The 56,236-nt window shown below is 65.8% G+C and carries 53 protein-coding genes (1 of these 53 only partly in view); 31 read left to right on the top strand and 22 right to left on the bottom strand.

The window, feature by feature from the left end:
- Nucleotides 1-32: 32 nt before the first annotated feature.
- Nucleotides 33-209 carry a DUF1328 domain-containing protein gene (locus tag ACWGL1_RS05290; protein WP_200165181.1) on the top strand — a complete coding sequence of 59 codons (177 nt, stop codon included), beginning with the start codon at nt 33-35 and terminating at the stop codon, nt 207-209.
- 159 nt (nt 210-368) lie between these two features.
- On the opposite strand, the gene ACWGL1_RS05285 is transcribed toward ACWGL1_RS05290, so the two are convergent.
- Entirely contained in the window at nt 369-578 is a 210-nt protein-coding gene (locus ACWGL1_RS05285; protein ID WP_200165182.1) for a cold-shock protein, read from the bottom strand.
- 1,305 nt (nt 579-1,883) lie between these two features.
- On the opposite strand from ACWGL1_RS05285, the gene ACWGL1_RS05280 reads away from it, so the two are divergent.
- Entirely contained in the window at nt 1,884-2,411 is a 528-nt protein-coding gene (locus ACWGL1_RS05280; RefSeq protein ID WP_452111364.1) for a DUF421 domain-containing protein, read from the top strand.
- An 82-nt stretch (nt 2,412-2,493) separates the two neighbouring features.
- Nucleotides 2,494-2,727: a hypothetical protein gene (locus tag ACWGL1_RS05275; protein ID WP_343829357.1), complete on the top strand. Its 234-nt coding sequence runs from the start codon at nt 2,494-2,496 to the stop codon at nt 2,725-2,727.
- Between the two features lie 51 nt (nt 2,728-2,778).
- Here ACWGL1_RS05275 and ACWGL1_RS05270 read toward each other — a convergent pair whose 3' ends face one another.
- From ACWGL1_RS05270 to ACWGL1_RS05245, 6 genes are all read right to left on the bottom strand, one after another.
- Nucleotides 2,779-3,102, bottom strand: a complete 324-nt coding sequence (locus ACWGL1_RS05270; RefSeq protein WP_253107941.1) for a hypothetical protein — start codon at nt 3,100-3,102, stop codon at nt 2,779-2,781.
- 131 nt (nt 3,103-3,233) lie between these two features.
- Nucleotides 3,234-3,476: a hypothetical protein gene (locus ACWGL1_RS05265; protein WP_269298577.1), complete on the bottom strand. Its 243-nt coding sequence runs from the start codon at nt 3,474-3,476 to the stop codon at nt 3,234-3,236.
- Nucleotides 3,477-3,655: 179 nt separating this feature from the next.
- Entirely contained in the window at nt 3,656-3,997 is a 342-nt protein-coding gene (locus ACWGL1_RS05260; RefSeq protein WP_269298575.1) for a nuclear transport factor 2 family protein, read from the bottom strand.
- Nucleotides 3,998-4,057: 60 nt separating this feature from the next.
- Nucleotides 4,058-7,273, bottom strand: a complete 3,216-nt coding sequence (locus ACWGL1_RS05255; RefSeq protein WP_452111363.1) for an error-prone DNA polymerase — start codon at nt 7,271-7,273, stop codon at nt 4,058-4,060.
- Nucleotides 7,270-8,730, bottom strand: coding sequence for a DUF6504 family protein (locus tag ACWGL1_RS05250; protein WP_452111362.1), 1,461 nt, complete (start codon nt 8,728-8,730; stop codon nt 7,270-7,272). The genes ACWGL1_RS05255 and ACWGL1_RS05250 overlap by 4 nt, the downstream gene beginning before the upstream one ends.
- Complete coding sequence (locus ACWGL1_RS05245; RefSeq protein ID WP_346522888.1) at nt 8,705-9,463, bottom strand: ImuA family protein; 759 nt, start codon at nt 9,461-9,463, stop codon at nt 8,705-8,707. Before ACWGL1_RS05245 ends, ACWGL1_RS05250 begins: the two co-directional genes overlap by 26 nt.
- Before the next feature lie 144 nt (nt 9,464-9,607).
- On the opposite strand from ACWGL1_RS05245, the gene ACWGL1_RS05240 reads away from it, so the two are divergent.
- The 8 genes from ACWGL1_RS05240 to ACWGL1_RS05205 all read left to right on the top strand — a co-directional run bounded on the left by ACWGL1_RS05240 (nt 9,608) and on the right by ACWGL1_RS05205 (nt 14,943).
- On the top strand, nt 9,608-9,826 hold the full coding sequence (locus ACWGL1_RS05240) for a hypervirulence associated TUDOR domain-containing protein (protein WP_346522887.1): 219 nt from the start codon (nt 9,608-9,610) through the stop codon (nt 9,824-9,826).
- Entirely contained in the window at nt 9,823-10,368 is a 546-nt protein-coding gene (locus ACWGL1_RS05235) for a DUF488 domain-containing protein (RefSeq protein ID WP_346522886.1), read from the top strand. Before ACWGL1_RS05240 ends, ACWGL1_RS05235 begins: the two co-directional genes overlap by 4 nt.
- Nucleotides 10,369-10,434: 66 nt before the next feature.
- A complete protein-coding gene (locus tag ACWGL1_RS05230; RefSeq protein WP_145915895.1) occupies nt 10,435-10,611 on the top strand; it encodes a hypothetical protein in 177 nt (58 codons plus the stop codon).
- Nucleotides 10,612-10,613: 2 nt separating this feature from the next.
- Entirely contained in the window at nt 10,614-12,452 is a 1,839-nt protein-coding gene (gene ligD, locus ACWGL1_RS05225; RefSeq protein WP_452111361.1) for a DNA ligase D, read from the top strand.
- Nucleotides 12,449-13,264, top strand: a complete 816-nt coding sequence (gene xth / locus ACWGL1_RS05220; RefSeq protein WP_346522883.1) for an exodeoxyribonuclease III — start codon at nt 12,449-12,451, stop codon at nt 13,262-13,264. Before ligD ends, xth begins: the two co-directional genes overlap by 4 nt.
- A complete protein-coding gene (locus ACWGL1_RS05215) occupies nt 13,261-13,770 on the top strand; it encodes a hypothetical protein (protein ID WP_452111360.1) in 510 nt (169 codons plus the stop codon). Before xth ends, ACWGL1_RS05215 begins: the two co-directional genes overlap by 4 nt.
- A gap of 105 nt (nt 13,771-13,875) precedes the next feature.
- On the top strand, nt 13,876-14,265 hold the full coding sequence (locus ACWGL1_RS05210) for a four-helix bundle copper-binding protein (protein ID WP_452111359.1): 390 nt from the start codon (nt 13,876-13,878) through the stop codon (nt 14,263-14,265).
- A 24-nt stretch (nt 14,266-14,289) separates the two neighbouring features.
- A complete protein-coding gene (locus ACWGL1_RS05205) occupies nt 14,290-14,943 on the top strand; it encodes an SOS response-associated peptidase family protein (RefSeq protein ID WP_452111358.1) in 654 nt (217 codons plus the stop codon).
- Nucleotides 14,944-15,217: 274 nt separating this feature from the next.
- Here ACWGL1_RS05205 and ACWGL1_RS05200 read toward each other — a convergent pair whose 3' ends face one another.
- Both ACWGL1_RS05200 and ACWGL1_RS05195 read right to left on the bottom strand, forming a co-directional pair.
- Nucleotides 15,218-15,967, bottom strand: coding sequence for a class I SAM-dependent methyltransferase (locus ACWGL1_RS05200; RefSeq protein ID WP_452111357.1), 750 nt, complete (start codon nt 15,965-15,967; stop codon nt 15,218-15,220).
- On the bottom strand, nt 15,964-16,260 hold the full coding sequence (locus ACWGL1_RS05195) for an XRE family transcriptional regulator (RefSeq protein WP_452111356.1): 297 nt from the start codon (nt 16,258-16,260) through the stop codon (nt 15,964-15,966). Before ACWGL1_RS05195 ends, ACWGL1_RS05200 begins: the two co-directional genes overlap by 4 nt.
- A gap of 62 nt (nt 16,261-16,322) precedes the next feature.
- On the opposite strand from ACWGL1_RS05195, the gene ACWGL1_RS05190 reads away from it, so the two are divergent.
- From ACWGL1_RS05190 to ACWGL1_RS05160, 7 genes are all read left to right on the top strand, one after another.
- Nucleotides 16,323-18,377 (top strand): TonB-dependent receptor domain-containing protein, encoded by a 2,055-nt coding sequence (locus ACWGL1_RS05190; protein ID WP_452111355.1) that lies wholly within the window; start codon nt 16,323-16,325, stop codon nt 18,375-18,377.
- 74 nt (nt 18,378-18,451) lie between these two features.
- Complete coding sequence (locus ACWGL1_RS05185; protein ID WP_291783507.1) at nt 18,452-18,829, top strand: MerC domain-containing protein; 378 nt, start codon at nt 18,452-18,454, stop codon at nt 18,827-18,829.
- A 20-nt stretch (nt 18,830-18,849) separates the two neighbouring features.
- A complete protein-coding gene (locus tag ACWGL1_RS05180; protein ID WP_452111354.1) occupies nt 18,850-20,802 on the top strand; it encodes a TonB-dependent receptor domain-containing protein in 1,953 nt (650 codons plus the stop codon).
- A 3-nt stretch (nt 20,803-20,805) separates the two neighbouring features.
- Nucleotides 20,806-24,639, top strand: a complete 3,834-nt coding sequence (gene cobN / locus ACWGL1_RS05175; protein WP_452111353.1) for a cobaltochelatase subunit CobN — start codon at nt 20,806-20,808, stop codon at nt 24,637-24,639.
- Complete coding sequence (locus tag ACWGL1_RS05170) at nt 24,626-25,102, top strand: MotA/TolQ/ExbB proton channel family protein (protein ID WP_200165203.1); 477 nt, start codon at nt 24,626-24,628, stop codon at nt 25,100-25,102. Before cobN ends, ACWGL1_RS05170 begins: the two co-directional genes overlap by 14 nt.
- The gene (locus ACWGL1_RS05165) at nt 25,102-25,404 is read left to right on the top strand and encodes a DUF2149 domain-containing protein (protein ID WP_200165204.1); all 303 of its coding nucleotides are present in this window, start codon (nt 25,102-25,104) and stop codon (nt 25,402-25,404) included. Before ACWGL1_RS05170 ends, ACWGL1_RS05165 begins: the two co-directional genes overlap by 1 nt.
- 281 nt (nt 25,405-25,685) lie before the next feature.
- On the top strand, nt 25,686-26,882 hold the full coding sequence (locus tag ACWGL1_RS05160) for a DUF6880 family protein (protein ID WP_343829344.1): 1,197 nt from the start codon (nt 25,686-25,688) through the stop codon (nt 26,880-26,882).
- A 9-nt stretch (nt 26,883-26,891) separates the two neighbouring features.
- Here the strand turns inward: ACWGL1_RS05160 and ACWGL1_RS05155 are convergent, their stop codons facing one another.
- Genes ACWGL1_RS05155 through dinB form a run of 3 tightly spaced genes read right to left on the bottom strand, consistent with a single transcriptional unit; the run spans nt 26,892 to nt 28,555 of the window.
- Complete coding sequence (locus ACWGL1_RS05155; RefSeq protein ID WP_200165207.1) at nt 26,892-27,461, bottom strand: alpha-ketoglutarate-dependent dioxygenase AlkB; 570 nt, start codon at nt 27,459-27,461, stop codon at nt 26,892-26,894.
- A 5-nt stretch (nt 27,462-27,466) separates the two neighbouring features.
- Entirely contained in the window at nt 27,467-27,871 is a 405-nt protein-coding gene (locus ACWGL1_RS05150; RefSeq protein WP_452111352.1) for a DNA polymerase Y family protein, read from the bottom strand.
- A gap of 9 nt (nt 27,872-27,880) precedes the next feature.
- Complete coding sequence (gene dinB, locus ACWGL1_RS05145; protein WP_452111351.1) at nt 27,881-28,555, bottom strand: DNA polymerase IV; 675 nt, start codon at nt 28,553-28,555, stop codon at nt 27,881-27,883.
- Nucleotides 28,556-28,869: 314 nt separating this feature from the next.
- Between dinB and ACWGL1_RS05140 the strand changes: the two genes are divergently transcribed.
- The 6 genes from ACWGL1_RS05140 (at nt 28,870) to ACWGL1_RS05115 (ending at nt 37,818) form a co-directional block, all read left to right on the top strand.
- A complete protein-coding gene (locus ACWGL1_RS05140; protein WP_452111350.1) occupies nt 28,870-29,430 on the top strand; it encodes a glutathione S-transferase in 561 nt (186 codons plus the stop codon).
- Between the two features lie 117 nt (nt 29,431-29,547).
- The gene (locus tag ACWGL1_RS05135; protein WP_452111349.1) at nt 29,548-31,608 is read left to right on the top strand and encodes an AsmA family protein; all 2,061 of its coding nucleotides are present in this window, start codon (nt 29,548-29,550) and stop codon (nt 31,606-31,608) included.
- Between the two features lie 520 nt (nt 31,609-32,128).
- Nucleotides 32,129-32,377, top strand: coding sequence for a hypothetical protein (locus tag ACWGL1_RS05130; protein ID WP_452111348.1), 249 nt, complete (start codon nt 32,129-32,131; stop codon nt 32,375-32,377).
- Nucleotides 32,374-35,316 carry a TonB-dependent receptor domain-containing protein gene (locus ACWGL1_RS05125; protein ID WP_452111347.1) on the top strand — a complete coding sequence of 981 codons (2,943 nt, stop codon included), beginning with the start codon at nt 32,374-32,376 and terminating at the stop codon, nt 35,314-35,316. The genes ACWGL1_RS05130 and ACWGL1_RS05125 overlap by 4 nt, the downstream gene beginning before the upstream one ends.
- A 90-nt stretch (nt 35,317-35,406) precedes the next feature.
- Entirely contained in the window at nt 35,407-37,212 is a 1,806-nt protein-coding gene (locus ACWGL1_RS05120; RefSeq protein ID WP_452111346.1) for a DUF885 domain-containing protein, read from the top strand.
- A 132-nt stretch (nt 37,213-37,344) separates the two neighbouring features.
- Entirely contained in the window at nt 37,345-37,818 is a 474-nt protein-coding gene (locus ACWGL1_RS05115; protein ID WP_253107971.1) for an Lrp/AsnC ligand binding domain-containing protein, read from the top strand.
- 171 nt (nt 37,819-37,989) lie between these two features.
- On the opposite strand, the gene ACWGL1_RS05110 is transcribed toward ACWGL1_RS05115, so the two are convergent.
- From ACWGL1_RS05110 to ACWGL1_RS05085, 6 genes are all read right to left on the bottom strand, one after another.
- A complete protein-coding gene (locus ACWGL1_RS05110; protein ID WP_452111345.1) occupies nt 37,990-39,309 on the bottom strand; it encodes a PQQ-dependent sugar dehydrogenase in 1,320 nt (439 codons plus the stop codon).
- A complete protein-coding gene (locus ACWGL1_RS05105; protein WP_269298516.1) occupies nt 39,306-39,722 on the bottom strand; it encodes a DUF2231 domain-containing protein in 417 nt (138 codons plus the stop codon). The genes ACWGL1_RS05110 and ACWGL1_RS05105 overlap by 4 nt, the downstream gene beginning before the upstream one ends.
- Complete coding sequence (locus ACWGL1_RS05100) at nt 39,719-39,943, bottom strand: hypothetical protein (RefSeq protein ID WP_269298514.1); 225 nt, start codon at nt 39,941-39,943, stop codon at nt 39,719-39,721. The genes ACWGL1_RS05105 and ACWGL1_RS05100 overlap by 4 nt, the downstream gene beginning before the upstream one ends.
- 238 nt (nt 39,944-40,181) lie before the next feature.
- Nucleotides 40,182-41,303 (bottom strand): osmoprotectant NAGGN system M42 family peptidase, encoded by a 1,122-nt coding sequence (locus ACWGL1_RS05095; protein WP_452111344.1) that lies wholly within the window; start codon nt 41,301-41,303, stop codon nt 40,182-40,184.
- 19 nt (nt 41,304-41,322) lie between these two features.
- Nucleotides 41,323-42,969, bottom strand: a complete 1,647-nt coding sequence (gene ngg, locus ACWGL1_RS05090) for an N-acetylglutaminylglutamine synthetase (RefSeq protein WP_452111343.1) — start codon at nt 42,967-42,969, stop codon at nt 41,323-41,325.
- Between the two features lie 88 nt (nt 42,970-43,057).
- The gene (locus tag ACWGL1_RS05085; protein ID WP_452111342.1) at nt 43,058-44,833 is read right to left on the bottom strand and encodes an N-acetylglutaminylglutamine amidotransferase; all 1,776 of its coding nucleotides are present in this window, start codon (nt 44,831-44,833) and stop codon (nt 43,058-43,060) included.
- Between the two features lie 64 nt (nt 44,834-44,897).
- On the opposite strand from ACWGL1_RS05085, the gene ACWGL1_RS05080 reads away from it, so the two are divergent.
- From ACWGL1_RS05080 to ACWGL1_RS05065, 4 genes are all read left to right on the top strand, one after another.
- Entirely contained in the window at nt 44,898-45,380 is a 483-nt protein-coding gene (locus ACWGL1_RS05080; RefSeq protein ID WP_200165218.1) for a MarR family winged helix-turn-helix transcriptional regulator, read from the top strand.
- Between the two features lie 828 nt (nt 45,381-46,208).
- The gene (locus ACWGL1_RS05075) at nt 46,209-46,997 is read left to right on the top strand and encodes a Crp/Fnr family transcriptional regulator (RefSeq protein ID WP_269298506.1); all 789 of its coding nucleotides are present in this window, start codon (nt 46,209-46,211) and stop codon (nt 46,995-46,997) included.
- A gap of 78 nt (nt 46,998-47,075) precedes the next feature.
- The gene (locus tag ACWGL1_RS05070) at nt 47,076-47,558 is read left to right on the top strand and encodes a cyclic nucleotide-binding domain-containing protein (protein ID WP_331283367.1); all 483 of its coding nucleotides are present in this window, start codon (nt 47,076-47,078) and stop codon (nt 47,556-47,558) included.
- A complete protein-coding gene (locus ACWGL1_RS05065; RefSeq protein WP_452111341.1) occupies nt 47,500-47,658 on the top strand; it encodes a hypothetical protein in 159 nt (52 codons plus the stop codon). The genes ACWGL1_RS05070 and ACWGL1_RS05065 overlap by 59 nt, the downstream gene beginning before the upstream one ends.
- Nucleotides 47,659-47,892: 234 nt before the next feature.
- Here the strand turns inward: ACWGL1_RS05065 and ACWGL1_RS05060 are convergent, their stop codons facing one another.
- The 4 genes from ACWGL1_RS05060 to ACWGL1_RS05045 form a co-directional block, all read right to left on the bottom strand.
- Nucleotides 47,893-48,609 carry a cyanophycinase gene (locus ACWGL1_RS05060; protein ID WP_269298500.1) on the bottom strand — a complete coding sequence of 239 codons (717 nt, stop codon included), beginning with the start codon at nt 48,607-48,609 and terminating at the stop codon, nt 47,893-47,895.
- A gap of 89 nt (nt 48,610-48,698) precedes the next feature.
- Complete coding sequence (locus ACWGL1_RS05055) at nt 48,699-49,967, bottom strand: NAD(P)/FAD-dependent oxidoreductase (RefSeq protein ID WP_269298498.1); 1,269 nt, start codon at nt 49,965-49,967, stop codon at nt 48,699-48,701.
- 155 nt (nt 49,968-50,122) lie between these two features.
- Nucleotides 50,123-51,034 carry a manganese catalase family protein gene (locus tag ACWGL1_RS05050; RefSeq protein ID WP_253107989.1) on the bottom strand — a complete coding sequence of 304 codons (912 nt, stop codon included), beginning with the start codon at nt 51,032-51,034 and terminating at the stop codon, nt 50,123-50,125.
- 23 nt (nt 51,035-51,057) lie between these two features.
- Nucleotides 51,058-51,576 carry a ferritin-like domain-containing protein gene (locus ACWGL1_RS05045; RefSeq protein ID WP_338575449.1) on the bottom strand — a complete coding sequence of 173 codons (519 nt, stop codon included), beginning with the start codon at nt 51,574-51,576 and terminating at the stop codon, nt 51,058-51,060.
- Between the two features lie 140 nt (nt 51,577-51,716).
- On the opposite strand from ACWGL1_RS05045, the gene ACWGL1_RS05040 reads away from it, so the two are divergent.
- The 3 genes from ACWGL1_RS05040 to ACWGL1_RS05030 all read left to right on the top strand — a co-directional run.
- Complete coding sequence (locus ACWGL1_RS05040; protein WP_269298494.1) at nt 51,717-52,286, top strand: SRPBCC family protein; 570 nt, start codon at nt 51,717-51,719, stop codon at nt 52,284-52,286.
- Between the two features lie 21 nt (nt 52,287-52,307).
- Nucleotides 52,308-53,483 (top strand): zinc-dependent alcohol dehydrogenase, encoded by a 1,176-nt coding sequence (locus ACWGL1_RS05035; protein WP_269298492.1) that lies wholly within the window; start codon nt 52,308-52,310, stop codon nt 53,481-53,483.
- A gap of 253 nt (nt 53,484-53,736) precedes the next feature.
- Nucleotides 53,737-56,236, top strand: the 5' portion of a protein-coding gene (locus ACWGL1_RS05030; RefSeq protein ID WP_338578619.1) for a response regulator. Its footprint extends 881 nt past the window's final position; 2,500 of the gene's 3,381 nt are visible here — the first part of the coding sequence; its start codon is at nt 53,737-53,739; its stop codon lies off the right edge, out of view.

Genomic DNA, 56,236 nt, shown 5'->3' with positions numbered 1-56,236 from the left:
CACGCCGTCATCAACACGCCAGAGGACCATCCATGCTTCGTTGGGCCATCATCTTCTTCATCATCGCCCTGGTCGCCGCCGTGCTCGGCTTCGGCGGCATCTCGGGCATGTCGTTCGAGATCGCGAAATTCATCGCCATCATCGCCGTCATTCTGTTCGTCGTCTCGCTAGTTGTGGGCGGCATGCGCGGCCGTGGGCCGCGTATCTGACGCGTCATTTCTAGAGCGCGTAAAGGCCCGGCCGCCGGTCGGGCCTTCTTGCTGCCGGCGCCTCACAGCCTCCGGGAAGTCAAAGCGTCTCTAGAAACGAGAAAGCCCGCCCTCCTAAGAGAGCGAGCCTCAATAGCGCCGTTAAACTGGCGCGTTCGCTTAAACGACCTGCAGCTGACCTGCCGAAGTCTTACCCGAGCGCTGGTCGCGCTCGAGTTCATACGACAGCGCTTGGCCTTCGTTCAGGCCGCTGAGGCCAGCACGCTCGACAGCCGAGACGTGGACGAAGACGTCGCCGCCGCCAGCGTCAGGAGCGATAAAACCGAAACCCTTGGTAGGATTGTACCATTTGATAATGCCAGTAGCCATTTCCATGACCTCCGAGAAAGATTGCCCTGAGGAAAAGGTCCTGAGAGCTGTCGGGTCTAAGGAAACGGAAATCTCGATGCGTCGCAAAGAAATAGGGCGTTACGCAGAGATATCGACATCCAGACGGTGAGCTACAAAGACGGGACAAGCAAGGGTAAATATTATTTGGTTCGAGTTGAGCGCTCTACCAGATTTAATATCGAGCAATTACAGGGCGCTTCTGGAGCGCACAGAAGTTTATCACCTGCGGCTTCACAATGGTGCTACGCGTACTGTTCGCTGGCTACCGCCAACGGAGATCACGGACCAATGGATCATCGGAGGCTGACTGCGGCTGAAAAGCGCCTCGTAATCGCCGCCGCGTTTGGGGGTGTGATCGCACTGGCCGTAATCATCTGGGCCGTTCTGACGATCATTGCAGGCGGTGCTGATTAATTTCTTGTGGGCCTTGCGCTTGTAACACTGGCTCCCACTTAAGCTACGAGCCTCGGCTCATTAGGCCCGTCTGAGTCCCAATGTGGCAGACGGGTTTTCTTATGCTCGTCAGCCAGGCTTTGGCGGCAACTCGGCGGCGCGTTAATTGGGGCGGGCCTTCCGGCTTCACTTCAATGCGCGAGTGATAGACGCGAGCTCTTTCTCGCCCCGCGCTTCCGCCGCAAGCCTCAAGCCTCAAGCCTCATGCGAGCCTTATAAGCCTTGATTTCCTTTGCTGCGTGATTTCGAGCCTGCTCCTCAGTTATTGTTGTACATGCGCCAAGAGGTTTCACCGGTCGACCATCCAGCTTTATCAACTTCCGCAGCTTCATCTGAAACTGCCCGAGAGTTGTTTCGCGACCTGGATGGGCGTGTCGGTCATTCGATATCCTCCGAGCGGCGCAGCGACGCGATCACCTGTTGGAGTTGGCGGATCTCGCCTTCCTTCTGCTCCGCCTTCTCCAGAGCGGCGTCTCGTTCCTGTCGTAAAGATCAGCAGTGAGCTTCCTGACCTGGGCGTCGAGCGCCACCGCGCGGTCATGCGCAGCGGCGAGGTCGGCCTGCCTATCCGGCGACGCCCCACAAGGACTGCATGGTTACGGTTGAATCTCCTGAATCTACACCGCCCCTTTGCTGAGGGTGCGATTAGGCACACAGCCAACCCTAAACCGCGCGCTGCGTTGTGAAGCTATCGGCTTAACTGCAAGGACGCGGAAAGATGAAAGCCCCCCCCATCTTGCGGACCTGAGTGCTCTGCCCAAGCTGGCGACTGTCCCGCCTAAAATACGCTTACGAAAGGTAGAAGCTCTCGGCGTCACGCTTATCGCAGCCGTGGTTTTCCTCGGAGCTGTCGGCGTCATCGAGCCGGAGGAAAGCAACGGTCTGGATTTGATCGTGCGGGTCACGATCATATTCGTCGCTCTAACAGCGGGGTTTCGGTTCCTTGGCAAGCGTGAGCTTAGCCAGATGTCGCCGTTCGAGATCGTCACGCTTCTGATGATAGCCGAGATCGTATCGCCGTCCCTGACGGCTGGCGACGAGTCTATCCCAGGAGCCTTGGTCGGGGCCGCTACCCTTCTGTTCCTGACCTTTATCGACTCGGTGATGACCTACCGGCTGAAATGGTTTCAAACCGTCAGCGAGGCGCTGCCTGCGATCGTGATCAATAGGGGCAGGCTCGTCGAAGATGCTTTGCACAAGGATCGCATCAGAACGGACGAAATCCTGTCGGAAATGCGCAAGGCCGGGATCGAGCGGCTGGATATGATCAAATGGGGCGTGCTGGAGCCCGATGGCCGGCTATCGTTCGTTCGATACGACGGGGAAGACACAGGTGCAGAAGAGCCATTGGTTAGCTAGGCTAGAGTTTGGAACCTAAGGGGCAGCCTGCTGGAACGGGATCGGCGCCCACCGCTTGGTTAAGGGCAACCCTAGAGAGGATATGACCATGACCGACGTCCCGCCAAACGACCCAAACTCTCGCGGCCCCGCCGATAAAGACAGCCTCCAGGAGCAAGCCAGACGCGAGACCGACGAAGCTGAGCGCCGGGAACGGGAGCCCGATCCCAGCGTCACTACGCCTCAACCGGATGAGAACCCCGACCAGCGCCGAAAGCTGGAGGAGGAAGCGGCGAAAGCTCCACCGGCGACGCCGCCGATCGCTAACCCAGACTGATCAACCGAGGTTCAGTCGGACGGCGGCCCGGGCAGAGCCGCCGTCCAAGCTTCAGTTCCTGCCCTGCACGATGTCGCGGTTAGCCGCCCTGGTCTTGGGGCCCTGAGAATCCATGGCCTCGGTACGGTCGGGCCGGTTCGCGTGATTGGCGCCCTGCTGAACGGCTTCTCCGTCCAAGGCCTCCCCTTCGTCCATATAGTCGGACACCTCGCCGGCGGCGGGCGGGGCTAGCGAGCTGTCGGAAACATCCGATGCCGCGTAGGAGCGAGGTTCTTCTTTGCGGTCCTGATCTGTCGCCTGGTCGCGTGGAGCCGCCGGATCGGTCGCGGCATTCTGAGCGGTCGCGCTGGACGATGACGTGTTCTGGTGTGGCATGTCTTGCTCCTTCGTTGTGTCTATCGAAAGACGCGCGACGCTCTCTGTTCCATACTGCTCAGGCTAGGTGACCTCTTCATTCAATTGGAAACGGCGGCCCCGGATGGAGCCGCCGTTCTTCTGTCGAGCTCCTACTCCGGACGACCGGTCGCTGGCGCGCGCTCTTGGCTGAGATCCACGTGCGCTGGGTTCGGCGTCAGATCGAGCATCGCGCCGGTTCCCGCATCGATTCCGGCGCCAAGGATGCCCCCGACGAGGACGTTTCCGGCCATGGCGACGCCGCCACCGGTGGAAACCTTGTTGGTCACGGTCACAGTCGCCAGCTGATACCCCTCCAGCGTTGAGGTCGCCACGAACTCCGACTTGCGCGGCATCTTGATGGCGATACCGTCACTCTTCGCGGGACAACCCAAAGCGGACCTTTCGACCCACCGCAATGAGTCGCAAGCCGTAGTGAAATAGACTCCCGAGTCCGATCCAGGCCCGCACTCGCGATTTGCTGCAAAACGTACAGGCTCCTGGGCTTGGTCGCGACAACGCGCTACGAGAAACATCAAGCCTCGACGGTTTGCTGATGCTGGATGATAAGCCAACGACCTTCGGAGAGGAGGTAAGTGGACGTGCAGACGCAGCGGTAGGTAGGAGCTTCTGGTCGATCAGCCGCCGCGCGATAGCCAATAACAATAAGGTCGGCGCTCGCTTGGGCGATTGTGTAGTCGCTGGGTGTGACCTCGCGCCAACGCGGTCCGGTGATGCTATCGATGACAGTCTCAGCGTCCAGGATTCCAACCTCGGCGAAGGCCATCAGGCAGCGCGGATGCAGGAGCGCTGCGTAGGTTTCGCGACCGCCGAGCCAGAGGCTTTTCTCAAGCGTCCAGATTTCGTCAAACGTCATGCCGTGCTCTCTTATTCTGAGGAACGCCTCGGATCCGTTGTCGATCCTAACGTCGCGGGACTAGCGAAAATCCCGCGGCTTGATACGCAGACCCCTGCCCTCGCGCGCATCGAAGCCGCTCGATCCGTGATGGAACTCGTCGCCACGTCCCTGCGGCAACGGGAAAGCGTCATCCTTCTCGCCGATCCGGCCCAGCCGGTCCGACAGGTCGAAGAGTTTCGCGGCAACGAGGTGAACGACGTCGCCTTCGCGTTGGACGCACCCCTGCACGGCGATCATGCTCGAGCCGAGTATCACGCGGCGGTGCTTCTCGTAGATGTCGGGCCAGACGACCAGATTGGCCACTCCAGTCTCATCCTCGATGGTGATGAACATGACGCCCTTCGCGGACCCCGGCTTCTGGCGCACCAGCACCAGACCCGCGATCTTGGTGAGGCGGCCGTCGCGCGTCCCCTGAGCCTGGGCGCAGGTGACGATGGCTTCGCCGGCCAGTTCGTCGCGCAGGAAGGCGACCGGATGGCGACGAAGCGAAAGACCGACATGCTGATAGTCCTCTACGACCTCCCTGCCCGCGGTCATCGCTTTCAGCGCCACCGCCTCCTCGTTGATCTCAGGCGGCGGCCGTCCATCGTCGCCGGCCGCCGCCGCGAACAAGGGCAAGGGCTCGTCGCGCAGCGCCTGGATCGCCCATAGCGCCTCGCGCCGCGCCAGACCGAAGGCCGCGCGGAAACCATCCGCCTCCGCCAGCCGCACCAACGCGGACACCTTGGCGTCCGAGCGCCGCCATACATCGTCGATGTCGGCGTAAGGGCGATCCCTGCCCGCCACGAGCGCCGCCCCGTCCGAATTGGCCAGCCCTGTGACCATGCGCAGGCCGAGCCGGACAGCGAAGGCGCCCGGGCGGTCCGTGGACTCAAGCGTACAATCCCAGCGCGAAGCGTTGACGCAGACGGGTCGCACCTCGACGCCATGCTCACGCGCGTCGCGAACGATCTGAGCCGGGGCGTAGAAGCCCATCGGCTGCGCGTTGAGAAGGGCCGCGCAAAAGACGTCGGGGTGCCAGCATTTAAGCCATGACGAGGCGTAGGCGATGAGTGCGAACGATGCGGCATGGCTTTCCGGAAATCCGTAGGAGCCGAAGCCTTCGAGCTGGCTGAACGTCCTGGTGGCGAACTCCTCGGTATAGCCGCGCGCCACCATGCCCTGGATCAGCTTGCCTCCGAAGGCCGATACGCCGCCGGTGTGCTTGAACGTCGCCATTGCGCGGCGCAGTTGATCCGCCTCGCCGGGGGTGAAGCCGGCGCATTCGATGGCGACGCGCATCGCCTGTTCCTGAAACAGGGGCACGCCGAGCGTCTTGCCCAGCACCCGCTCCAGTTCGGGCGTCGGATAGTCGACGGGTTCGCGTCCCTCGCGCCGCCGCAGGTAGGGATGGACCATGTCGCCCTGGATCGGACCGGGCCGGACGATCGCCACCTCGATGACGAGGTCATAGAAGGTGCGCGGCTTCATGCGGGGCAGCATCGCCATCTGCGCCCGGCTCTCAATCTGGAAGACTCCGAGGGTATCGGCCTTCCGGATCATCGCATAGGTGCGCGGGTCCTCCGCCGGGATGGTCGCGAGATCGAGGTCGACGCCCTTGTGCTCGCGAAGGAGATCGAACCCCCGGCGCATGCACGAGAGCATCCCCAGCGCCAGCACGTCGACCTTCATGAACTTCAGCGCGTCGATATCGTCCTTGTCCCATTCGATCACCTGTCGGTCTTCCATCGCGGCGGGTTCAATCGGGACCAGTTCGTCCAGGCGGTCCTCTGTCAGGACGAAGCCGCCGGGATGCTGCGACAGGTGGCGCGGCGCGCCGATCAGTTCGCGCGCGAGTTCGAGAGTCAGCCGCAATCGGCGGTCGGCCATATTGAGATTGAGTTCGCTCGCAAGCTTCTCGCCCGCCCCCTCGGTCGCCCAATGGCCGAGTTGCTTCGACAGGAGGCCGATCATGTCTTCGGGCAGGCCTAGCGCCTTGCCGACGTCGCGTAGCGCGCCCTTGGCGCGATAACGGATCACGGTCGAACAGAGGGCGGCGCGGTGACGGCCGTAAGTTTCATAAACCCACTGGATCACCTCCTCGCGCCGCTCATGCTCGAAGTCGACGTCGATGTCCGGGGGCTCCTTGCGTTCCTGGCTGACGAAGCGCTCGAACAGCAGGTCGTTACGGCCTGGATCGATCGAGGTGACGCCCAACACGAAGCAGACGGCGGAGTTGGCCGCCGATCCGCGCCCCTGGCAGAGGATGCCGAGCTTGCGCGCCTGCCGGACGATGGCGTCCACCGTCAGGAAATAGGGTGCATAGTCGAGGCTGGCGATCAGGGTCAGCTCATGACGAAGGGTCGCGGCGACCTCGCCCGGGAGGCCCTCGGGATAGCGCTCGGCTGCGCCTTCCCAGGTCCGTTTCTCCAAGGTCGCCTGCGCCGACAGACCGTGCTCGACCACCTCATGCGGATATTGATAGGCGAGTTCATCCAGGCTGAAGCGGCACCGCTCCGCGACCTCAACGCTGCGGGCGACGGCTTCGGGCCACAGGCGGAACAGCCGGGCCATTTCCTCGGGCGGTTTCAAATAGCGGTCGGCGTGGCGATTGCGGACGAAACCGGCGTCGTCGATCGTCACGCCCTCGCGGATGCAGGTCACGACGTCCTGCAGGACGCGGCGATAGGGATGGTGAAACAGGACATCGTTGGTCGCCACGGGCGGCACGCGCGCCGCCGACGCCAGATTGGAGAGGCCGTGCAGGCGAAGATAGTCTCGCGGCCGCCGACGCAAGGTCAGGGCGCAATAGGCGCGGTCGCCGAAGAGATCGGCGAGCCTTCGCAGCCGCCGCGCCGTCAGGTCATCGGCCTCGTCTGGAACCAGGACGGCGATCAGACCCTCGTTCCATGCGGCGACGTCGTCCCAATGGAGTTCGCATTTCGCCTTACCCGCACGACCCTTGCCGAGGCTGAGCAAACGGCACAGCCGGGCGTAGGCGGGCCGATCGGTGGGATAGACCAGAAGCTCGGTCCCGTCGATGAGCACCAGCCGAGCGCCGACGATCAGGCGCACGCCGGTCGCCTTGGCCGCTTCGTGGGCGCGCACAATCCCCGCAAGCGAGTTGCGATCGGTGATCGCCAGCGCCTCGATCCCCAGCACGGCGGCCTGGCTGAAAAGCTCATCGGCCGACGAGGCGCCGCGCAGAAAGGAGAAATGCGAGGCGCATTGCAGTTCGGCATAGCGCGCGCTCATCCGAACAGCCCGTGCAAAAACCAGCGGTGCGAGCCCGTATGCGGGTCCTCGCCGTCGCCGGCCCGGTAGAGCCAGAAGCGCTCGCCCGCTTCATCCTCGACCTGGAAATAATCGCGCACCGCCTCCAGTTCGGCGTCGCGCGTCCACCATTCACCGAAGATCCGCTCCGGACCATCGGCGCGCATCACCCGTCGCCGCTCGCCGCGCCAGGTGAAGGCGGCGGGCGGATGGTCGGGCAGCAGCGCCATAGCTTCGACCAGCTCGGGCGGGTCGAGCAGCCGCGAGGGCCGCGGCCAGTCGACAGGCCAGGTGCGCCCATCCGCCGGAGCCAGAGGGGCAAGGCGGCTCAGGCAGCGCTCGGGCACATCGCTCTCGCGCGGGGCGAGGCGATATAGGCGGTCCGCACCGATGCGGTTGGCGAGGGTGTCGATCAGTTCGGAGACATCGGCGGGAGCGGCTTCGACCAGGCTCGATGCGCCCGCCCGGTAGTGCAGCGGTTCGGCCACGGCGGCCGTCAGCGTCATGCGCTCGATTCCGAACCCCGGCGCTACGGTCTCGATCTTGTCGCAGAGGAGCCGGGTCAGGCGCCGGACGTCGCGCACCGGCTTGGCAGTCCCGATGCGGACCGCCTCGACCCGATTGTCGACGCGGTGAAACAGCAGGTCGAGCTTGCGCGCCCCGAGCCGCTTTTCCTCCAGCGCCTCGCAAAGCTGGACGACCAGCTTGCCGGTGTAGCGCGCCAGGGTCTCCGGCGCGCCGATCGGCTCGGCGAAATCACGCACGACCCGCACCAACTCCGCAGCCGTCATCAATTCGAACGGCTCTTCGACGCGGCCATAGGCCTGATCGAGCCGCCGCCCGACCTCGGGTCCGAACCGAAGGGCGAGCGGCGCGCGCGGCGCGGCGGCCAATTCGCCGATATGGTCAAAACCGAGCCGACGCAGAGCCTCAAGGATAACGGACGTCAGGCGCAGCGCGGCGATCGGCAAAGGGCTCAGCCGGTCCGCGACCTCATCGTCAGCGACCACGCTGGCTCCACCGCCGAACCGCGCGAGCGCATGGGCCGCGCCGTAGGAGGGTGCGACGACCGCCCGCGCGTGGATGCCCGCCGAGGCGAGCCGTCCGGTCAAGTCGTCGAGCAAGGCCGCCTCACCGCCCTTAAGGTGAGAGGCCCCAGCAATGTCGATCATCAGGCCGTCGGGCGGATCGGGCGCGACGATCGGCGCATAGCGCCGCAGCACCCACAGCGCGAGCCTGTCCAGCGCGCGATCATCGGCCTCCCGGTCGGCGTCCATCACGGTCAACTCCGCGACCAGAGCCTGAGCCTTCGCTACCGCCATGCCAGGATGGAGTCCGAGTCCCTGAGCGGCCGCATCGGCCGCCAGCACCATGCGTTTGCGGCCGTCGCGACCGACGAGCACGAGCGGCGCGTCAGGCGGCGGCGCGGATGCGCCCATCGACCGGCGCAACCGATCGGTCGGCCAAGTCGGCAGGGAGAGCGAGACGACCCTTCTCATCACAGGCTTCCAGGACAAAATCCGCGCATTCGCCGGCGCGGGACCGGATCAACTCGACCAGCCAGCGGGGGCGGCCGACACCCGGTACAGGCAGGGGTTCCGAAGGCAGGGCCGAGACTCGCCAGCGCGTGACGGCCGCGGTCGGCTGGCCGAAATCGCTGGCGTCTGACTGTCTGCGCCAGCGGCGCACCGCCAAACCCGGCACGCCCGACGCTTCCGCCGCAAGCTGCAAACGCCGCGAGGCGGTCATCGGCAGTTTGGACAGCTCAGCGACGACGCCGGCGAGGCCGCCGTGACGCAAGCCTTCTTCGAAACAGGCGAGCATGGCCTTGTCGTCGCCGATCTCGGCGTAGATCACCCTGTCAGGATGAAGCCCTGCTTGGGCCAGCGCCGGCGCGAAGAGGTCGCGCTGGCTTACGCACCACAGGACCGGCCCCTCCAAGCGAGCCATGATCCCCGCGGCGAACAGCGCCGCCGCCGCGCCGTTAAGCGCGCCTGCTCCGCCGCCAGCGACTTCGTGCAGCGCGCCCAGCGAGAGCCCGCCGCCAGGCAGCCGGCGATCCACCGCCTCGATCCCGAACGGCAACACCCCGCGGTCCCGCTTCTCGCTCGTCTCGATCCGACGAATGCGAGTGCGTAGCGCATCGAGAAGGGGTTTCGAGGGCGATGACATAGACTCCAAATTCTGCCGCGAGCTAAAATGTTCCCTTTCTGTTCTACTCGCGAGCGTCAAGAGTCAACACGGATCGCAGGGGGGCCGCCGAAAATGGGGGGAACGAAATCGGCAAAGCCTGATTGTCCTTTTAGGAGATCAGGAATGGCCAAGACTTTCGACGTCGGCGATCACGTCAGCTGGAACTCCGAGGCGGGGCGCGTGTCGGGCCGGATCATCAAAATTCACACCCGCGACTTTGATTACAAAGGCCACACGCATCGCGCGTCGGAAGCCGCTCCCCACGAGATCAGGAGCGACAAGACGAATCACATCGCCGCCCATAAGGGCAGCGCTCTGGATCATGTGCGACACGACGCGTGACGCTGCCGTTCTACACGATCGGACACTCCAACCGGAGTTTTGAGGATTTCGTCGCCCTGCTGCAGGAGGCGCATGTCGAACGGGTGGTGGACGTCAGGAAGATTCCGATGTCCCGAACCCATCCTCAGTTCAACAAGACAACGCTTCCGGACGTCTTGGCGGATTTTCAGATTTCTTACGAACATAGCGCCGCCCTGGGCGGTCGACGCGGGCGGGTGAAAGACGTGCCCGCGGACGTGAACGCCTATTGGGAAAACAAGAGCTTCCACAACTATGCCGACTACGCCCTCTCACACGAGTTTCGTGACGGGCTCGAACGACTGATCGAGGCCGGCCGCCAGCAGCGCTGCGCAATCATGTGCTCCGAAGCGGTCTGGTGGCGATGTCACCGCAGGCTCATCGCCGACAATCTACTCGCGCGCGGCGAGCCGGTTCTACACATCATGGGACGCGGTCGTCTGGAACCGGCTCGGCTGACAGGCGGGGCCGTAATTGGTTTGGACGAGACCGTCACCTATCCCGCTCCGATGAGCATGGACTAGGCCTGCCAATAAGCAGACGGCACCTTTCGCTCCGATGGCGCGTTGCGCTCCCGAGAGGAGACTTTCATGTCCAAACGCGAGTTAATCGATACGGGCTCGGACAAGCGCTACGTCCGGCGCGATGAAAAGGGTCAGTTCAAGGAATCCGACGACGTGGGCCGCTCGCTCGCCGCTGACCGTCGGCAGAAGGCGAAGCACGAGAGCAAGCCCGGCCAAGGCGACCGCGGCGATCGTCGGTCCTGACCGTGGCCCGCGCCGCCCCGGCGTCCACTACCTCCCTCCCCGCCTTCCGTCCGGTCCAGCTCGCGACGCTGGTTGACGCCGTGCCAAGCGGCAACCGCTGGCTGCACGAGATGAAGTATGACGGTTATCGGCTGGAGATCGCGATCGGGGGCGGTCGCGCGCGAGCGTTCACTCGCTCGGGTCTGGATTGGTCCGAGAAATTCGACGGAATCGTCGAGGCGGCCGCGAGCTTGAAGGTCGAGTCCGCGTTGCTGGATGGCGAGGCCGTCGTGTTCGACGCCGAAGGCCGCTCTGACTTCCAGACGCTTCAGGGCGCATTGAAAGGCGATCCCGCCAGGATCGACTATGTCGCCTTCGACCTGCTCGAATTAAACGGCGAGGATCTGACGGGGCTGCCACTGCTCGAGCGCAAGGCTCTTTTGCGCGACCTAATGCCCAAGAAGCCGAAGCGACTCCGCTACTCCGACCATATTCGTGGGAGCGGTGAAAAGCTGTTGAACAGCTTCTGCGCAGCGGGCCTGGAAGGCGTGGTGTCAAAGCTGGCCGATGGACGCTACGTCGGCGCGCGATCGTCCGGGTGGGTTAAGACCAAATGCATCCAGCGCCAGGAGTTCGCCGTGGTCGGATGGACGCCTTCGGACAAATCCCGCGCTTTCCGTTCCCTGATCCTCGCCGTCAACGAGGACGGCGCTCTACGCTATGCCGGCAAGGTCGGGACGGGCTTCGATGCGAAGGAACTGCAGCGGCTCATGTCCATCATGGGTCCGCTCGAGCAAGACACGCCGACGGTCGAGGCGCCGCGTTCGGAAGTCCGCGGCGCCCATTGGCTACGCCCCAAGCTCGTCGCGGAGGTCGCCTTCACCGAAATGACCAACGAAGGCACGCTGCGCCATCCAAGCTATCTCGGCCTGCGAGACGACAAGAAGCCTGAGGCCGTTGTGATCGAGAAGGCGACGCCGGTCAGGTCGGCGGAATCGCCGGTGAACGTGCCGATCAGCAACGCCGAGCGGATCATCTATCCCGAGAGCCAGATCACCAAGGGCCAACTCGCAGACTATTACGCAGCCGTCTCGCCGATCATGCTGCCCTGGATCGCGTCCCGTCCGATCAGCCTCGTCCGATGCCCGCAAGGCCGGGCCAAGAAATGCTTCTTCCAAAAACATGACGCCGGCAGCTTCGGCGAGGCGGTCCGTCATGTGGCGATCGAGGAGAAGGACGGCGAGGAGGAACCTTACCTCTATATCGACACGGCCGATGGGCTGATGACCTGCGTGCAGATGGGCACGATCGAATTCCACGGCTGGGGCGCGCGCATCGAGGACGTCGAGAAGGCGGACCGACTAGTCTTCGACCTTGACCCGGACGTAGGTCTCGATTTCGAGGCCGTGCGCTCCGCCGCCTTCCGTTTCAGAGATATCCTGAAGACGATCGGGCTGGAGACCTTCCCCATGGTGACGGGCGGAAAGGGCGTTCACGTCATTGCGCCGCTGACGCCGCGGGCCGAATGGCCCGAAGTGAAGGATTTCGCCCGGCGGCTTGCCATCGCAGTCGCTCAGACTGAGCCGACCAAGTTCACAGCCGCCCTGCCGAAGGCCCAGCGGAAAGGACGCATCTTCGTCGACTACCTGCGCAATCAGCGCGGCGCGACCGCCGTCATGCCCTACAGCGCCCGCGCTCGCGAAGGTGCGCCTGTCGCCGCGCCGATCACCTGGAAGGAGATGGAGACGATCGAAGGCCCGGCTCGCTTCCATGTCGGCGATCAGGCCGAACTGCTTAAGCGCGCCGGTCTGAAGACGCTGTCGTCCTGGGGACGCGCTGATCAGGCGCTGCCCGACCTGTGAAGATCGCAACCTACAACGTGAATGGGGTCAACGGCCGCCTCCCTGTCCTTGTTCGGTGGCTGGAATTGGCTCAACCGGACATCGTCTGCTTGCAGGAACTGAAAGCCCCCCAGGAAAAATTCCCCGAAAGCGCCATCCGCGATCTTGGTTATGACGTGATTTGGCACGGTCAGAGCCGATGGAACGGCGTCGCGCTGTTGAGCCGGATCGGTGAGATTCACGAGACTCGACGCGGCTTGCCAGGCGACCCCGACGACGTACAGAGCCGATACATCGAGGCGGCCGTGAACGGCGTGCTTATCGCCGGCCTCTATCTGCCGAACGGCAACCCCCGACCGGGTCCGAAGTTCGATTTCAAGCTGCGCTGGTTCGATCGTCTGCATGCCCACCTGGCGAGTCTGGTTGGTCTTGACGCGCCCGTCATCGTCGCTGGCGATTTCAACGTCATGCCGACGGATAAGGACGTCTATGCCCCCGAGCGCTGGCGCGACGACGCCCTTTTCGCCCCCGAGGTGAAGGCCGCCTACCAGAGATTGCTTGACCAAGGGTGGACGGACGCCGTCCGCCGCCTGCACCCCGACGACGTCATCTACACCTTCTGGAAATACTGGCGCGGCGCGTTCGAACGGAACGCGGGGCTGAGGATCGACCATCTCCTCTTGAACCCGCCAGCCGCCGCTCGGCTTGTGGCGGCCGAAGTCGATACCCGCCCGCGCGGCTGGGAGAAGACGAGCGATCATGCGCCGGTGTGGATTGAGATCCGCGAGCCGAAAGGCAGGCGGCGGACGCCTCCCGCTCAGGAGAGGAGATGATGGAGACCGAACAGTTCATTCTTCATGAGAACGATTGGTTGCCGAACAACGAACGGCTCCCGGTCCTCCTCTATCGCGGCGTCGTCAATGCCGAGGGGAAAAAGGCCGCGGAACGCTTCGAACGGATGTTCGCCGTTCACGGCTGGCCGCCGCAATGGCGCGACACGATCTTCGACTATGACCACTACCATTCAACGGCCCACGAAGCGCTCGGCGTGGCGACAGGCTATGGCACGCTCCTGCTCGGCGGGCCCGGCGGCCGCGAGGTCGAGGTCCGCGCCGGCGACGCGCTCATTCTCCCTGTGGGCGTCGGCCATCGCCGGGTCGAGGTCAGCGACGATTTCATGGTCGTTGGGGCGTATCCGAGGGATCACGATTGGGACATATGCCGAGAGGCGCCCAATGACGAGACGCGCCGGCGAATGCGGACGCTCGCGATCCCTGATGAAGATCCAGTCGCCGGGCGCAGCGGACCGCTTCGCGAGCGCTGGCAGCCGAACAGGTGAGGCCTCCACGAAGGCGACCTCTGACTTCAACCTTCAAGTCGGATCGTATCTTCGACCTCGGGAGTTCGACAGGGCGGGGCGCTTGAGAAACGAGAGGCCCAGGCCATGTCCATTCATACGATGATCCAGCTTCACCCGGATGTCGGCGACGATTTCAACGAACTGCTCGCCGACGCCGCCCGCCACGCGATGTTCTGCAGCCTGATGTGCACGTCGTGCGCCGACGCCTGTTCCGCCGAGACGATGGATATGCGGCAGTGCATCCGGTCCTGCCTGGATTGCGCAGACGTTTGCGATGCGACCGCCCGACTTGCGGTCCGCCGCACGGGTCAGAATATCGAAGCTCTACGCGCCATGCTCGAGACCTGTGCGAACGTCTGTGATCTTTGTGCAGAGGAGTGCGAGCGTCACGACCACGACCATTGCCGTCTTTGCGCAGAGATGTGTCGCGAGTGCGCGGATGACTGTCGCAAAGCGGTCCCGACGGTCCAGTAGGATTGTTTCAGGGAGTCATTCCCGATGTGTAACGAGTACGCCCGCGAGATCGCATTGGCCAAGTTTCGCGAGGAACTCGCTAAAGCCAAGCAGATGCCCTTCGAGTGGCAGGATGGGCGGATTCCTAACGACCTCGGCCCGAAGCCCAGCTTGAAGATTCAAGACCTTGGTTTGGCGGTGCGCCTCAAAGGAGACCACCTCGTCGGCTCAATGTTGCCTTGGGCCTGGCGCGCGCCGAACGGCAAACCTGTCTTCAACTTCAGGAGCGAGGGCCGGGACTTTTCGGGCAGCGACCGGGTATTGATCCTCGCAACTGGCTTCTACGAACACAGCGCGCCACGAAAGCCGGGCGTGAAACGGATGGACCGGTTCTTCTTCACGATGCGAGATCACCCTTGGCATTGGATCGCGGGCATCGTGAAAGACGACTGCTTCTCGATGCTCACGACCGAGCCCGGACCAGATATCGCGCCATTCCACAAACGCAGCGTCGTCCCGCTGGCTCCGACCGATGGGGTGGAGTGGCTGACGCTTTCCAGGGATGAGGCGGAAATATTTGCGCCTCTCCCGGAAAACACGCTCGAGGTGCGTGTGATCCGAAGAGACGGCATTCAACGGGCAGCCGATCCGGCCAAGCCCGTGCCTGCTGACGAAGGTGGATTACTCCCGGGGCTGTGATGCTCGTTTCGGCAGAGTTGTGGTCTGGACCGTCTTTTCGGCCTAATGCGCGGCGCAAATGCAGAAACGCAAACACCTCGTGCGCCATTGAGCTTACGGGGTTTTTGGCGCCTATATCGGTATAACCAGAGCGGCTATACGAACGGTGGTTGCGGGAGCCGGATCGGGACGATGCCTCACACCTGCGATCCGCTTCATGACGTGACTACGTCAGCGACATTCAACGCCCACATCGCTTCAGAAGCAGTCATTGCGTCAGAGTGAGAAGGCGACTCTAGTTCGGCTCGCAAGCCACCACATAATCGGCGCCGCATCGTAAACCGTTGCGCTCGGCACAGAGCGCGAGTCCTTCTCCGCGAAGAGTTTCAACCCGCGAGGCAAGGCTCCGGGCCAGCCCGTCGTTTGCGACCCGGGGCAAGCGCCGCACAGCCATATCCAGTTGACCGTTCACCCATTTCGCCTTGTAGCGATTGGGAAAGCGACGGGCTGAAAGCACCCTGAAGCCGGCGCTGGCGAGCGCGTTCAACGTCCACTCCGCCGGATACTCCCGGTAGGGCGTCTCGTCCGCCAGGAGCAGGACCGCGTCGCGGAGTCTGCCGATCTCACGCACCATTCGGGCCTCGTCTGTATCGGCCGGTCCGACGATGTAGGGGTCCAGGCCGACGACATAGAGGCGACGCCCGGTCATGGGCCTCAACCGGCGCAGAAGGGTTTGCTGGAAATAGGGCGCGAAGCCCTCGACGGCGCCGATGAGATAATCGGCCAGCACCGTGTCGAAGACCTCGCCTTCCAGCAGGGTCGCGTCGGTCCAGTTGCCGAGCAGCAGCCGGTCGTGCGGCCGAAGACGCTCCCCGACCGAGGCGCGCACCTGCTCCGCATGACCGGCCGCAGCCGTCACCCCCGTCCAGGCCTCCGTGGCCAGACCCGTGCTCCACAAACTGGAGTTGACCCCTGTCCCGGCGTCCAGAAAACGGTCCCACGGAATGTCGCCCTGCAGCGCCTCCACGTGATCGAACAGGCTCATTGCGCCTCGGCCCGGGCAGCGCGAAACGTCGCTCGGCGGACCAGCCGCACTTCGAGATCATGACCCATGGCGTCGGCCAGGCGCACCGCCGCCTTCAGGGTCATGCGCTCCCGATCCCTCAGCCACAGGCAGACCTGTCCCCGCGGGACGCCGAGCCTTCTCGCCAGATCGGACTGACTGAGACCGTTGGCCCGATACGTCTCGAAGACCCGCCCGATCATTCGCCAGACCTCGACCTGCACCCGCTCGGCCTCCGCCAAAGCCCCCTCGCCGCTCATTTCAATCTCCCTCATGCTCGCTTGATGAATGTTACGATATAACATAATAGCGACTCTCTTCATGAACGGGGAGCGTCATGCACTCAAGATCGATCCTGCTCGCGGCGGCGAGTTTCTCAGCCATTTCGACGGCCGCCTGGGCCGACGCCCTGCCCCAGTCCGGTCCGGCCGCGACCCGCTTGGAAGACGTCGTGGTGACCGCCGACGCCCTGGGCCGTTCGAGCCGGGAGGTGGTGTCCAATGTGGCGGTGCTGCGCGGCGACGAACTGGTCCAGCGCCGGCAATCGACTCTGGGCGAGACGCTGACCGGCCTGCCCGGGATCAACTCGGACACCTTCGGCGGCGGGGCCAGCCGTCCGGTTATCCGCGGTCAGACGGCGCCGCGCGTGAAGGTGCTGACCGACGGCTCGGCCCTGATGGACGCCTCGGAAGTCTCGCCCGACCACGCCGTGTCCGGCGAACCCCTGTTGCTGGAGGGCGTCGAAATCCTGCGCGGCCCGTCCGCCCTGCTCTATGGCGGCGGCGCCATCGGCGGGGCGGTCAATCTGATCGACAAGAAGATCCCGACGCGCATTCCAGAGAACGGCGGCGAAGGCGTCGCCGAGTTCCGCCTCGGCACGGCGGACAATGAAGAAGCCGGCGTGGTCGGCCTGACCGCCGGCGCGGGATCGTTCGCCATCCGGGTCGAGGCCGCCGGACGCCGCACCGACGACTATGAGGTCCCCGACTTCGACGAAGCCACGCTGGACGGGTCGTTCAACCGGAGCTCGACCGCGACCCTGGGCCTGTCCTGGATCGGGTCGCGCGGCTATCTGGGCGCCGCCTATACGGAGCAGCGCAGCGAATACGGCCTGCCGGGGCATACGCACGAGTATGAATCCTGCCATCCGCACGGCTCCAGCCTGCACTGCGGCGGTCACGACCACGGCGACGACGACCATGACCACGATCATGATCACGACCACGATCATGACCATGTTCCGATCGTCGACCTGATCAGCAAGCGAGTGGACGTGCGCGGCGAGATCGAGGATCCGTTCGCCGGGATCGAACGCATCCGCTTCCGTGGCGGCTTCACCGACTACCGCCACGACGAGATCGACGACGGCGAGATCGCCACCACCTTCACCAATGAAGGCTATGACGCCCGCGTCGAGGTGCAGCACGCCGCCATCGGCGGGGTGCGCGGCGTGGTCGGCGCCCAGACCTCGCGCAGCGATTTCGCCGCCGTCGGCGCCGAATCCTTCATTCCCGAAAGCCGCACCGAGAACCACGCCCTGTTCCTGGTCGAGGAATACGTCGCCGGCGACTGGCGCTTCGAAGGCGCCCTGCGCCAGGAGTGGCAGGAGGCCCGCGCCCTGGGGCGCGCCGATACGAGCCACTCGCCCTTCTCCCTTTCCGGCGGCGCCAGCTGGACCTTCACGCCCGGCTACGTCGCCAGCATGACCCTGGCCCGATCCCAGCGCGCGCCGACGGCGCAGGAGCTGTATGCGCGCGGCGTCCATCTGGCGACCAACACCTATGAGATCGGCGACGCCGATCTGGACGTCGAGACGGCCAATTCGATCGAACTGGGCCTGAAGAAGATCGAGGGCGCCACGACCTTCGCCGCCAGCCTCTATCACTACGACTATGACGGCTACATCTTCGCCGACACCCTCGACCAGTTCGAGGACTTCCGCCTGATCCGCTACACCCAGGCCGACGCCCGCTTCACCGGGATCGAAGGCCAGGTCACCCACGCGTTCAGGCCGGGCCTGTCGGCCACGGCCTTCGGCGACTACGTCCGCGCCGAGCTGAAGGGCGACGGCGGCGACCTGCCGCGCATTCCGGCCGGCCGCCTGGGCGTCCGCGGCGACTTCTACCAGGGCGCCTGGTCGGGCAATCTGGAGTACGTCCACGTCTTCGAGCAGGACCGCATCGCCGCCTTCGAACGCAAGACGCCCGGCTACGACATGGTCAACGCCACCCTGGCCTATGACGTCCCGACGATCGCCGACGTCAGCGGGCAGATCTTCGTGCGCGGGACCAATCTGCTGGACGAGAAGGCGCTGAACCACGCCTCCTTCATCAGCCATCTGGCGCCCCTGCGCGGCCGCAATCTCGTCCTGGGTTTCCGCGCCCGATTCTGATCCTTCCCCTCCTCCCCCCGCCTGGCCGCGGCGTCCCATGACGTCGCGGCCGACTTTCCTCTGAAAGGATCGCCATGAACGCTCGTGTCCAGACCTGGGGCGACGCCGCCGCCGTCGGCCTGTCCTGCCTGTGCATGATCCACTGCCTCGCCCTGCCTCTGGTCGCAGGACTGCTGCCGGTTCTCGGCCTGTTCGCCGAGGCGCCCTGGGTGCACTGGGCCTTCGCCCTGACCGCCGCGCCCATCGCCGCCTGGACCCTGACGCGCCCGACGCCGGACGGTCGTCGCGCCTGGCCCCTGATCGGCCTGGGCGCGCTCGGCGTCGCCCTGCTGGTCCTGGCCGCCGCCGAATGGCCGACGCACGAGGCCGAGACGCCGATCACCGTCGCCGGCGGCCTGCTGCTCAGCGCCGCTCACCTGATGAACTGGCGGCGCAGGCCGCACGCCCACTGACGTCCTGGACATCCCACACCATGAAATCCGCTATTCCGCAGGCCTCTGCGACGGCGCTCGCCGCCGCCCTCGGCGCTGCTTTTCCCGCCATCGCCGAAGAGGCCGCGCCGCAACGCCTGCCTGACGTGGTCGTCACCGCCACATCCACCCAGCGGACGACGACCGACGCGCCCGCCAGCGTCACCGTCATCGACCGCGAAGAGCTTCTTAGGCGGCCGGTTCAAGACCTGACCGACGTCCTGCGCGACGTGCCGGGCGTGACGCTCAACGGCGCCGGACTGACCCGGCGCGGCGTCTCCATCCGCGGCATGCCCAGCGAACACACCCTCTTCCTCCTCGATGGGCGACGGGTGAACGCCGCCGCCAACGCCGTCCAGCACGCCGACTTCGACCTGGGCTGGATGCCGGCCGAAGCCATCGAACGCGTCGAGGTCGTACGCGGGCCGATGTCGTCGCTCTACGGATCCGAGGCCCTCGGCGGCGTGGTCAACGTCATCACCCGCAGCGCGTCCGACGAATGGCGCGGCAGCCTGACCGCCATGGGCGGATTACGCGAGGATGGCCGAGGCGGCGAAACCTATCAGGTCGGCGCCTATGCGGGCGGCCCGCTGGCGCAGGACCGTCTCGGTCTCAGCCTGTTCGCGGAATCCAAGGCGCGGGCCAATACGCCCCAGGCGACGAACCGTCGCCTTTCCGACCTCGAAGATCGCGAGACCGTCACCGGCTCGGCGACCTTGAGCTGGACGCCGGATGCGGCGCAGCGGATCGACCTGACCATTCTGGGCGGGCGCGACGACCGCTATCGCGACACGGCGACCACAGGCGCATCGCCCGTCTACTATCGCTTCGCCGACACGGTGCAGCGCCGCCAGTACGCCCTGTCGCATCGCGGACTCTGGGGCTGGGGCGAAACAGCCGTCCGCGCCTACCGTTCGACGCTGGATCGCGAGAATGCGGTGACGGCTGGACAGACCCCCTCGCGCCCTGTGGGGATGCAGGAGGACATCCTTGACGGTCGGGCCACCCTCGACCGCTGGGCGAGCCATCGCCTGAGCGTGGGCGGCGAATGGCGGCGCGAGCGGCTGGAGGACGCGGCCGCCTCCCGCTCCGGCCGGCTGGAAGGCGAACGCTACGCCTTGTTCCTGCAGGACGAATGGACCCTGACGTCCTCGCTGTCGCTGACCGGCGGCGCGCGGTTCGATCACCACGAGCAGTACGGGTGGCAGACCAGCCCGCGCCTCTACGCCGTCTGGTCGCCCCTCGAGGGGCTGACGCTCAAGGCCGGGGGCGGCCGGGGCTTCAAGTCGCCTAGCCTGAAACAACTGTCGCCGGAGTTCGAGACCATAGCGGCCGCAGGCCGTTTCCGCATCTACGGCAACCCCGACCTGAAGCCCGAGATCGGAACCTCCTACGAGGCCTCGGCCGAATACCGCCGGGGCGGCTGGATGGGCCGCGTCGGCGTTTTCGACAACGACATCGAGGACCTGATCGAAACTCGCTGCACCGCATTCTGCGGCGTGCGCGGCCGTGAAATCCGTCTGTATCAGAACATCGCCGAGGCTCGAATTCGCGGCATGGAACTGGCCGGCGCCGCGCCCCTGCCGGGCGGCTTCAGCCTGAGAGCCGACTACACCTACCTGGACAGCGAAAACCGGGAGACGGGCTCTCCCTTGTCCGAACGGCCCGAGCACAGCGGCCACGCCACCCTGCGCTGGCAACCTGAGGAAACCCGCTTCGTCCAGCTTCGCGGCGAGTACGTCGGCGAGCAATGGATGGTCTCCAACTCCGTACAGCAGCCGGTTCCCGACTATGCCCTGGTTTCGCTGGAAGGCGGCTACCAGCTTCAGCCGAACCTGTGGGTGCGCGCCGGGGTTCAGAACCTGACCGACGTGCGTCTGGCCGAGGAATCCGCCTTCTTCTCCTTCGCCGAGCCCGGCCGCTTCTACCACCTCGGCTTTACGGCGAGCTTCTGAGCCGTGGCGTTCCTTCTCCGCCTCCTCCTGATCGTCGCTGTCTGCCTGGCCCCGGCCCTGCGGGTCGCCGCCCAGGACGCGCCGGGCCCCCGCGTGCAGGTGATCGGCAGCGATTTCATCCTGCCCGCCAAGTTCGTGCGGTTGCAGGCCATGGCTGGGGCGGAGGACGTCGCCTTGCGCGGAGCATCCCTCTCCACGCTTGACGATCAACCGGACTGGGCGCGGGCCGACTTCATCCTGCTCGACACGCCGCGTCCCTCCGATGTCGAAGCGGTGCAGGCCGTGATCGGCGACAGGCTCGAGATCGGCGACCGGCCCTGGGTTCGCATCGGCGGCGGCGCGCCGGCCTTCGGCAACCTGTCGCCCGAGGCGGCGCGGCGCATCGCCGGCTACTATGCGGCGGGCGGACAGGAGAATTTCACCCTCCTGTTCCGATATCTGAAGCTCCACGCCATGGGCGGCGACGCCGCCGCGCTTCCGCCGCCGCGCCCGCTGGAGCAGGTCGGCTATCATCACCCGAGCTTGGAGGCGCACGACGCCGAAGCTCTCGACGCCTGGCTTGCCGAGCGGCCGGCGCGCGCCCGCGCGGCGATCGTGATGTCGAGTTCACAGGTCGCGGATGGCGACAACGCCGTGATCGACGCCCTGATCGCCGCGCTCGACGCCAGGGGCCTGGAGAGCGTCGGCGTGTGGTTCGACCAACGTCGTCCGCAGGGCCTAACCGAGGCGCTCGCGCCGCTCGCCCCCGATCTGCTCCTCAACACCCAGCATATCGTCGCCGGCGACCCGATCCGCGACCAACTCATCGCGCTCGACATCCCCGCCCTGATGACCTTCTCCTACCGGGAAGGCGGCGTCGAGGCCTGGCGCGCGGCCGATACCGGCCTGCCCAGCCGGTCCGCCGCCGCCCTGATGGCGCCCGCCGAGGCCTGGGGCATGAGCGATCCCATGGTGATTTCGGCTTTCGAGAACGGCGCTCTCGCCCCGATTCCCGAACAGGTCGAAGCCGTCGCCGCCCGCGCCGCCCGCCTCGTCGCCCTTCGCCGCAGGCCCAACGCCGACAAGCGGCTGGCCCTGATGTTCTGGAACCATCCCGGCGGCGAGGCGAACGTCTCGGCCTCGAACCTGAATGTTCCGCGCAGCCTGGAGGCGTTGAGCCTGGATCTGAACGCGGCGGGCTATGCGATTCCGCCGCTTTCCGAAGCCCGCTGGATCGACGCGGCGCGCGCCATGCTGGGCGCCTTCTACCGACATGAGGAACTGGACGGTCTGCGGGAGCGGGAATTGGCCGTGACCCTGCCCGTCGCCCGCTATCGCGCCTGGCTTGACGCCCTGCCCGCCGCCCGGCGTGACGCCGTCCAGGCCCGCTGGGGCGACCCGGCGCGGCATTGGTCGGTGCGGACCATCGCCGGCGAGACGGTTTTCGTCATCCCCGCCTTCCGCGACGGCGCCCTGACCGTCCTGCCCCAACCGCCCCGGGCCGCCCGCGTGGGCGAGGCCTATCACGACACCGCCGCACCGCCCGACCATCTGTATCTGGCCGCCTATCTGTGGGTGCACGACGTTCTGGACGCCGACGCCCTCATCCATCTGGGCACCCATGGGACGCAGGAGTTCCTGCCCGGCAAGGACCGGGGACTGTCGGCGCACGATGACGCCTTCGTCGTGCTGGGCGGCCTGCCGGTCGTCTATCCCTACATCCAGGACAACATCGGCGAGGCCATGCAGGCGAAGCGGCGCGGCCGCGCCGTCACCGTCAGCCATCAGACCCCGCCCTTTTCTCCCGCCGGTCTGAATGACGAGCTCAAAACCCTCCACGACCTGATCCATCAGCACCAGCAGCTGGAAGAGGGCGCGGTGCAGGACGCTGTGCGGGAGCAGATTCTCGACCTCGCGGCGCAACGAAGCGTGGACGCAGACATGGGCTGGACGCGATCGACCGCGCGCATCGACTTCGCGGCCTTCCTGAACCAGTTGCACGACTATCTGCATCAGGTCGGCGGCGCGCCCACGCCGCTCGGGCTGCACGTGTTCGGTCGTCCGGCCTCGCCGGATCACCGGTTGACCACCGTCATGCAGCAACTGGGCGCGCCCTACTTCGAGGCGCTTGGCCTGGACGAGCAGGAGGTGCTCGCCAAGGATCAGGCCGCCCTGCACGCCGATCCGGCCTTCCAGACACTGCAACATCACCTTCGTGACGGCCTTCCTTCCAGTTCCATCGCCGATCCCCTTCTGCGCGCCCAGATCGAACGTGCTGAAATCCTCGACCGGCGCCTGACGGAAACCGGAGAGACAGACGCCCTGCTCAGGGCCCTGTCCGGCCGTTTCGTCCTGCCGGGCGAAGGCGGCGATCCGGTGCGCAATCCCGAAGCCGTCGGCGGCCGAAATCTCTACGCCTTCGCGCCCGACAAAATCCCCGCCCAGGCCGCCTATGACGCCGCCGCCGTGGCCCTGGACAGCCTGCGTCAGGCCTATGCCGAAGAGCACGATGGACGCCCGCTGACCAAGATGGCCGTCAGCCTGTGGTCGTCCGAGTCCGTCCGCACCCTCGGCCTTCCTGAGGGACAGATTCTGCGCGCCCTGGGATTACGGCCCCGCTGGGACGCGGGAGGACGCATCGTCGCGCTCGACATCATACCGGCCGGCGAACTGGGGCGGCCGCGCATCGACGTGGTGGTGCACGCCACCGGCGTCTATCGCGATCAGTTCGACGGCTTCCTGCGCCTGCTGGCCGACGCTGTCGAACGCATCGCCGAACAGAACGAGCCCGGCGATCCCGTCGCGGAGAACAGCCGCGCCGCCGCCGCTCGCCTGGTCGCCGAAGGCCTTTCGACCGATGAGGCCGAGGCCCTGGGCCGCGCCCGCATCTTCAGCAATGCGCCCGGCGACTACGGCAGCGGCGTGCCCGACGCCGTGCGCGACGCCGACAGCTGGAATGACGCCGAGGATCTGGCCGATCCCTTCCTGGACCGCCTGGGCTATGTCTATGGCGCGGGACGCTGGGGCCGGAAAGCGCAGCGCGGCGTCTTCGCGGCCCAGCTCGCCGGGGTCCAGGCCGCCGCCCTGTCGCGATCCAGCAATCTGCACGGCGTCCTGTCGACCGATCACCCTTTCGAATACCTGGGCGGCCTGTCGCTGGCGATCCGGCGGGCCGGCGGCGAGGCGCCCTCTCTCTACATCACCGACGCGCGGGCCGGGTCGCCGAGGACGGTCGCCGCTCGCGACTTTCTGGCTGCGGAAATGCGCAGCCGCTACACCAACCGCACCTGGATCCAGGCCATGCAGGCCGAAGGCTATGCCGGGACGCTGGCTGTCGTGGACCTGGCCGACAATCTGTTCGGCTGGCAAGCCACCGCGCCCGGCATGGTCCGACAGGATCAGTGGCAGGCGCTTCACGACGTCTATGTCCGCGACGAGCGCGGCCTGGGCGTGCGGGAATGGTTCGAAGCCCACAACCCCATGGCCGAGCGACAGATGATCCAGCGCCTGCGCGACGCCGTCGCCAAGGGCTACTGGTCTCCCGACGCGGCGACGCGGAAAGCGCTTGAGGCGCGCCTAGCGCAGATCGACAGTCCTTCGCCCCCCGGAGCGACGACGCCTCCCGGCTTCGGCCAGGGAGCGGCTCGCTCAGCGGCCGCCTCGGTCCCGGAGCCTGCCCCGGCGGGCACGCCCTCCGACCTCGTGCGGGGCCAGGTCCTTGAGCCGATCCCGCCGCCCGCCCCTGCCCCGTCCCTTCCCCCACCGTGGGGCCGCCTGCTGTTTCTCCTCGCCTTCCTGGCGGGCGGCGTCAGCCGTCTCGTCTCTCTCCCTCGAAAGGTCCCTCATGCCCCAGCTTGAAGCCGGCCTCTATCAGGTCTCCAGCCTGTTCCTCGCGCCGGCGCTGATCCTCATCCTGGCCGCGATGGCCTATGCCCTGTTCGCCCTCGGCGCCTTCCTGGTGGAGGCCGGCCAGCGCCGACGCGCCGACTGGCGCAGTCCCCTATGGCGCCGCTGGCGAGCGACCGACGCCGCCAGCGACGATCTGGAACTGATGATCCTCAAGGACCTCGAGGGCCTGCGCATCGTCTCGCGCAGCGCCCCCATGCTGGGCCTTGTCGCCACCATGATCCCCATGGGCCCCGCCCTGCTGGCGCTGGGACGTGGCGACGCCTCGGGCGTAGGCGAGAACATGGTGGTGGCCTTCTCAGGCGTCACACTGGCCCTGATCGCCGCCAGCATCGCCCACTATGTCCTGACCGTGCGCCGGCGCTGGCTGCTTCAGGACCTGCGCGCCATCGAACGCGCGCGGGAGGCCGGTTGATGCGCTTCCTCGACGAAGAAGACGACGATCCCATCACCGCCGTTGTCAATCTGATCGACCTGTTCGTGGTGATCATCGCCGTCCTGCTCGTGGTTCTGGTGCAGAACCCGCTCAACCCCTTCAACGCGCGCGACCTGATGGTGATCGAGAACCCCGGCAAGGCCGACATGCGCATCACCGTGAAGGAGGGCGACGAACTGACCCGCTACGAATCCCAGGGCCGGATCGGCGAAGGCCAGGGCGTCAAGGCGGGCTCAGCCTATCGCCTCCCCGACGGTAGGATGATCTATGTGCCGGAATAGAAGATCGGATCATAAATCCCAGTCCAAAGCCGGCGCTCCATAGGAAAGGCTTCCAGTGCTTGATCTGAACCGCAGCCAAGGGAGGAAAGGGGTATGAATAAATCGAAGTCACTGTATCCCTGCTTTCGAGTTGCGCCAATCTGGGTCTTCTGGCGGCTCCGTAAGGCGCGCCTCCCGTCCGACACACAGCGACTGCTGGGTAGCAGGGGGGTGACGAAATCGTCCTTGGCGCCCGTGCTATAGCTGCCCCTCGGACGACCCCGCTCCTCCCAAAGGACCTCATGGCGCGACAACCCAGGATCTCGACCAGGCTTTCCGCAGCCAACCTCGTCCATCTCGGGGCGCCCCGTCTGGCGGACCTGCTGATCGAGGCCGGCGCCGGGAACGCCAATCTTAAGCGTCGTCTTCGTCTGGAACTGGCGGCCGAGGCCGGCCCCGACCTCCTCGCCCTTGAGATCGGCAAGCGCATCACCGCCGTCTCCGTCGCCCGCACACGTGTGTCCTGGCGCAAGCGCGGCGAACTGATCGACGACCTGAACATGCACCGCGACATGATCTTGGAGCGCCTGGCGCCCGAGGTCCCCGGCGAGGCGCTCGCCGTCCTCATTCGCTGGTTCGACCTCTATCCTGGCTTGGCCGCCCGCGTGAAGGACACCAAGGGGGAACTGCCCGCCGCCTTCGAAGCTGCGGCGCCGGACCTCTTCACCCTCGCCGAAACCGCAGGAGACGAGGCGCTGCGCGACCTGGTCGATGCGCTCCGCCGGCGCCCCCAGGACTATGCGCGCTGGATATCCTCCGCCGGCGAGGCCCTCGGCCCGCTCACGGCGCGCCGACTTCTGGACGGCCTGGACGTATCGACCCGCAAAACTCCGGCCGGCCGCAACCTGCTGCGCCGCCTCGCGGATCGGGCCGGCGACCTCGATCTATGGCTGTCCCTCGTCACGCCTGAACAGGCCGGATCGCCCGACATCGCCGCCGACATCGCCCGCCGGCTCCTTGAGGTAGGCCGCACTGCAGAAGCCCGCGCCGCCCTGGAAGCCGCCCTGAACCCCTCCCCCCTTAACCGTCGCTGGACCTATGGGCGCGACCCGACTGACGGCGCGCCCCGACTGACCCCGGCCTGGGAGGCCGCATCCATCGAGGTGATGGACGCCGAGGGCCATCGCCAGGAAGCCCAGGACCTTCGCTGGCGCCTGTTCGAGCGCGACCTGTCGGCGCCCGTCCTTCGCGACTACCTCTCGCGCCTGGCGGACTTCGACGATGTCGAAGCGCTCGACCAGGCCTTCGTTCACGCCTCGACCCACCCAGACTTCGAAGCGGCCATGCGCCTGCTGATGGACTGGCCCGCCCATCGCGAAGCGGCCGCCCTCGTCCTGGCGCGCCCCCGCGAAGCCCGGCAGGTGCGCCCCGCATCGGCGGACTGGGCCTCGCGCCTGGCCCAGCGGTACCCTGAAGCCGCCGAAATCCTGACGGGTTAGGCCAGCCTGTCAAGCCAAGGTCCTGAAGGTGACGGAGTAGCGCAGCGCCGTCATCGGCGAGATGGAATGCTCCCAGTCGCTCCGCGCCTCGCCGGAAAGGCGATAGACGGAGCCCGGCCCCAGCGCCGCTCCGGCGCGACGCCACTTCGACCCCGCCTTGCGACGAAGGCGCATGACGCAGGGCGCAAGGAAGGAGACGCCCAGGATCTTCCCATAGACGGGACGGTCGCGGTGCCATCCGATCCCGGCGCCGGGCGCATATTCATTGACGAGGGCCTGCACGAACGCCCCCTCATCAAGACTGAGCGGTCCAGCCAGGCGATCCAGAAGCGCTTTAAGGAAATCCGGCCAAGGTTCGGCCGTCTCCAGTCGACGTCGCTCAAGGTCGTAGCGGCGTCCAAAAGCTGCGATCCGTCTGAAGCCCTGATAGCCCATATGCTCATAGGGCCTGAAGCTCAGCTTCTGCAGGTGAGCGACCACCGCCGCCTGTTCGGCCGCCGTGAGGACGTCCGGCCAATAGTCGAAACCCGCTGGCGCGGCCGGCCGCGGGACGTGGCCGAACAGATCGGTCTGGAGCATGGCCGTCACAGCGCCAGTTCGCCCGCTGGCGTCCATGACGGGATTCCAGGTGAAGCCTTCTCCAGATTGGACAGGGTCACGCCGACAAGCCGCACGCCCCTGGTTGGCGGATAGAGGGAGCGCACCAGCAGGCGGGCGATCTCACGCAACCGCGCCTTCGAGGCGACCGGCTCCTTGAAGGACCGACTGCGGGTCGACTGTTGGAAGTTCGCCCATTTGACCTTCACCGTCACGGTCCGGCCGAGCGCCCCCGCCTTTTCGCACCAGGCCCAGACCTCGTCGGCCATCCGATCCACGCCCGCCTCGATCGCCGCTGGATCGACCAAGTCGCTGGCGAAGGTGGTCTCAGAGCCGCTGGACCTGCGCTCGCGGTCCGGATTGACGGGGCGCGGATCGTCCCCGCGCGCCACGCCGTAGTACTAGGCGCCGGATTTGCCGAAATGATGCTGAAGGAAGGCCAAGGACTGACGCTTGAGGTCCGCGCCGGTCTCGATACCCAGGCGGTTCATCTTCTCAGCCGTCACCGGCCCGACGCCGTGGAAACGCTTGACCGGCAGGACCTCGACAAAGGCCTCTCCTCGCCCTGGCGGGACCACGAACTGGCCGTTCGGCTTGCGCTGGTCCGAGGCCAACTTGGCCAGGAACTTATTGTAGGAAATCCCGGCCGAGGCCGTCAGACCGGTCTCCTCGAGGATGCGCGCGCGTATCTCCTCGGCCGTCGCCGAGGCCGTCGGCAGTCCTCGGATATTAGCCGTGACGTCGAGATAGGCCTCGTCGAGGGACAGGGGTTCGATCAGGTTCGTATAGTCGGCGAAGATGGCGTGGATCTGCGCCGAGACGGCGCGATAGACCTCGAACCGGGGCGGCGTGAAGATCAGTTCCGGGCACTTCCGCAAGGCTGTGCTCGACGGCATGGCCGACCGCACGCCGAACTTGCGCGCCTCATAGCTGGCGGCGGCGACCACGCCGCGCGAAGCGGCGTGGCCTACGGCGACGGGACGACCGCGCAAGGCGGGATCGTCCCTCTGCTCCACCGAGGCGAAGAAAGCGTCCATGTCCACGTGGATGATCTTGCGGGTGGGGGCAACGTCCATGGACAACGTCTAGCAAGACTCGAACAAAATGAGAACATTCTTCCGGTAGAGTGACGGCTCCAGCCTGAAATGCGCCGTATCGGAAGCGGAACGCGAAACAGTCGGACCTGTTCTGCAAATTCGCTTGCCCACCCCCGCTGGCGTTCGCGATCAGCTAAGCGTTGGAGAGCTCCATGACGGACTTCACCCTCTATTATTGGCCGGTTCCCTTCCGGGGCCAATTCGTTCGCGCCCTTCTCGCCCATGCTGCCCGGACATGGTCGGAGACGAACGAAGCGGCGATCAGCGCGCTCATGCAGAGGCCGCCAGGAGAGATGCCCGTGCCTTTCATGGGGCCGCCCGTACTGGTCGATCACGCTTCCGGAGCGGCGATCTCCCAGATGCCCGCGATCCTTCTGTATCTGGGAGAGACGCTTGAACTGCTGCCTTCCACGCCAGAGCTGCGCGCCTTGACGATGAAGGTGGTCAATGACGCGAACGACGTTATCGATGAGATCACTCTGGACGGCGGCCGACAGATGTGGACCGAGGCGCGCTGGTCGGGCTTCGCGCCCCGTCTGGGAAAATGGATGGCGTTGTGGGAGGACCTGGGCCGACGCCATGGCCTGGCGGCGCATTCCGGCTTCTTGCTGGGTGGAGAAAAACCGGGCGTGGCCGACATCGTCACCGCGACCCTCTGGTCCGCCCTGACCGAGCGCTTCCGCCCTATCGAATTAATGCTTGAAGAAACCGCCCCCATCACCGCGGGCCTTGCACGGCGCCTCTCAAGGACGCCAGCCCTGGCCCGCTTGGCGGAGTGGTCGCGCCGCGAATACGGCGACGCCTATTGCGGCGGCGACATCGAGCAATCCCTGCGTAGAGTTCTGAACGTCTGAGGCGCGCGAACGCGATAGCGTCGCGAAAGCCGGTGAGCGCCTGAACCCGCACAGGCCGACCCGGCACGTGGCGCCCTTTGCCGGTTGAGGCGTTGATCAGCCTCACCGGAGGCGATCTTGATCGACAGGCCTGGAGCGAAATCGACGATCGACAGCTTGCGCCAGAAAGCGCAAGCGGCCCTGCGGCGCGCAGCAGAGGGCCGCGACGCCATTTGCGCCTATGTGGTCGCTCGGGATCCGGTATGGCTCGCCGTTCGTCGTCCCGGCCGGCCGGAGTTCATCGCGGCGGCGATCACCTTCGCCCTCGTCGCCGCCTTTCTCCTGTTCCTCGTTCTGTTCGACTGGAACTGGGTGCGCGGCCCTATCGGTCGCGCCGCCTCCGCCTCGACCGGCCGGGAGGTGGCTCTGAAAGGGGACCTGGATGTCAGGCTGTTCAGTTGGACGCCCTCGGCGACCGTGCGCGGTCTCAGCGTCGGCGGGCCCACATGGGCGTCCGGGCGCAATACCGCCGAGATCGAACGGCTCGACGTCTCGATACGATTGCGACGGCTGTTTCTGGGCCAGATCGAAGTGGCTTCGCTGACCCTCACCCGCCCGCGGGTCCACCTGGTCGTCGACAGCCAGGGCCGGCGCAGCTGGGACCTGGAGCCGGACCGACCCGATGACGGGCGGGGCGCCAGGCTGCCCGTCATACAGCGCCTGGTCATTCACGACGGCCGGCTGACCTTGAACGAGCAGCGACGCGGCATGACGCTCGACGCCGTGGTCACGGCGCGTGAGGCGCGCTCGCCCCAGGATGGAGAGAGCGGCTTCGTGCTCGACGGCAAGGGGACCATGAACGGCGAGCCCTTGACGCTTCGCGTGACGGGCGGTCCCTTCATCAACATACGCCGCGACCGGCCCTACGCCTTTACGGCTGAATTGGCCGGAGCGAGCTCCAGGCTGAGCGCCGCTGGAGCCGTCACCCGGCCCTTCGACCTGGGTCGTTTCAACGCCAGGCTCGAGCTGCAAGGTCGTGATTTGGCCGACCTCTACCTTCTGACCGGGATTACGACCCCCAACACGCCGCCTTATCGGCTGAGAGGAAGCCTGACTCGCGACGGAGCCCGGTTCCGCTTCGCGGACTTCAGCGGGCAGGTCGGATCGTCGGACCTGTCGGGGACCCTGGAGGTGAACAGGGTCGAAGGGCGCCGCCGCGTCGATGCCGAGCTCGCGTCCCGCGCCCTGGACATCGACGACCTGGCGGCCGTGTTGGGCGCGCGCCCGCAGGCCACGACTGCGGGCACGGTCGCGACCTCGGGCCAGCCCGGCAAACTGCTGCCCGACGCGCCCTTGCGAACAGAACGTCTGCGCGTGATGGACGGAACCCTCGCCTATCGCGCCGCTTCGGTGAAAGCCAACGCCTTCGACATTCGGCAGGTCCGGCTCGGCGCGGATCTGAAGGACGGCGTTTTAAAGCTCGATCCGGTCTCCTTCGCTTTCAACCGCGGCGAACTGAACGGAACCGCGCGGATCGACGCCACGAAGGACACGCCTTACAGCGCCGTCGACTTCCGTCTCAGCGGCTATCCGCTGGAGTCCATCATACCCGCACGGGACGGTGCGCCGACGGTGACGGGCCGCGCCCTGGGCCGGGCGAAGCTGGAAGGGCCCGGCGCGTCCATTCATGAACTGGCGGCCCGTTCGAAGGGAAGCCTCAGCCTCGTCGTTCCTCAAGGACGGATGCGTTCGGCCTTCGCCGAACTGCTGGGGATCAACGTCGGCGCCGGCCTGCGCAAGCTGCTTTCGGGCGATCAGTCCGCTTCGCCCATCCGCTGCGCCGTCGCCGATTTCAAGGTCTCAGACGGCGTCGCTACAGCCCGCACCCTGGTGATCGACACGGACGTGGTCCTGGCCCAGGGATCGGGAACCATCGACCTGGGGGCCGAGAAGCTGAATCTGAAGATCGACGGCGAAACCAAGAAGCCTCGTCTTCTGCGGGTCTGGGCGCCGATCACCATCACCGGCCCCCTCGCCTCTCCGGATCTCGGCGTCGATGTCTCGGCCGTCGCCACACAGGGCGGCGTCGTCGGCGCCCTGGCCACGCTCGTCAGCCCCATCGCAGCGCTGCTCGGGTTTATCGATCCCGGCCTGGCGGAAGACGCGGACTGCGGCTCTCTGATCGCCAGCGCGCGATAACCCTATGGTCCGGAAACGCCCTCGCGCGATCCGGCCGCGTGGGGCGGCGGGCGGGAGGCGCTGCGCACGCCCAGGGCCGTCAGAGGCCGTAACAGGTTCAAGCGCCTAGCTTTGCCGCTATCCCGAGCTCAGGCGGACCTGCATCCGCTCTTGAAGGGGATTGTCACTGCCGCACGACATTCAAATTATAGGCGCTTTCTCCGGCTTCGTTGCGAGCGACTTCCTGATGAAGACGCCGACCAACATAGGAAAAAACTACCCGCGCATGTCAGGGACCGTTTTGCATATTGGATTATTGTTTCATTTTTCTCACAAAATGATTCTTTCTATTTCTCATTGAGCCTTCGGCGCACATTTCGAAGATGGCGCAGTTTTTCGACGTCGGCGTGAATTTCATTCCGCCTCACGAACAATAACCGAAACTCCTGCTCCCGCCCCAGTGCTAGCGATTCAGGAGTCGGCTAAGCGCCGACAGACGCTTGCAGGGGCCGCGGCCCCCGATCTTGGGAGGGATTGAGGCTTGCGGACCACGACAGGGGTGAAGGCTGCCTTCAGGCCGGCGCGCGCGGTCTGCGCCGCTGCTGACGGGAGGGTCGATCCAGCTGACGACGCAGGCCAGGCGGGGCTCACGAACGCTACGCTCGATCCGCCCCGTCGCGTCGCGGCGCGGCGCGGCGCGGCGCGGCGCGGCGCGGCAGGCTGGAGAACCATCGCCGCGATGGAACTCAAGGCGCAAATTCAAATCAAAAAACGAGGGGTGATCCGATGAGACTGTCTGCGTATCTGAAGACCGGGACGATAATCGCCGGTCTAGCCGTCACAGCCGCCGCCCAGCCGGCTTGGGCTCAATCCGAAGCGCCGCCCGCCGAGCCCGAAGCCAGCGCCGTCGCCGATATCGTGGTGACCGGCTCGCGTATCCGACGGCCGAACGTCGAGGCCTCGACTCCGGTCAACGTCGTCGACGCCCAGGAGATCGAGAACATCGGCGTCACCAACCTGATCGACGCCATGGCGCGCCAGCCGCAGGTCGGCCTCGGCGCATCGGCCTCCAGCACCACCAATACGGTGGCCGGACAGGGGCTGGCGACGCTGAACCTGCGCAACCTGGGCGCCAGCCGCACCCTGGTGCTGGTGAACGGACGACGCCATGTGGCGGGGTCGAGCGGCACCAGCGCGGTGGACGTCAACACCATCTCCAAGACCACGATCGCGCGCGTCGATACGGTGACGGGCGGCTCCTCGGCCGTCTATGGCGCCGACGCCGTGGCCGGGGTGGTCAACTTCATCACCAAGCAGGATTTCGACGGCATCGCCGCCCAGGCCCAGTACGGCTCGGCCGACGGCCCGAACACCTACTACGGTTCGGTGGCCGTCGGACGGAACTTCAACGACGGTCGCACCAACGTCATGGCCGCCGCCACCTATGACAAGACAGAGGGACTGTACCGGCACGAGCGCGACTACGCCATGAGCGGCCTGGCCTATATCCCGAACCCGGACAAGAAGAGCCCGGACGACGGCCTTCCATCCTTCATTACCGCGCGGGACGTCTACACCAACATAACCAACGATTCCTTCACCCCGGTGATCGTCACGCCGATCGGCTCGAACGCGGCCTACAGCCTGACCTTCACCGAGGACGGGCGGCTTGTTCCCTTCGATCGCGGCCAGATCGTCGTCGACGGCGCCGGGCGGCCGCAGAAGGTCTCCATCGGCGGCGACGGCTTCAAGTTCCGCGAAGACGCCCTGCGCACTCCAGTCGAGCGCTATGGCGGCGAGCTGCAGCTGCGCCATCAGTTCCAGCCCTCCGGCGACGTCATCACCGAACTGAACCTGTTCGCCGAGGCCAAGTATTTCCATACCGAGGCGAACAGCCAGCGCGAGAACGGAACCTTCGCCGGAGACGTCGCGGGCACGGCCACCGGCAACGCCTACCGCATCCAGGCGGACAACGCCTTCCTGCCGTCGGATCTGCGCGCGATGCTGACGGCCGCGGGGGTGGAGGAATTCGATATCACCCGCAACGACCGGGATTTCGGCATCCGCACCTATGAGAGCGTGTACGACACCACCCGTTTCGTGGCCGGGTTCGACGGCGCCTTCAGCAACGGCTGGCGGTTCGAGGCCTACGTCAACTACGGCCAGACCGAGTCCCAGTTCACCAACTTCGACCGACTGCAGAGGGAGTTCTACGAGTCGATCGACGCCATCGAAATGAACGGGCAGATCGTCTGCGCTGACGCGGACGCGCGGGCGCGAGGCTGTAAGCCGCTGAACCTGTTCGGAGCGGGCATCGCCTCCCAGGATGCGATCGATTACTCCTACATCTACACCGTCCGGGACGACGTGACCCGTCAGTGGAACGCCGTGGCCAGCGTCAACGGCGAACTGTTCTCCTATCCGTCTCTGTTCAGCGGAACCAGCCTGCCGGTCGCCTTCGCCGCGGGCGTCGAATGGCGCAAGGAATACGCTCGTTCGGTGCCGGACAAGCGTTCACAGGATGCGTTGATCTTCCAGAACGCCCAGCAGATCACCGAGGGCCGCTATGAATCCAAGGAGATCTTCGGCGAAATTAATGTGCCGCTGCTGGCCGATGTCCCGTTCGTGCAATACTTGGATCTGACGGCGGCCTATCGCTATCAGGACTACACCACCACGGGCGGCGACAGCAGCTACGGCGTCGGCCTGGAATGGACGGTCGACCGCAACATCCGCTTCCGCGGCAACTTCGCCAAGGCGGTGCGAGCGCCCAATATCAACGAACTGTTCGGCGGCGGCAGCGAGGGCTACAGCCAGATCGAGGACCCGTGCGACGCCACGCGGGTGAACCTGGGCAACTTCTCCTCCAACCGCCGGGCGAACTGCGCGGCCCTGGGCCTGTCGCCCGACTTCGTCCAGTCCACCGCCACGCGGCCAGTGGTCAGCCAGGGCAATCCCGACCTGGCGCCCGAAGAGGGCGAAACCCTAACCCTGGGCGTCGTCTTGACGCCGTCCTTCCTACCAGGGCTGGCGGTGACCATCGACCACTACGACATCAAGATGAGCGACGTGATCGCCTCGCTCGGATGGCGGAACATCATCAACAACTGCGTCGACAGCCCTGACCTGAATAATCCCTTCTGCACCAGCGTATCGCGCGGCTCGGACGGCAACATCACCCGCGTGCTGAACCAAGTGCTGAACGTGGCCGAATACACCAACTCGGGTTGGGACGTGACGGCCTCCTACCGGACCGATCTGGCCAAGCTGGGTCTGCCGGATTACGGCTCCTTGTCCTTCAACGCGGCCGCCGGCTTCCTGGAGGACCTGACCTATGACCCGGTTCCGGGCGACGCCAGCGTGCGCGACGAGCAGGCGGGCGAACTGCCCAATCCCAAGCGCCGGATGAACTTCCGCGTGACCTGGGACTATGACCGCGTGTCGGTGTCCTACGCCAACCAGTATCTGAGCAGCATGGTCCGCAGCAATCAGGACCAGCCGGGAACCTATGAGCCCTACAAGGCCCCGTCGTGGCTCACCCACGACATCCGCGCCGAGTATCGCTTCGACAGGTTCTCCGTCTTCGCCGGTGTGAACAACTTCACCAATGAGGAGCCGCCGCAGACGCCCTTCACCTGGACGGGTACGTCGCTCAATACCGGCTTCAACGCCAGCATCTACAATAATCTGGGCCGCTACGCCTACATCGGCGTGAACGCCAAATTCTAATCGAACAGGTTTGAGGCCGCCCTGCGAGGGGCGGCCTCTTTCATGACGGGCGTCCGGTCGGCGCCCAGAAGATCCAGGGGGAGAAGAAAGATGAAGACCGTGATCGCTCACAGCGCCATCGCCGTCGCACTCGGCGTTCTGGCGATTGGCGCCGGCGTAGCGCCGACGCCGGCCCTGGCGCAGACCCAGGCCAGCGCCGCGCCTGCCGCCGCGCGCCAGGCTCCGCCGCCGCTGACAGATCTTGACCGGCAGTTCCGCGCCATCGCCGATGAAGAATGGGCGTGGCGTCAGCGTGAATTGCCCTCGCGCCTCTCCAAGCCGATGAATCTGCCGGATGTGAGTGCTGCGACCCAGGAGCGCCGTCTCGCCTACTGGGTGGATGTGCAGCGACGTCTGAATGCGATTTCCCCGGATCAGCTATCGCCGTCCGAGCGCACCAACTACGCCGTCTACAAGAACCAGATCGACAACTTCGTCGATGACGGACGCTTCCGCCTTTACGAGATGCCCTTCAACGCGGACAGCTCGTTCTGGTCGAGCATCGCCGGCATGGCCAACGGAACCTTTGGCTCCGTAGCTGACTACGAACGCTACCTCTCACAGCTGGGCGATACGCCGCGATACTTCGACCAGCAGATCGCCAATATGCGCGCCGGCGTCGCGCGCGGCTTCGTCCAGCCGCGAGAAGCCCTTTCAGGACGCGATGTTTCGATCACGGCTGTGACGGATCCGACCGACCCGCTCAAGAACCCCTTCTATGCGCCCTTTATCGACATGACGGGCGTCTCGGACGCTGACAAGCAAAGGTTGCGGAGGGCCGCGATCGAGGTCATCCAGCAGAAAGTCGTGCCTGCGCACCGAACTCTGCTGACCTTCTATCGGAACGAATACCTGCCAGCGGCCCGCGACACCCTGGGGGCCAACCAGCTGCCGGATGGAGAGGCCTTCTATCAGAGCCAGATCCGCCAATACACGAGCATCAACCTGACGCCGGACGAGATCCACCGGATCGGCCAGGCAGAGGTCGCCCGTATTCGCGCGGAGATGGAAACCGTGATGCGCAGCACCGGCTGGACCGGCACCTTCAACGAGTTCACCCGCTTCCTGAAGACCGACCCTCAGTTCGTCTACGACAAGCCCGAGCACCTGCTGTGGCACGGCGCCTGGGTGGTCAAGAAGGTCGACGGAAAGATGAGCCAGTTTTTCGGCCTTCAACCGCGTGACACCTTCAGCGTCTCGGCGGTCCCGGCCAATATCGCCCCCTTCTACACTGCGGGGCGCGGCAACTGCTCGCTCAACACCTACGACCTGCCGTCGCGCCCGCGCTACAATATCCCCGCCCTGACGGTGCACGAGTGCAACCCGGGCCATGCTTGGCACGGAAAGATGCGCAAGGAGTTTCCGGGCATTCCCGAATGGCGTCTGCAGGCCAATATTTCGGCCTTCGGCGAAGGTTGGGGGCTCTACACCGAAAAGCTTGGCGTGGAGATGGGCGTGTACGAGGACGCCTATGAAGACTTCGGCCGCCTGAATTATGAAATGTGGCGCGCCGCTCGCCTGGTGATCGATACGGGTCTTCACTCCAAGGGATGGACCCGCGCTCAGGCTATCGCCTTCCTGAGCGACAATACGGCTCTGTCAGACCACGAAATCCAGACGGAGATCGATCGCTACATCACCTGGCCCGGCCAGGCCTTGGCCTACAAGTTGGGCGAGATCGAGATCGTTCGCCTGCGACGCAAGGCGGAAACGGAGCTGGGCGCCGATTTCGATATCAGGGCCTTCCACGACAAGCTGATCAGTCTGCTTGTCGCCACGATCCCGGCGATGACGGCCGAGATGGAAGACTTCATCAGCCAGAGCAAGGCGACCGCGAACGCGGCGCGCGCCGAGTAGGCCATCCGGCCGATCCACGGCTGGCGGTTTTCTCCCAGATCGCCGCCCCCCGCCGCCTGTTGATCCGTTTGCGGATCAGCAGGCGGTTTGTCATCGTTCGGAGTAGCCAGGATGCGTAAGGGGGAGCCGCGTATGAGCGCGGCGGGATACAAGCTGGACGAGGCTGACCGCCGCATCCTGCAGGTGCTCCAGCAGGACGGGCGGATCACCAACCAGGATCTGGCCGCCGCCTGCACCATGTCGGCGTCGTCCTGTTTCGAGCGGGTGCGCCGCCTGCGCGAGCGCGGCGTCATCGCCGGCTATAGGGCCCTGATCGACCCGAAGTTCGTTGAGCGCGAGCTGCTGATCTTCATCGAAGTGCTGCTGGACCGCACGACCTCGGACATCTTCGACCAGTTCGCCGAGCGCATCCGCCGCTCGTCCGAGGTGCTGGAGTGCCACATGGTGGCGGGGCGCTTCGACTATCTGGTCAAGGTGCGAATGAGGGACATGGCCGCCTACCGCGGCTTCCTGGCCGGCGCGCTGAGCGTCATGCCAGGGGTGCGCGAGACCCGCACCTATGCGGTGATGGAAGAGGTCAAGGACACCTCGGTCCTCGCGCTGTAGCCAATCGACGTCATGGCGCCTCGCAGATTTCCGCGCCAGCCGGATGGCGGAATACCAACGCGACGCGTAACGGCAGACGATCCGCACCTCGCGGGAGACACGCCTCGAGCGCTGGCCAAGGCGCTGAAGCTGCTCGAATCCGAAGAGGCCCGACTGGAGCGTCGAGTCGATCTATCGCCCGGGAGCGGCGCCTGCGGGAGCGACGCGCCAAACCGTGTTGGACAGGTCGTCGGCCACCACCAGCATCCTGCGCTGAGGATCGAACCAGACGCCCACGGGACGGCCGCGAGCTTCGCCTTTGTCCGTCAGAAAACCGGTCAGGAAGTCGACGGGCGGGCCGGCCGGCCGGCCGCCGGAGAACGGAACCCAGGCCACCTTGTAGCCCGCCAGATCCTGGCGATTCCAGCTCCCGTGCTGTCCGATGAAGGCCCCTTCGGCGAAGGCGCCGCCGAAGCCGCCGTCGCGGGCGAACGAGAGACCGAGGGCCGCCACATGGGCTCCCAGGGCGTAATCCGGCTTCACGGCCGTGGCCACCAGTTCCGGCTTCCGGGGCCACACGCGCGGGTCGACATTCTGTCCCCAGTAGCTGTATGGCCAGCCGTAGAAGGCGCCGTCGCGGACCGAGGTCAGATAGTCCGGAACGAGCTGGGGTCCGATTTCATCTCTTTCGTTCACTACGGCCCAGAGGGCGGCGCTCGACGGCTCGATCGCCAGGGCGGTGGGATTGCGGATGCCGCGGGCGATGGTCCGACGCGCGCCCGTGGCCCGATCGACGGCCCAGACGACCGCCCGCTCCTCCTCCACGGCCATACCCCGCTCGCCCGCATTGCTGTTGGAGCCGATGCCGACGTAGAGGGTCGATCCATCGGCGCTGGCGGTCAGGGCCTTGGTCCAGTGATGATTGAGGGCGGACGGCAGGCGAGTCACCACTTCAGCGGAGGCCGAGATCCGGGTCTGCCCTTCGACATAGGGGAAGCTGACCAGGGCGTCCTGCTCGGCCACATAGATGCGGCCGTCGACATAGGCCAGGCCATAGGGCGCGTTGAGACCGTCGATGAAGACCGTGCGGACTTCGGCGCGGCCGTCGTTATCGGCGTCGCGCAACAGCGTGACACGGTCCCCGCCCTCGACCTTCGTGTTGCCCTGCTTCTTGATGACCCCTGCGATGACGTCCTTCGGCCTCAAGGCCGGAGCGCCGCCGCCCCGCCCCTCGGCCACGAGGATGTCGCCGTTAGGCAGGACCAGCATCTGACGCGGAATACGCAGGTCCGTAGCGAGGGCCGTCACCACGAAGCCTTCGGGGGCGCGCGGCGTCTCATCTCCCCATCCTACAGGCCGGGCGATACGCATCGGCGGCAGCAGGGTTTCCCTGATCTCCGGCAAGTCAGGCGCCGGCCCGACTTCGTTGATCCCTTTTTCGCTTCGACCGCAGGCGGCCAAAGCAACGGCGCCGGCCAGGGCTCCGTACAGAAGAAGGTTGGTGCGGATCATCGGCCAGCCTCCTCGTCCAGCATCCCGGAATAGCGCAGCCAGCCCGCAATCAGGGCCAGAACGCAGCACAGGGCGGACAGGGTGACGCCGAGCGCGCCCACGGAGCTCCATCCGTCCTGACTATGCTTGAATGCGTTCGCAAGCCCGACAAGGCACAAGGCCCCGAGGACGCCGCTGTACAGAAAACGCGAGACCCCGCGGCGTCCCCAGGCCAGGTCGATCAGGCTCCATACGAACGCCGCCCCGCCGAAGATCAGACCGCCGACGATCGCCCAGGAAGAGAAGTTGCTCCACTGCATCTGCGCGGTCCGGAGGTAGGCCGCATCCGTCGCGGTCCCGAGGCTGAACAGAGCCACCGGAACGCTCAGGATCAGCCCCTGCAAGGCCCGCCCCGGGCCTGCCGTCGCGGTCATGGCCGGCTCTCGGCCAGTTCGATGCGACGGACCGCGCGGGCGCCGCGCGCCTTCATCCGCCGTCTCAGCTGCTCGCGGATGCTCCAGCCTTCCAGATGCATCAGATCGCTGATCGTATAGCCTTCCCGGGAAAGCGCTTCGCGCACGTCGCTGACTTTAAGGCAGGCGTGGTCTCGCTCGGCGATTTCAAAAGCGCGTTCGATGACATGGGTCTGGTTCATGGCTCCTCCTTCGCCTGACCCAATCGGCCCCAGGCCATGCGGTTCCGAGCCCGAACGATATGACGCAGGCTGGCGATGGTCCTGCAGGAGATTCCGCCCGCTTTCGAGGGCCAGACGCCCGGCGTGACGGCTCGCGCTCCGCTGCCGCCCAACGAGAACAGGATTCAATGTGCGTGGGACATGGCGTCTGGGTGAGAAGGACCTCGGTCTTCCCTCCGCCCCGACGGCCAAGGCGGCGTCAACTCGTCGAAATGTTCGGCTGATGCGTGAATCCCCTGACGCCTGTCAGCGCGCGCGCGTCGCGTCTGATTTCCACCTCGCTCTGAGCATAGAGGGTCAGGAGGCGAGCCAGATCGACCAGAGCGCTCTGATGGATGCGTTCGTAGCCATGGCTGGCGTCCACGCCGAACGTCACCAGGGCCGTGCGGATGTCGGCGCCGGATTCCAATGCAGAGGCGGAATCCGAACGGTAGTAACGGAACACGTCTTTCTGGTGCGGGATGTCGTGATCCCGCGCCAGTTGGACCAGCTTTCGGGAAAGGTGCCAGTCGAAGGGACCCGTCTGATCCGCCATGGCGATGGTGACGCCGAACTCGGACGAGTTCTGACCCGGCGCAGTGGTTCCGTTGTCCACCGTGACCATCGCCGCCACGTCCGGCACGAGCACGGCGGAGGCGCCCAGGCCCACCTCTTCAGCGATAGTGAACAGCCACCAGGTATCGACCGTGGGCGTGCGTTCTTCGCGCAGCATGCATTCCAGAGCGGCCAGCATGACCGCGACGCCGGCCTTGTCGTCCAGATGACGTGACACGATGAAGCCGCTGTCGGTGAACTCGGGCTGGGCGTCGATGGCGACAATGTCGCCGACATCCACGCCCAGAGCCAGGGTGTCGGCCCGCCCGTGGGTCACGGCGTCGATCCGCAGTTCGACCTGACGCCAATGGACGGGTTGATCGTCCACCTCTTCGTTGAAGGCGTGCCCGGAGGCCTTCAGGGGAAGGATCGTTCCGCGATAGCTTCCGCCTTCCGCGAAGACGGTGCAGCGCGCGCCCTCGGCGAAGCGTGACGACCAGTGGCCGATCGGCACAAGCTCCAGCCTGCCGTTGTCCTTCACCGCCTTCACCTGGGCGCCGAGCGTATCGACGTGCGCCACGATGGCCCGCGCCGGAATAGCTTCGAGACCCGGCAGGCGCACCCGGATCGCGCCGCGTCGGGTCAGTTCATAATCCAGGCCCAGACGCTCCAGCTCTCGGCACAGGGCCCAGACGGCTTCGTCCGTGTAGCCCGTCGGACTGGGCAGGCTCAGGAGTTCCCCCAAGCGGGCGTTCAGGTAATCCAGGTCGATCTTCGGGGAGGTCAAGGTCGCTCCTGACATAGTCTCAGGCGTCGGGGCGCGCCGACAGCGGGAACAGCAGATCGATGAACCGTTCTGCCGTGGGGCGGGGTTCGTGATTGGCCAGGCCAGGGCGCTCATTGGCCTCGATGAAGGCGTAATCCGGCTGATCCGGCGCACGCACCATGAGGTCGATCCCCGTCACCGGGATGTCGATGGCCCGCGCCGCCGCCACGGCCGCTTCGACCAGAACCGGATGCACCTCGTCCGTCACGTCATGGATGGTGCCGCCGAGATGCAGGTTGGCCGCCTTGCGCACGAGGACCTCCTCGCCCTCCCCTGCGACGTCATCCAGGCCATAACCGGCCTCCGCCAGGGTGCGCTCCGTTTCCGCATCGATGGGAATGCTGGATTCGCCCCCGGTGGCGGCGGCGCGCCGACGGCTCTGATGCTCGATGAGGACCCGCAAGGTCGAGCGTCCGTCGCCGATGACGCGCGGCGGACGCCGCACGGCGCAGGCCACGACCTCATAGTCGATCACGACCAGGCGCAGATCCTCGCCTTCCACCTGCTCCTCGACAAGGACGTCCGGACAGATGCGCCGGGCGCGCAGCAGGGCTGCCTGGACGTCGGCCATGGTCTTCAAACCCACGGCCACGCCCTTGCCCTGTTCCCCTCGCGCAGGCTTGACCACGAGCTGACCATAGGTCTCCAGCGCTTCGTCGATCGCGCCGAGATTCTGCGGATCGATGCGGCGCGGCACGCGCACTCCGGCGGCTTCCACGATCCTGCGGGTCACCCTCTTGTCGTCGCAGATGCTGAGAGCCACGGCCGAGGTCAGCTCCGAAAGGCTTTCGCGGCAGCGGACGGAGCGTCCGCCCCAGGAAAGGCGGAACAGCCCTCCTTCCGAGTCGATGATATCGGTCTGGATGCCCCGTCGCCGCGCTTCATCCACGATGATCCGGGCATAGGGATTGAGCGCATGATCATCCGAGGGCCCGACGAACAAGGCTTCGTTGATCGGGTTCTTGCGCTTCACGCCGAAGAAATGGACGCGCCGGAAACCGAGCTTCTCATAGAGGGCGATCGCTTGGGCGTTATCGTGCATGACCGACAGGTCCATGTGGGCCAGGCCGTGCGTCCTGAAGTGCTCCGCCAGACGGCGGACCAGAGCCTCGCCGATCCCCGGCTGTGTCGCCTGGGGATCGACCGCCAGGCACCAGAGGGATGCGCCGTTCTCCGGATCATCGAAGGCGCGAGCGTGGTTCACACCCGTCACCGTGCCGATCACCGCTCCGGTCGTCAGGTCCTCCGCGACGAAATAGGAGAGAGTCCGGTCGTCGCGATGCGACCAGAGGAAATCCGGCGGCGCCTGCACCATGCGACGCTTGGCGTAGATATCATTGACCGTCTGGGCGTCCGCTTCCGACATCAGACGGCGAACGGTGAAGCCCCGCGGCTGACGGCGGCTGGACCGATAGGTCGCCAGGTCCAGCCGATAGGTATGGGACGGATCGAGGAACAGCTCCTGCGGCGCCGAGGCCAGCAGGACGTGGGGATTGCGGACGTAAAAGGCGATGTCGCGGCGATCCGGCCCCTCCGCGCGCAGAGCCTCGACCAGAGGCGCGGCGGTCTCGAAGGTCTGGGCGAACAGAAGGCGGCCCCAGCCGCAGTCAAGGACGGCATCGCGCACGGACTCACGTCCCGAGGGCACGGGCGGTTTGAGGCCTTCATGACGCATGCGTTTCAGCCGGTGCGCCTTGGGACGCGCGAGACGAAGATCAGACGCCATGTTGCTGCATCCACATCTCGAGGACGGCGACCTGCCACAGCTCCGAACCACGCAAAGGGGTGATATGGCCTGTCGGGTCGTTGAACAGCCGATCCAGGTAGGCCCTGTCGAACAGCCCGCGGTCGCGCGCCGCCTGATTGGTCAGGGTCTCACGCACCATGTCGAGATAGGGACCCTGGATGTATTTGAGCGCGGGCACCGGGAAGTAGCCCTTCTTGCGATCGATCACCTCTGATGGGACGACAAGGCGCGCCGCCGCCTTGAGCACGCCTTTGCCGCCCTGGGCCAGCTTGTGTTCCGGCGGGATACGTCCGGCCAGTTCGACCAGTTCATGGTCCAGGAAGGGCACGCGCGCCTCCAGTCCCCAGGCCATGGTCATGTTATCAACCCGCTTCACCGGATCATCGACCAGCATCACCTGGCTATCCAGCCGCAGCGCCTTGTCGACAGAGGTCTCCGCCCCGGGTTGCGCGAAATGCGCCTCGACCAGAGCCCGGCTGACATCGACATCCGTCATATAGGCGCCGTTCAACTGGGTTTTCAGGGTTTCGTGGCTGCGGTCGAAGAAGGCGCCGCCGTAGGCCTCGACAGGGTCGGCGGCCCCGACCATCGGAGGATACCAATGGTAGCCGCCGAACACCTCGTCGGCCCCTTGCCCGGACTGGACGACCTTGATGTGTTTCGAGACTTCCTGGCTCAGCAGGTAGAAGCCGACATTGTCATAGCTGACCATCGGCTCGGACATGGCGCCGATCGTGCCGGGCAGAGCCTCCATCAGCCGCTGGTGCGGCACGAAGATCTGATGATGCTTCGTCCCATAGTGTCTGGCGATCAGGTCGGAATAGACGAACTCGTCTCCCTTCTCGCCGTTGGCCTCCTCGAAGCCGACCGAAAAGGTCATCAGGTCCTTCTGACCCAGTTCGGCCAACAGGCCGACGATCAGGCTGGAATCCACTCCACCCGACAGCAGCACGCCGACGGGCACATCGGCGACCATGCGGCGCTTCACCGCTATGCGCAGGCCGTCCAGCACCTGATCGCGCCAGTCCTCGGCGGTCAGGGCGGCGTCCCCGGCGTGGCGCGTCATGTCCGGGCGCCAGTAGACCCGTTCGCGCGACGCGCCGTCCGGCTCGATCACCCGTATCGTCGCCGGCGGAAACTTCTTCACCCCCTTCAGGATGGTGTGCGGCGGCGGCACCACCGCATGAAAGGTCATATAATGCTGCAGACCCACCGGGTCGATTGTCCTGTCGACGTCGCCCGCCGCCAGAAGCGCCGGGAGGGTCGAAGCGAAACGCAGCCGCCTGCCTCGTTCGGCCAGATACAGCGGCTTGATGCCGAAACGGTCGCGCGCGATCACGATCCGACCGCTGTCGCGTTCGTGCAGGACGAAGGCGAACATCCCCTTGAACCGCTCGACGCAGGCCTCGCCCCAGGCCTTCCAGGCCTTGATGATCACCTCCGTGTCGCCGTGCGAGAAGAAGCGGAAACCCAGGCCCTGAAGCTCCTCGCGCAATTCCGGATAGTTGTAGATGCAGCCGTTGAAGGCCAGAGTGACGCCCAGATCGGCGTCCACCATCGGTTGCTGCGCCTTCTCCGACAGGTCGATGATCATGAGGCGCCGATGTCCCAATCCCACTGGCCCACGCATCACTATGCCGGATCCGTCCGGTCCCCGGGGCAAGAGGGCGTCCGTCATCCGCTGTACCGCGCCGGCGTCGGCGGGGCGCCCGTCGAAGTTGATCTCGCCGCTAAGACCGCACATGGGTCCTCCTTGAAGTGTGGATGCAGCGCGTACAAATGGTTAGTTCACGAATGAGTTCAACCCAATGAGCGAAATTCCCCTGCCGTCAGCCGCCGACGCCACGGCGTCATTGGTGCGCTCGGTCCGCCGCATCGCCCAGGCGATCGACGTTCGCTCGCGCGAGATCGCCCGGTTGACAGGCCTGACGCTGCCGCAGCTTCTGGTGCTGCAATCCATCCGTCGTCTCGGCGAGGTCAGCACCCGCGCCATTTCCCAGGACGTCTCCATGTCGCCGCCGACCGTGGTGGCGGTGCTCGACCGACTGGAGGCGCGCGGCCTCATCGTCCGGTACAGATCGACCACGGATCGTCGCATCGTCCACGCGCGCCTGACCGAGCCGGGGCACCAGGCCCTGGCCGAGGCGCCGGACCTACTTCATTCGGATGTGCTGGCGAGGCTCGCGCTGCTGTCGCCGAACAAGCGACGCCAGATCGCCGGCGCCGTCGCCGCCCTCGCCGATCTCATGGCGCCTTCCGACTTGGGTACGGAAGCACATCGAAACGCCTAAACAGATCGACGCGGCGTTTCCCTCATCAGGCCTTCCCGGCGCCCGCGACAGCGGCGTCGCCTATGCCCGAACGCATGCTCAAGGCTAGGCCAGGTCCAACGGGATACGCCCAGCCGCAACAGCAGCTTGCTCCAGGCCCTTTTCCCGCAAGCGCTCCATCCGGTTGATCTGCCGGCGAACGCTCTCCCTTCGGCGAGCAGCCGCTCCGGGGGCGCAGCGTTCTTCCGCGCCTCGCCGATAGATGGCGATGTCACGGATGGTCCCTGCGAAACATGATCTGATCGAGCACGAGAAACAGACCCGCCGCCAGGGCCGCCCAGGCCCGAGCCCGATCAGGACCAGGCCTGCGAAGCCCTGCATTAAATGCGCGCCTCTCATCGCGGCGTTTCCCTTGCAGGCGCCCCGCCCCCCTGGCCGTCGTCCTGAAAATAAGGCGCGGCCTCCGGAAGCAGACCCTTGTCGACGGGCGCTTCCGAAAGGGGCTTCGACCAGGACAGCCAAACCAGGCCGAACCCCACAGCCGTCAAGGCGAGGCCCGCCGCGAGGATGATCGTAATGCGCCTCCCGCCGCGACCCTGGCGGGCGTACTGCGCTTCAATCGGACGCTGCTCGTGAACAGCGGTGGCGGATTTTTCATGTGGGCTTGGCGGCATGGTCAGACTCCTGATGCTCAGCCGCTCCACAATCATTCGTACGAACTGAGGTTGCCCTAAGGACGCCTTCAGACAAGCGGAACCCGGCGCCGACGGCTCCTAAAGCCTGCGGCTTAACCCATGTGAACGTGAGCTCTTCGGCGGCATGCCATGCTCCCGACGTGGAGGAATTCCCATGTCGCGTTTGTCTTCGTTCTCGCCTAGCCGTGCCTTCATCACCGCCCCCGCCCGCGAACTGGGGGTCGCCGACCATCCGGTCTTTCAAGCGCTGCCGCTTGAAGCTCGAAAGCGAATAGAGGCGACAGGCCGTCTGCAACGGACTCAGAGCTTCGGCCGGGCACTCGCCGAGCACGAACTGCATTTCGTCTTGAACGGCGCGGTGGGCCTGTTCCCGGGGGCCGGCGACATCTGCGTTTCGCTCGTACCCGCCGGGGCGGTTCAAGGATGGGACCGCGCCCTATGGCCGACCTCCCCCGGTCCAGTGGCCGTCCCCCTGGTGGAAACCCTGCTGTTCAGCACCCCCGCGGCCTCGATCCTCGACACGCTCGGTCGGGATTGGCTGACACGACTGGTCATGCTGCAGGCGCAGCAGCGTCTGCGTGGACTGGAGGCCGAGGCCTGCTGCAACGCCTCCCATGCGGTCCTGGATCGGCTCGCCAAATGGATTGTACGACTGCACGAGGGATCCGCCGGCGCGCCGCTGCATATCACACAGGCCCAGTTCGGCCAGATGTTGGGCGTCCAGCGCACCAGCGTCAATGTCGCAGCGGCCCGGCTCCAGGCTCTGGGTCTGGTTCGTTTCGGCAGAGGGCGGGTCCGCATCCTGGATTTGGAAGGCCTCCGGGCCGCCTCTTGCTGCGTCGCCCCCGCTGCGAGCCTCGCCGACCGGGCCGCGCCTGTGCGCGCTCCTGAAAGCAAGAGCTTCATTCAGGCGCCGGAGTCGCCCCTCAGGAGAATTGCCTGACGGGAAGGAGCGGCTCCCGCTCGGGAGCCGCAACGACTACGAGCCGCTGGCGTTGGCCTGTATTCGCAAGAGGACGCCATGCTCCACCTTCCTCCCACGCGTCGGCTCGAACTCAAGCTCGCCAGACGCGACTGTCTGACCGCTCAGGAATCCGCAGCCTTGGCCGGACTCGTGGAAGAGCCGGTGCTCAAACCGGCCGGCGCGCAGCTCGTCGGCCCAGGCGAACGGCCGGAGATCAGCACCCTTCTCCTTTCCGGCTTCGCCGCCCGGTACAGCGAGCTGGCCGACGGACGGCGCCAGTACACCCAGGTCAACTGCCCCGGCGATTTCGTCGACTTGCACAGCCTCGTCATGCGGCAGACGGATCATGGCGTCCTGGGTCTTTCACCCTGCGTCGTGTCGGCCGTTCCACATGACCGACTGAGGCGCATCACCGAGGATCGTCGACGACGGCGTCTTCGACCTGCCGATCCGACAGCAGGATCTGGCGGATTTTCTGGGCATGTCCGCGGTGCATCTCAACCGCACCTTGCAGATTTTGCGCGACACGGGCTGGATTAGCTGGAAAGGCGCCCAGGTTCGCGTCGTCGATCGCCAACGCCTCATCGAGGCGGCCGAGTTCGACGACGCCTACCTTCGCCTTGACTGTTCTCCGGTCTGACCGCCGCAATGTCGTCCTCCGCACGCAGGCAACGCCCTCGCCGCGTGCGCGCTGGCCTTAAGGATCAAGAAAAGGAACAGCGCTCATGCGGCGAAACAAGGCGGCCTGGATCATCACAGGCGTATTCATTCTTATCGTAGTGCTTGCCGTATTCCTGACGCCGCGCGGGCGCGACATGAACGCGGCGCCCGGGACGCTCGTCGATCAACCGGACCCAGCCGCCCAATCAGGGAGCTAGTCGGCCGTGTCGCGCGCAGCCGCCGCAGGCCTTCGCGCGTCCAGGTCGAAGCCGTCGCCATGAGCCAGCACATGCATGCGGATGTCGAACAGCGACAGGGCGTCGTCAGCCTGGCCTTCCGCAATATTGGAATGAGTGGCGGCTTCGCCGTCGACCACATAGACTGCTCCGGCGCCCAAAACAGTCATCCGGCGTCCTTCGACCACGAGGGCGGTGTCCTCGTCTACGCCAAGGCCCAGCAGTCTCGGATTATGCGCCACGGCGCCGAGCAGACGTCCATAACGCCCACGCTCGGCGAAATGCTGGTCGATGATGGCGTCCCGCAGCAATCCCAGTCCCGGCGCCATATGCAGCTCGCCGATGCGATAGGATTCTTCGGCCGTCCCCTTCACAAGCATGGTCTCGCTCATGACGGAGGCGCCGGCCGAGGTGCCGGCGATCAGGCCGCCCCTCTCATACAGACGCCGGACGCTCCGTTCGATCGGAGTGTCTCCAATCTGGCTGGATAAGCGGAGCTGGTCGCCGCCGGTGAAGAAGACTCCCGCGGCGTTCTCGAAGGGGGAAAGCTTGTCGGCGTCGCAGCCCTCGCGCGCCAGAGCCAGGGCGATGGCGCGTCCTATGCCGCGCGCGCCGCCGGTGACCAATGCCACCCGGCCTTGGAATCGCGGCGGCGCGCCGGGAGGCGGGGCGGGCGCGGGATCGTGAGCATTCATGGAGACGGCCTCCCTTACCGCCTCCCTGCAATCGCGGTCCCCGGACGCCATTCCGGAGCGTCTGGATTCAGACTTTCATCCGGGCTCCCTCAGTGCAGCTTGAGCCGCCCGGACACGCGGCGCATCAGCAGGCGGGACAGGGCCAGAAGCGCTGTACGCCGCAGGCCGATCACCGCGCGATAGTGGTCAAGGTGAAGACCCATATAGGCCTGACGCGCCAGCCAGCCCTCGATCAGGAAGTTCGGCCCGACCAGACCGCCCATCAGCGATCCCACGCCGCCTTCGCTGCCCAGGGACACCAGGGAGCCGCGGTCGCGATAGACATAGGGCCCCGGATCGCCCGCCTTGAGCAGGGCGCGAGCCAGATATCTGGCTTGCTGGGCCGCCGCCTGAGCGCGTGCCGGGACGAAGCCGGCGCCATGCGGAGTCTGGGCGCAGTCTCCCATGGCGTAGACGTCCGGGGCGGACGTCCTCAGACGATCGTCCGTCAAGAACTGATTGAGACGCCCGGTCTCAAGTCCGAAATCGCGATTGCGGGGCGACGCCAGAACGCCCGCCGCCCATACGGTCAGGTCCGATCGAATCCAGCCCCGGCTGGTCTGCAGTCCGTCCGCCGCAACCTGCTCAACCCTGGCGTCCACGGCGAGGGTCACGCCCCGGCGCTCCAGTTCCTGCGCCGCCTTGGCGGCCACGGTTTCGGGCAGACCGCCGAGGATGCGCGGCCCCGCCTCGACCACTGTCACCCCCAGATCGAACTTCTGATGGGCCCCCAGACCGGCTGAAAGGGCCCGGTGGCCTTCGATCAACTCGGTCGACAGCTCGACCCCCGTGGCGCCCGCTCCGACGATGGCGATGTCCACCCTTTGGCCGGGCGCATAGGCCGAGGCCAGGAAGGCGCCGGTCAGGCGCCGGTTGAAGGCTTCGGCGTCCGCCACGTCCTCCAGCAGGTGGGCGTGCTCGGCGGCCCCCGGCGTATTGAACAGATTGGAGCCGCTGCCCATCGCCAGCACCAACCGGTCATAGGCCAGCGTTCGCGGCGGAATCAGAACCCCGCCGTCGTCGTCCCGCACTTCGGCCAGACTCAGCCTCTTTTCAGCGGCGTTCAGTCCCTCTAGGTCTCCGAAGGCGAAACTGAAGTGATTGCGCCGGGCCAGCAGCGGATACGCCAGGCCTTCCTGATGCGAATCCAGCGAGCCGGCCGCGACCTCGTGCAGGGAGGGCTTCCACAGGTGAAAGATGGTCCGGTCGATCAGCAGCACGCGTCGCGGACCTTCATTGCGGCCCAACGCGCGCCCCAGCCGGGCGGCGAGCTCCAGGCCGCCCGCGCCTCCGCCGACGATGATGATTTCGTGGCGCATGTTTTCTCCTCGCGTGGCAAAGGCCGAACCCGAGCCTCAATGCGGATAAGGATACGGCCGACGCCTGACGCGCCGGCCGCTCCGCGAATGCGACGGTGTTTCGCATCGTCCGTCCGCAACCCCGCCTCCCCTTCCTGATGTGAAACGACCGCCCCCTAGCCCGGCGGAACGGATGGGACCGGCCGAGTTCGCCCCGCGCCTGGGCCGGCCCCGAGGTCCGCGCCGGTCAACGGATCGGATTCGGGATCGGAACGCGTGCGAGCGGCGAATGTCTCCACCGCCTTTTCTTCGTCGGCCGAAAGCGCCACCTCGGCGCGGCCGTCCCCGCCGTCGACGGCCATTTGAGCTTCGCGCTCGTCGACGGTGTCCCACTGCTCGCCCGTGTTCCACGGTCCGGATGCGTCGCCCTCGCCCTGGGACATGTTGTAGTATTTGTCCGCGAAGTCCGGATGGCCCGGCAGCTTGCCCGGCGGGAAGTTGGCGGGGATGGCGTAGAGGGCCTTCTCGAACGACTTCTGGTGGGCGACCTCACGCGTCATCAGAAAGGTCAGGGCGTCCTTGATTCCCGGGTCGTCGGTGACGTTGATCAGTCGCTCATAGACGATCTTGGCCCGCGACTCCGCCGCGATGTTGGAGCGTAGGTCGCAGGCCGGATCCCCGATCGAGTCCACATAGGCCGCCGTCCAGGGCACGCCCGCCGAATTGATCAGGGCCGCGCCGCCTCCATAGAGGATGGACGTAGTGTGGCTTTCGCCCCCCGACGTCATGCTGGCGTAGAGGTCGGCCTCCTCCTCCGCCGCCTCGGCCAGGCGCCCCTTGGCGCCGCGGTTCAGCATGGCGACGATCGAACCGATGATCTCGAGGTGGCTGAGCTCCTCGGTCGCGATGTCCATCAGCATGTCGCGGCGGGCGACGTCCTCGTCCGCCAGACCCTGCGTAAAGTAGCGCATCGCCGCCGCCAATTCGCCCTGTGGCCCGCCGAACTGCTCCAGCATCAGGGTCGCCAGGGCCGGATTGGGTTCTGAAACCCGCACCGTGTACATCAGCTTCTTGTTGTGCATGAACATCTCGCGTCTCCTTGCGACAGCGATCAGCGGCTGGGGTTCTCGCCCGCGCGCTTCAGCATCAGGAATTTCTCGGTGAGGGCCGGCAGGCTCTGGTCCACCCAGGCCGCCATGCGCGCTTCTTCATCCAGCGAGGCGTTCAGCGGATCCAACGCGACAGAGTAGCCACCGTGCTCGGCCAGGACGATCAGTCCCTTGTAGGCCGCGACCTCATAGTTCTCGAAGGCGAAGTTGGCGAAGGCGTTCTTGAGAATTTCGTCCTCGGCGAAGGTGTGGCCCAGGGCTGCCATGTTGCCGCTCATGGACATCGCGGCGTCCTTCAGACCTGACGGACTCTCGTCAAGGCCCGAGAGAATCTGCTCAAGCCGTGAAATCTGCTGCTCGGTTTCAAGCCGGTGCGCCTTCAGCTTCTCCGCCACCTCCATGAAATTTCTGGCGCGTTCGATCTGCCGATCCATCAGGGCCAGGGCCTGATGCTCCACGGCATGGGCGTTCTTCAGGCCAGTCACGAACACGTCGCGCCAGACGTCGTCGTTGTTGATCATGTCGATCTCCTTCGGTTTGCGGGTCTCTGGCAAACCGGCGGAGCGGATGAGGGGTCCGGCTGTCGGATACCCGTCACTTCATCGATCTCCGCAACGAACCCGCTGTCGGTCCATTGGCTCTTCACGCACCGGAGCCAGACATGACCGATCGTCCGATTTCGACTGACGCCGATGTGGATTCCTCGGCCTTCCGCGACAGCGACCTTCACGAAGGGCGCCACGCGGCCGACAGCTTGCGCGCCATGCTGATCCGACGGCCCCGATCGGCCCTCTACAACTATTGGCGCGATCTTTTGAACCTGCCCGTCTTCTCGGAGACGGTGAAGTCTGTCGAAGTTCTGGACGCGACGCATTCCCGATGGGTCGTCGAAGGACCGGGCGGAAAGGACGTCGCGCTGACCTCCGTGGTCACAGAGGACCTGGCGGACCGTCGCATCGCCTGGACCTCGACCCAGGGCTCCGACGTCGACCATGAGGGTTGGATCGAGTTCCGGGACCATCCTTTCGGGCGCGGCACGGAGGTCCGGCTCTTCATCAGCTACGATCCGCCCGGCGGGGTCGTGGGCAAGGCGATCGCCAAGGTCATGCAGCGCGAGCCGCGCCTGCAGGCGCGGCGCGAACTGCGGCGCTTCAAGCAGCTCATGGAGACGGGCGAGATTTCGACCTCAAGGGCGCCGGATGCAGCGCCGCGCGGCTCCCGCCGCCTCTGATCGCAGCAGAAAGGATCGCCCATGCGCGCGCTCACCTGGCACGGCAAGCATAACGTCCAGATGGACACGGTTCCCGACCCGGAGATCATCAACCCTCGCGACGCCATCATCAGGATTACGGCCACGGCCATCTGCGGCTCGGATCTGCATCTGTACGACAGCTACATCCCCGGAATGTCGAACGGCGACATCCTCGGCCATGAATTCATGGGCGAAGTCGTGGACGTCGGGCGCGGAAACACCAGCCTGAAGAAGGGGGACCGGGTCGTGGTGCCCTTCGTCATCGCCTGCGGCCAATGTTTCTTCTGCCAGAAATCCCTTCCCGCCGCCTGCGACAATTCCAATCCGGCGGATAAGGCCGACGCATCGGAGATCGCCTTCGGCCAGGTGATGACCGGCGCCTTCGGCTATTCGCACCTGACCGGCGGCTACGCCGGAGGACAGGCCGAGTACGCGCGGGTGCCCTATTCCGACTACGGGCCGATCAAGATCCCGGACGGCGTCGAGGACGAGAAGGTGCTCTTTCTGTCCGACATCTTCCCCACGGGCTGGATGGCCGCCGAGAACTGCCAGATCGAGCGCGGCGACACCGTCGCCGTCTGGGGCTGCGGGCCGGTGGGTCTGTTCGCGATCAAATGCGCCTTCCTTCAGGGCGCGGGCCGCGTCATCGCCATCGATCACCATCCCAACCGCCTGGCCCTGGCCAGGGCCAACGGCGCCGAGGTCCTCAACTACCACGAGGTCAGGGTCCGCGAGGCGCTCCAGGAAATGACGGCGGGCCTCGGGCCCGACAGCTGCATCGACGCCGTGGGCATGGAAAGCCACGGCTTCTCGCCCGACAACATCGTCGACGCCGTAAAGACCTCGACCCGCATGGGGACAGACCGCGCCCACGTGTTGCGCGAAACCATCATGGCGGTGCGCAAGGGCGGCACGGTGTCGGTGCCCGGCGTCTACGGCGGCTTCGCGGACAAGGTGCCGGTCGGCGCCTTCATGCAGAAAGGCCTGACCCTCAAAACCGGCCAGACACATGTGCAGCGCTACCTCCCCGCCCTGCTCGAGATGATCCTGGACGGCCGCATCGACACCACTGATCTGATCAGCCACCGCCTGCCGCTCGAGCAGGCCCCCGAGGCCTACCGCAACTTCAAAGAGAACCAGAACGAATGGACGAAGGTGGTGCTTCATCCGGAATGAAGCTGCAGGAGGCGCTGCGACGCCGGGCTTTTCCGCCGCTTCGTCAGATTCTGGAGCTGGCCGCGCCTTTCTCGTGAGAGCCGCAGCGGGGCCACGGGGCGATCAGCCGCATCGTTCATCAGCAAGTCTGTGCGGCGAATCCAGCATAGGTTATTGCAAGGTCTGCACGCGTCCTTAGGCAGGGCGCTCTCGCTCCTCGTCCAGGGTTCACAACTTGATGAAATCGTCACGTCGTCCGTCTGCGGGCTCGAAGATGGAGGCCTGGGCGGTTCTGGGGTTGGCCCTGGTTCTTTCCTTCTTCCTCGCCACCGGGCTTGTCGCCTGGAGGAATGTCGAAGTTCTGCGCGCCAACAACCAGCAGATCATCCATACGCACGAGGTGATCCTCGCGGTTGATGAACTGTTGTCCGCCGCTCAGGACGCCGAGACGGGCCAGCGCGGCTATCTGCTGACGGGCAACGTCTCCTATCTGCAGCCCTACGAGACGGCGACCCGGGATCTCAACCGACGGCTGGGCGATATCGCGGAGCTCACCCGCGACAACCCTGTCCAACAAGGTCACCTGAATCAGCTGCGCGCTCGCCTCGACGCCAAACTGGCCGAGCTGGACGCGGCCCTACAGGCGCGCCGCGCCGAGGGCATGCAGGCCGCGCTGGCGCGGATGGCCACGGATCAGGGCAAGCAGGAGATGGACGCGATCCGGGCCCAGGTCGCCCTCATGCGTCAGGAAGAGCAGAGCGTGCGTCAGCAGCGACTGACGGAAATGAACGCCGCCTATCGCACGGCGCTGATCAGCGGCGTGCTTTCGGGCGTGCTCGGTGCTGTCCTGACGATCACGGTCTTCATGCTGGTCCGTCGCAGCGCCAGGGCGCGCGCGCGCCAGGAATGGCTGCATGAAGGCCAGGTGGGCCTCGGCGTCGCCATGATGGGCGATCAGTCGCTGGAACAGCTGGGAGACAGCATTCTCGCCTATCTGGGACGGTACGCCGGCGTCCAGGCGGCCGCCCTGTTCAAAGGCGAAGGCGGCCTTTATCGACGCATCGCCGCGCTCGGCGTCCCGTCGGACGCGCCCGTCGCTGAACGCTTCGGCCCGCGCGAGGGGCTGCTCGGGCAGGTGGCGGCGGACGGTCAGATTCTGACCCTGTCCGACGTGCCTGAGGGCTATCTGACGATCGGTTCGGCCCTCGGCCGCGACAAGCCGAGGCACCTGGTGATCGCCCCCGCCCGGGCGGACGGCGCGGTCAATGCGGTTCTGGAACTCGGCTTTCTGCACACGCCGGACGAACGGCTTATGGCCCTGCTTGAAGAAACCGGGCCCGCCATCGGCACAGCCTTGCGCTCGGCCCGCTACCGCGCCCAGCTGCAGAACATGCTGGAGGAAACCCAGCGCCAGGCCGAGGAGCTCCAGGTCCAGAGCGAGGAGTTGCGCGTCTCCAACGAAGAGTTGGAGGAACAGGGTCGGGCGCTGAAGGAATCCCAGACGCGACTGGAGCAGCAGCAGGCGGAGCTGGAGCAGACCAACAGCCAACTGGAGGAGCAGGCCCAGTTGCTGGAAACCCAGCGCGACGATCTGGAGCGCGGCGCCTCGGCGCTGACGCTGAAGGCGCGCGAACTCGAACAGGCCAGCCAGTATAAGTCCGACTTCCTGGCCAATATGTCCCATGAGCTGCGGACCCCGCTCAACTCCCTGCTGATCCTGTCCAAACTTCTGGCCGACAACCCAGAGGGAACGCTGTCGGAGGAACAGGTCAACTACGCCCGCACGATTCAGTCGTCCGGCAATGATCTCCTGGCCTTGATCAACGACATCCTCGACCTGTCCAAGATCGAGGCAGGCCACATTCAGGCGCGTCCCGAGGCGGTGTCGATGCAACGGTTGACGGAGGACGTCCGGCAACTCTTCCAGCCGGTGGCGGACGATCGCGGTCTGGCCTTCGAGATCGAACTGGACGCTGGAGCCGATCTGATGGAGACGGATCGCCAGCGGCTGGAGCAGATTCTCAAGAACCTGCTGTCGAACGCCTTCAAGTTTACGGAAATCGGGGGTGTGAAACTGGGCATATCGGCCCAGCCCGGGGACAGGATCGCCTTCGCCGTGTCGGATACCGGCATCGGCATATCCCCCGAGCAGCAGACGGGGATTTTCGAGGCCTTCCAGCAGGCCGACGGAACCATCAGCCGCAGATACGGCGGCACGGGCCTGGGCCTGTCGATCTCGCGCGAACTGGCGCGCCTGCTCGGCGGGCGGATCACCCTGGAAAGCCGAGTGGGCGAAGGGAGCGTCTTCACTCTGACCCTTCCGCGCGCCTATGACGCTGCGCAGGTCCCTCCGCGCGAGACGCCTGCCCCTGCCCCGCATGTTTCACCCCCGTCGGAACCGCCTCCCGAGCGGCGTCAATCAATGTCTGCGAGCATCGAGGACGACCGCGATCATCTGGCCGGAACGCGCCGCCTGCTGCTGGTTGTCGAGGACGACGACCGCTTCGCCGCCATCGTCCGCGACCTGTCCCGCGAGCTGGGCTTCCAGTGCATCGTGGCGGGCACGGCCCAGGAGGCTCTCAAGCTGGCCAAGCGCCATCGTCCCAGCGCGGTCGTGCTGGACGTGGGCCTGCCCGATCAGTCGGGCCTGACCGTTCTCGACGTGCTGAAGCGCGACGATGACACCCGCCACATCCCCATCCACGTCGTCTCGGCCGAGGATCACAGCCAGACCGCCCTGTCGCTGGGCGCCATCGGCTATCTGGTCAAGCCGG

The organism is Brevundimonas sp. NPDC055812, from assembly GCF_053616535.1.
This window is presented reverse-complemented; position numbering and strand designations above follow the sequence as displayed.

Coding starts and splice junctions, on each gene's coding strand:
- ACWGL1_RS05290 (WP_200165181.1), top strand. CDS start 33: ATGCTTCGTTGGGCCATCATCTTCTTCATCATCGCCCTGGTCGCCGCC.
- ACWGL1_RS05285 (WP_200165182.1), bottom strand. CDS start 578: ATGGCTACTGGCATTATCAAATGGTACAATCCTACCAAGGGTTTCGGT.
- ACWGL1_RS05275 (WP_343829357.1), top strand. CDS start 2,494: ATGACCATGACCGACGTCCCGCCAAACGACCCAAACTCTCGCGGCCCC.
- ACWGL1_RS05270 (WP_253107941.1), bottom strand. CDS start 3,102: ATGCCACACCAGAACACGTCATCGTCCAGCGCGACCGCTCAGAATGCC.
- ACWGL1_RS05265 (WP_269298577.1), bottom strand. CDS start 3,476: ATGCCGCGCAAGTCGGAGTTCGTGGCGACCTCAACGCTGGAGGGGTAT.
- ACWGL1_RS05260 (WP_269298575.1), bottom strand. CDS start 3,997: ATGACGTTTGACGAAATCTGGACGCTTGAGAAAAGCCTCTGGCTCGGC.
- ACWGL1_RS05255 (WP_452111363.1), bottom strand. CDS start 7,273: ATGAGCGCGCGCTATGCCGAACTGCAATGCGCCTCGCATTTCTCCTTT.
- ACWGL1_RS05250 (WP_452111362.1), bottom strand. CDS start 8,730: ATGGGCGCATCCGCGCCGCCGCCTGACGCGCCGCTCGTGCTCGTCGGT.
- ACWGL1_RS05245 (WP_346522888.1), bottom strand. CDS start 9,463: ATGTCATCGCCCTCGAAACCCCTTCTCGATGCGCTACGCACTCGCATT.
- ACWGL1_RS05240 (WP_346522887.1), top strand. CDS start 9,608: ATGGCCAAGACTTTCGACGTCGGCGATCACGTCAGCTGGAACTCCGAG.
- ACWGL1_RS05230 (WP_145915895.1), top strand. CDS start 10,435: ATGTCCAAACGCGAGTTAATCGATACGGGCTCGGACAAGCGCTACGTC.
- ACWGL1_RS05215 (WP_452111360.1), top strand. CDS start 13,261: ATGATGGAGACCGAACAGTTCATTCTTCATGAGAACGATTGGTTGCCG.
- ACWGL1_RS05210 (WP_452111359.1), top strand. CDS start 13,876: ATGTCCATTCATACGATGATCCAGCTTCACCCGGATGTCGGCGACGAT.
- ACWGL1_RS05205 (WP_452111358.1), top strand. CDS start 14,290: ATGTGTAACGAGTACGCCCGCGAGATCGCATTGGCCAAGTTTCGCGAG.
- ACWGL1_RS05200 (WP_452111357.1), bottom strand. CDS start 15,967: ATGAGCCTGTTCGATCACGTGGAGGCGCTGCAGGGCGACATTCCGTGG.
- ACWGL1_RS05195 (WP_452111356.1), bottom strand. CDS start 16,260: ATGAGGGAGATTGAAATGAGCGGCGAGGGGGCTTTGGCGGAGGCCGAG.
- ACWGL1_RS05190 (WP_452111355.1), top strand. CDS start 16,323: ATGCACTCAAGATCGATCCTGCTCGCGGCGGCGAGTTTCTCAGCCATT.
- ACWGL1_RS05185 (WP_291783507.1), top strand. CDS start 18,452: ATGAACGCTCGTGTCCAGACCTGGGGCGACGCCGCCGCCGTCGGCCTG.
- ACWGL1_RS05180 (WP_452111354.1), top strand. CDS start 18,850: ATGAAATCCGCTATTCCGCAGGCCTCTGCGACGGCGCTCGCCGCCGCC.
- ACWGL1_RS05170 (WP_200165203.1), top strand. CDS start 24,626: ATGCCCCAGCTTGAAGCCGGCCTCTATCAGGTCTCCAGCCTGTTCCTC.
- ACWGL1_RS05165 (WP_200165204.1), top strand. CDS start 25,102: ATGCGCTTCCTCGACGAAGAAGACGACGATCCCATCACCGCCGTTGTC.
- ACWGL1_RS05160 (WP_343829344.1), top strand. CDS start 25,686: ATGGCGCGACAACCCAGGATCTCGACCAGGCTTTCCGCAGCCAACCTC.
- ACWGL1_RS05155 (WP_200165207.1), bottom strand. CDS start 27,461: ATGCTCCAGACCGATCTGTTCGGCCACGTCCCGCGGCCGGCCGCGCCA.
- dinB (WP_452111351.1), bottom strand. CDS start 28,555: ATGGACGTTGCCCCCACCCGCAAGATCATCCACGTGGACATGGACGCT.
- ACWGL1_RS05140 (WP_452111350.1), top strand. CDS start 28,870: ATGCCCGTGCCTTTCATGGGGCCGCCCGTACTGGTCGATCACGCTTCC.
- ACWGL1_RS05125 (WP_452111347.1), top strand. CDS start 32,374: ATGAGACTGTCTGCGTATCTGAAGACCGGGACGATAATCGCCGGTCTA.
- ACWGL1_RS05120 (WP_452111346.1), top strand. CDS start 35,407: ATGAAGACCGTGATCGCTCACAGCGCCATCGCCGTCGCACTCGGCGTT.
- ACWGL1_RS05115 (WP_253107971.1), top strand. CDS start 37,345: ATGAGCGCGGCGGGATACAAGCTGGACGAGGCTGACCGCCGCATCCTG.
- ACWGL1_RS05110 (WP_452111345.1), bottom strand. CDS start 39,309: ATGATCCGCACCAACCTTCTTCTGTACGGAGCCCTGGCCGGCGCCGTT.
- ACWGL1_RS05105 (WP_269298516.1), bottom strand. CDS start 39,722: ATGACCGCGACGGCAGGCCCGGGGCGGGCCTTGCAGGGGCTGATCCTG.
- ACWGL1_RS05100 (WP_269298514.1), bottom strand. CDS start 39,943: ATGAACCAGACCCATGTCATCGAACGCGCTTTTGAAATCGCCGAGCGA.
- ACWGL1_RS05085 (WP_452111342.1), bottom strand. CDS start 44,833: ATGTGCGGTCTTAGCGGCGAGATCAACTTCGACGGGCGCCCCGCCGAC.
- ACWGL1_RS05080 (WP_200165218.1), top strand. CDS start 44,898: ATGAGCGAAATTCCCCTGCCGTCAGCCGCCGACGCCACGGCGTCATTG.
- ACWGL1_RS05075 (WP_269298506.1), top strand. CDS start 46,209: ATGTCGCGTTTGTCTTCGTTCTCGCCTAGCCGTGCCTTCATCACCGCC.
- ACWGL1_RS05070 (WP_331283367.1), top strand. CDS start 47,076: ATGCTCCACCTTCCTCCCACGCGTCGGCTCGAACTCAAGCTCGCCAGA.
- ACWGL1_RS05065 (WP_452111341.1), top strand. CDS start 47,500: ATGTCCGCGGTGCATCTCAACCGCACCTTGCAGATTTTGCGCGACACG.
- ACWGL1_RS05060 (WP_269298500.1), bottom strand. CDS start 48,609: ATGAATGCTCACGATCCCGCGCCCGCCCCGCCTCCCGGCGCGCCGCCG.
- ACWGL1_RS05055 (WP_269298498.1), bottom strand. CDS start 49,967: ATGCGCCACGAAATCATCATCGTCGGCGGAGGCGCGGGCGGCCTGGAG.
- ACWGL1_RS05050 (WP_253107989.1), bottom strand. CDS start 51,034: ATGTTCATGCACAACAAGAAGCTGATGTACACGGTGCGGGTTTCAGAA.
- ACWGL1_RS05045 (WP_338575449.1), bottom strand. CDS start 51,576: ATGATCAACAACGACGACGTCTGGCGCGACGTGTTCGTGACTGGCCTG.
- ACWGL1_RS05040 (WP_269298494.1), top strand. CDS start 51,717: ATGACCGATCGTCCGATTTCGACTGACGCCGATGTGGATTCCTCGGCC.
- ACWGL1_RS05035 (WP_269298492.1), top strand. CDS start 52,308: ATGCGCGCGCTCACCTGGCACGGCAAGCATAACGTCCAGATGGACACG.